This is a genomic window from Veillonella parvula (assembly GCF_040094895.1).
In the GTDB taxonomy this organism is placed as follows: Bacteria; Bacillota; Negativicutes; order Veillonellales; family Veillonellaceae; genus Veillonella; species Veillonella parvula_L.
The window spans coordinates 230,685-288,355 of sequence record NZ_JBBNGV010000002.1 but is presented as its reverse complement, the minus strand read 5'-3'; the positions used below and the strand labels follow the sequence as shown (position 1 = coordinate 288,355).

Genomic DNA, 57,671 nt, shown 5'->3' with positions numbered 1-57,671 from the left:
GTGCATTGCAATTATTATTCTTGAATTAATTCTCATGAGTGCAATCTAATAATTGTATATACAATAAAGCCTACGTAAGTAGGCTTTTTCTTTTGCTTAATAGGGGATGTAGGTTCTGTTAAATTTAGAAATGAAGTATTTGACAATTTCCCCGTTTGAGTCCTATAATTATCTATTATATGAATATTGCGTTGAAAAAGACGGCATGTCTCAGACGGATTTAGTAGAGACCAAACTCATGGGCTGAAAGGTTTGGAAATCTAGAGATTTGCGGATCACTTTGGAGCAAGCGGTAATGCCGCCGGTGAACACCGTTATATGTTTAAGTGGCTTTCACAATATGAGAGATGAGTTGCGTCTTATGTGTTACAATCATGTGCTAGCATGGTGTGACAATCGCAGAAATGCGGTGACGCTAGCTTTCACAAGTAACGAGAGTCAGTAGGGTGGTACCACGGATATGACGTCCGTCCCTTCGGGGGCGGGCGATTTTTTTATGTAAAAGGAGCAACAGCATGGATTACGGTAAGACGTTACATTTGCCTGAAACAGAATTCCCAATGCGCGGCAATTTGCCTAAGCGCGAACCAGAAATCTTAAAATTCTGGGAAGATAACAAGATTTATCAAAAACGTTTGGAGTTGCGTAAAGACGCAAAACCTTTCATTTTGCATGATGGCCCTCCATATGCGAACGGTAAATTGCATATCGGTCATGCCCTCAACAAAACGTTGAAGGACATCATCATGAAATATAAAACAATGACTGGTCATTATACTCGCTACATCCCTGGTTGGGATACACATGGTTTACCAATCGAGCATGCGGTTATTAAAAACACTGGTCTTAACCGTCATGAAATGGCTCCATTGGACTTGCGCAATAAATGTAAGGAATATGCATTAGAATGCGTAGAAACACAAAAACAAGATTTCATTCGTTTTGGTGTATTAGGCGAATGGGACCGTCCGTATTTGACATTGCGTCCTGAGTTCGAAGTTAAACAACTTGGCATCTTCGGCGAAATGGCAAAACGCGGTCACATCTATAAAGGTCTTAAAACTGTATACTGGTGTACGCACTGCGAAACTGCATTGGCAGAGGCAGAAATCGAATATGCTGAGAAAAAATCCTTCTCCATTTACGTAAAATTCCCTTACGTATCCGAGAAAAAGGTCACATTGCCAGCTGGCGTAGATTCAAAACAAGCATACTCTGTTATTTGGACAACTACTCCTTGGACAATGCCTGCCAACGTAGCTATTTCCGTTAACCCTGAGCTTGAATATGGCTGGGTAAAAGTAGGCGACGAATACTACTTGATGGCTACTGAACTTGTTGACGCAGCTATGAAAGATATTGGTATCGAAAACTACGAAATCGTAAACCGCTTCTCTGGGGCAGACTTAGAATTAGCTGAATTTAAACATCCATTCGTAGAACGTACATCCACTGTATTATGCGGTGACCATGTAACACTTGAAGCTGGTACTGGTTGCGTACATACAGCGCCTGCACACGGTGAAGACGACTTTAACATCGTTATGCGTTATAACAAGGAAGGTAAAACTAATCTTCCTATCATTTCTCTTGTTAACGAAACTGGTAACTACACTAAACAAGTAGACGACAACCGTTATGGCGATACTGAATTCCCATTGGCTGGCGTAGAAATTCACGATGCAGAAGTGCCTGTAATCAAAATCTTGGCGCATAATAATGCATTGCTTCACAAATCCAGCTTGCGTCACCAATACGCTCATTGCTGGCGTTGTAAAAATCCTGTCATCTATCGCGCTACAGAACAATGGTTCTCCTCTGTAGATGGGTACCGTCAACAAGCGCTTGATGCAATCGATAACCAAGTGCAATGGATTCCTAAATGGGGCCACGACCGCATTTTCAACATGGTTCGCGACCGCGGTGACTGGGTAATTTCTCGTCAACGTATTTGGGGCGTGCCAATTCCTATTTACTATTGTGAAAGCTGCGGCGAGCACATCATCAACGATGATACTATCAAAGCATTACAAGAAAAAGTAGCTGTAGAGGGCTCTGATGCTTGGTGGGCTCATAGTGCAAAAGAATTGTTACCAGAAGGTTTCAAATGTCCTCATTGCGGTCATGATGAGTTCAAAAAAGAAACAGACATCATGGACGTATGGTTCGACTCTGGTTCTTCTTGGGCTGGCGTGCTCGAAGTAAACGATCTTGATGTACCATGTGCTATGTACCTTGAAGGTTCTGACCAACATCGCGGTTGGTTCAACTCTTCCTTGCTGACTGCAGTAGCCACAACAGGTAAAGCACCGTACAACTCCGTATTGACTCACGGTTTTGTTGTGGACGGTGAAGGTCGCAAAATGTCTAAATCTGTAGGTAATACAGTGGCTCCAAGTGATATCATCGACGTATACGGCGCTGACGTTATGCGTCTGTGGGTATCTTCTGCGGATTACCAAGCAGACGTACGTTTGTCCAAAGACATCGTAAAACAATTATCCGAAGTATACCGTAAGATCCGTAATACATTCCGCTTCTTGCTCGGCAACTTGGATGACTTCAATCCAAATACTGATAAAGTGGCTTACGCAGATATGTCCGAATTCGATAAATGGGCATTGTTGCGCTTAGAAGAAGTGCGTCAAAAGGTTACTGATGCGTACGAAAATTATGAATTCCACATGTTATACCATGCAATTCATAACTTCTGCACCGTAGACTTGAGCTCCATCTATCTTGATGTAATGAAAGATACTATGTATGCTGAAAGCAAAAACAACGTAGCTCGTCGTTCCGCTCAAACGGCTATGTATGAAATCTTGAAAACATTGGTAGCTATGGTATCTCCAGTGCTTTCCTTTACAGCAGAAGAAGTTTGGAAATACATGCCTAAAGAAGAGGGTATGCGCGAATCCGTTATGCTTCAAGATTGGCCACAAGGTCATCCTGAACACTTCAACCAAGAATTGGCTGACAAATGGAACCAATTGTTAGACTTGCGTACATCCGTACAAAAAGCTTTGGAACTTGCGCGTCAAGACAAAACAATTGGTCACCCATTGGATGCATCCGTTACGGTATACGCTGAAGGCGCTGCATTTGATGCATTGAATGCTCTTGGTGAAGAAGGCTTGGCTAAACTCGTTATCGTATCCGAAGCTCACATCGTGAACGGCGCTGCACCGGCAGAGGCTGTAAAAGACGAAGAAACAGGCGTAGCGACAGTTGTTGTTGCCTCTGGTCTCGAAAAATGTGAACGCTGTTGGATCCACCGCGATACAGTAGGTCAAGATAGTGAACATCCTACACTCTGTGCACGCTGTGCCAGCGTTGTAAAAACACTATAATAAAAGTGCTGTCATAAGACTACTATAATAAAAACGCTGTAGTAAAAATCTATAATTAAAATAATTCTATTATCAAGATTATAGGAATTATCAAAAAAAGACCATCCTGTTGAACTTCACTTCCCAAAATTGTGTCCAATTTTGGGGGAGCAGCTCACTGGGGATGGTCTTTTTATGTTTGTAAATCCTTTGGCACTGTTAATTGTTTCCAATTATCTAGCTCAGGAATTTCCAAGGTATTTATTGTTTTTTGAATCCAATAGTTTAAGGACACTTCGTTCCCCACATATTGTTCGAATAAGTAGGTCTTACCAGGCGTGTCTTGTTGGTTTCCATCTTCATCGATGGTGTGATGGGCAGATTCTTTTAGATAGAGCTGCACTCTAAATGGGGTCGACTGATTGCCTTTAAAAATAAAATAGGATGGGCCCACAAAGTCATGGGTGCGAATATTAATTTGTTCGTACTTTTTCTCTTTCAACCCTTGCAATGCAGCTTGAATCATAGCGTTTGCATCGTCGTATTCCTCTAGTAAGAATGGCTGTTGATCCACATCGAGCACGTAATGCCAGGTCGGCTTTTCTTCGTTCTTTTCGATAGTCCAATTATCTTTGAGGGTAGGCAATTGATGATTATCGTAAAGCTCTTTCAATAGGTTTATGGTATTTTCTTTGTCGTAAATGGACTTGTAGATAATTTCATGTCCTTCTGTTGGATCATAACCGTGCAGTCTTACTTGATAGTGATCTCGTAGCATCCGCGTTACATCGAGCTTGAAGATATTACGCAACGTATCTGGAACGGATAGGAAACGATTGTAAAAGCTGAGCTTCATTTCTTCTTGTGAGTCTAAGGCTGTTTCGATGGTTTGCCAGTCGTACAAGGTCGTATCCCACATGAAGTCGTCCATAGTTACAGATAAACGGGCCGCATCTTGAGGCCAGGCGGCAGGTGCAGGGCGCACCGTAGTAGTGGATTCGGCAAGGCCTTCTTTGTATTGCCAGTGACCATCAACCTCTTCAAAGGCTGCTAATCGTTCTTCTGCTTCGTCATCGATGGGAATATCTTTTATTTCTGGATCCAAATTGGCTTTGTGAGACAAGATATATTGATGGGATTGCTCGTAATAGGATACGGCTTGATCTAAATCTGGTTTGCCTGTTACATAGCCTTTTTCGTAGGCATAGCCCAAGGCAACACGTGTTAAAGCGCGCGTAATATCGTAGAAAAGAACGCGATTTTCCTCTTCGAAGGCGCGTTGTTCCTCATCTAAGACACGCAGTAGCGATTGTACACCGAAGCGAATGTTTTTCGTCACCCCTAAACCGTGGATTCGCATATAACCGATATAGGGCAAGGCGAACATAAAACGATCTTTTGTGGATGCCATATGTGTTAAGTCTGCTATGAGCCCCCAGTCGAGAGGCAGGTGGCCTATGTGAAAGATATATCCAAAGGCCGCCTGTAAGGCGGTGTAGCCCGCATCACTAAACTCTTTCGTTGCCGCACGGCGGTAGAGACCTATGGCTTTTACCGGATTGTAGGGGATAGTACAACGTAAATTTTTGGCATCATAGAAATGATAGTAATAATCCGCTAATTCTGCGATGCTTTCAGATTGACCTAAGGCGGCACCTTTAGTGAACCACGTGAAAGCATCCTCGAATTTACCGTTTTCATGGCAGTCGAGGCCTGTATATAGCATCATGGCAGGGTTGCCAAGTTCGGCCGCAGTCTTGGCGACGCGGCGCGCATTGGAAAAGTCAGCTTCGTCGATATAGATATTGCGCAAGTTTCCTTGGAACATGGCAAGACCGTTGTCGAGAGCCTTATTAAACCATTCTTTCGCCAGGTTAGATGCATTTTTTTGCAATTTTTCGTCTGGCACGGTGCCTTGTAAGGCGGCGATACGATCCTGTACAGAGTTTGCTGTAAGGCTTCTTTGCATGCGTTTAGTCCAGCTCATGGGCGGAGGTGTTAGCATAGCTTCAGCGGAGCCGATGCGATTATCATCGCGCCAGAAAAAGACATTGCCTATAACATATTGGCAATAGGCATCGCCTCGATTCGCATGGTCATAGACAATGCGGAAAGCATCGTCGAAGGAGATTTGCATATCCTTCTCTACGGTGGGCGTGATGGAGCCTTTGATACGCAAGGCTTGTAATGTACCGATAGGGCTACAACGGCGAATGCTATCGTGTAAGCACTGATAAGTGCGCATATTGTCCTCTGGGAAGTTAGACTCTTCCCAGGTAAAGCGAGGCCCTGCATAGACACGTGCCAAGAGTGCATAGGCATCACCTAGCTCTCTAGCCTCTGGATCGTTGGCTATTTTGAGAGCATCCTCTTTATTATCTATGTCACTTTCAAGAAGGGTGGTCATATCGTTCCGCAAGGCGCGATGATCAGTTTGTACTGCACCTTGCTGATTGTTGACGATGAGCTCTAACTGACGTAAGCCTTCTTGAGCCATTTTTTGATTATACGATGTAAAAATCATGTGGAAGACCTTTTGCAGGCGTTCCGTAAAGTACTGTGCCATTAGGCCTCCTTTTATACGATAGAATACATATTTATTATATAACGAACGTTAGGTACCGTAAAAGAGGCAATGCTAGTATAACTGTATGTCTTCTATTGATATATATTGATATCGTTTAGCTGTTCTCACAATATACTAGCTTATTTCTAATATGCCTGTATTTATACAATTTAATAGGGAAGCTTCAGTATGTGTTGTATTTAAGCGTAAAAAATCCCCTCTGAAGAAGATCTGTTGTCACAAATTTTATGTGATGGTGAAATCTTTCAGAGGGGTTATATGTATCCAAGTTCGTAGGAATACATATTATTTTTTGTTGTAATCGCCAAACCATTTGTTGTAGATTTTTTGGTAAGTGCCGTCTTCTTTAAGTTCTTTAAGAGCTTTGTTAACAGCTTCTTGTAAAGCTTTGTTGCCTTTCTTCACGCCAAGAACTGTGCCTGGGGATTTAGTAGGTTCACCTACGAGTTTAAGATCTTGATCAGCGCCTTGTTTTAGGTAATACATAGCAACTGCGTTATCGATGATAGCACCATCGATTGTACCGGCTTTCAATTCCATAAAGATATTAGCGTTGGAATCGATTTGTTTTACTGTTGTGTTAGGAATTTTTTGAGCCATTTCAACAGGGATTGTGCCGATTTGAACACCTACAGTTTTGCCTGCTAGTTCGTCCATGTTGTGGATTGTAGTGTTGTCTTTACGAACAACTGTAATGAAACCGCCTTGGTCGAAGTACACATCGGAGAAGTCCAATACTTTTTCGCGTTCAGGAGTAGCGTTGATACCTGCAGCAATCATGTCGATATCGCCAGATTGAACAGCTGGAATCAAAGCATCGAAGCCCATGGATTTGAATTCCATTTTTAGGCCGATTTTTTTAGAAATTGCTTCGGACAAATCAACGTCGAAACCAACGTATTTGTCGCCTTCAGTGAATTCAAACGGTGGAAATGTAGTTTCAGAACCTACACGCAATACGCCTTCTTGTTGTGTCATTTTAGGCTTGTCGTTGCCACAACCAGCCAATAAACCCATTGCTGCTACCGCTACGAGGGCGATGGCTGTCAATTTTTTGAACTTAAACATAGTGTCCTCCTCAAACATCCATATACATGATTTATACATTTCTGTTTATATTGTACGGAATTTTACACCAATAGGCAATAACATTGTATAATTAAGAGTACATGAGTTTCATATTTAAAAATGGATTTCATTTAACATTGTTTAAATCCATCGATTTGCACACATTTTTGATTATATCTATTGGAGGCGCTATGAACCTTATGCATACATTTTCCGATCTTTGTAAAAGCTTCGCACCAGATGCTTTTGCGGTGAATTATACATTAGCTAAAAACCCTGAGATTTCTAGTCAAGAATTCGAGTCCGTCAAAACCATTGGTGCTGTTCTCGAAAAACATGGCATGGACGTAACCTATGAATTCTGTAATTTACCGACTGCCTTCAAGGCCTCTGTTGTGAAAGTAGATAACCCTCAAGGTCGTTTAGCGATACTTTGTGAATACGATGCACTGCCAGAGGTAGGCCATGCGTGCGGTCATTCCGCCAGTGGTTCTATGAGCGTGTTGGCTACATTGACACTACATAAAATGCAAGAAGAGGGCGCAGCTTTCAACATGGATATCGATATTATCGGCACACCAGACGAAGAAGCGATGGGGTGTAAGGTAGATATGTGCAAAGCAGGGGTGTTTAAAGAATACGATTTTGCCATCATGGTGCATCTCGACGGCGAGGAAACACGGCCTAATTCACAATTTTTGGCACTCGATTGCTTCCGCGCTAAGTATCATGGTAAGCCAGCCCATGCAGCCGGAGAGCCTTGGAATGGCATAAATGCGGTAAATGGTGTGCAACTCGCTATCCATGCTATGGATATGATGCGCCAACAAGTGCGCCCTGAAACGCGCGTCGGCACATGGATCATTGCTGGAGGTACCGCATCCAATGTAATTCCTGCCTTCGGTGAATTAGAGGTTACCGTGCGTCATACGGAGCGTGAGTACTTGAATGGTTTATCTGAGCAAATCAAAAAAATCTTTGAAGGGGCGGCCCTTTGTACAGCTACAACTGTGGATGTAGAGTTTTATGGCAATCCGTATGATGATATGAACCAAAATCACCGTGGCACAAAGCTTATCGAAGAGGTAATGGCCGACATGGGCCTCGATTTTGAACCTGGTCCGGCAGCCCTCGGAGGTAGTTCAGATATTGGCAATGTAAGCTATCAATGTGCAGCACTCCATCCTAAATTGCGCCTCGCTGGCGAGCCGAAGGTGTGCCATTCTAAAGAATTTGCCGGTGCCATGTTAGAACCTACCATTGAACAAACTATTATCGATGGTGCTACTATTATAGGAGGTTCCTTATTGCGATTAGTTGAGGACCCAACAGTCTTAGAAGAAATTGTAGCCGAATTTAACGCATCCATAGGGTAATGCTTGAGCTTATTAATTTGTTAGATACCATAAGGGAGGCAGTATGACCTCAAAAGAAACATTAACTATAAAAAATTATATAGGTCTAGTTGGAGATAAGCCCATTCGATTCATCGCATCCGATGTAGATGGCACCTTGGTAAACGATGCAAAGGCGATTCCTGAGGATGCCATTGAGGCGATTCGTGCAGCTCGTGAAAGTGGGATTCGGGTAGCCATTGCTTCTGGCCGTGCTTGGAATGAGATGAATGATGTCATCGAAAAACTGCCTTGCTTGCGCTATTTTATGTGCACCAATGGTGCTTACGTGATGGACAAGGATGAAAACCGAAGTCTATTCCACGTAAATTTTGATAAAGAACAAGCTCTACACTTGTTACACAAACTATTAACCTATGGCGTTTATGTAGAGGCCTATGTGAAAGACCAAATCTTTGGCATGTATCCACCCTCTAGATGTATTACACCTGAACGATTAGGGGCGTGTGCTTGTGAACTAAGTAACAGTAATAAAAAGACGATACATGGCATCATGGATAATCATCTGCCTAATACTATAGAGTGTCAGGTTTCTAGTACATTTTATTCTCAGGCGCCTAGTACATTACACACCCACCTGCCAGGAGCAACGTACGATCACTATGCATTAGCGGAAGGCAACGAAGCAGTAAAAATAAATTTGTCTGAATGTGAAATAGAGCAATCTAATTTCTTCTTTAGACCTAATATTCGTCCATTTATCTTGGCTACGCGGACCATGGTATGTGATTTATTAGCTCATATGAAAGCCTTAGAGGAAGGACCTGAGAAAATTCAAATCTTCTACGGTGACGAGCCGATGCGTCAGCGTATCTTGCAAGACTTACGAGATGAATACCAAGGTCTGTCCCACGATGGTACAGGTCGTGAACGTTTCTATGATGTGCTGCTATCTAGTGAAGGCAATTTAGAGTTTGTATTGCCTCACACTACAAAGGGCACTGCTGTAGAAGCCTTGGCAAAACATTGGGGCTTAAGTCCTGATGAGGTAATGACACTGGGGGATAGTGAAAACGACCTATCTATGCTACGCTTTGCGGGCGCTGGTGTAGCCATGGGCAATAGCAAGCCGAACATTAAAGAAGCGGCACGATACGAAACGACAGACAATAACCACCAAGGCGTGGCAAAAGCAATCTATTCTGCTATTGCGTATAATAGTGAATTAAATAAGAAAAAACAATTATAATAGCTGTTCTTGTATTGAAATATTTTGAATATATTCTTGAGCTAGCGTGATGTTTGTGATCTTATATATTTAAAATATGAATTCTACTACTTAAAAGTAGATAATGTTAAGTTAGGCATAGATAAAGAATGCATAGGAGGTGATGTATAATGGGAAATCTAAAGTTTAATATTGATGACACTTGCGTTAAATGTGGTGCTTGTGCTGAGGATTGTCCTGTTCAATGCATCACCGAAGGGAAGACTCGATTTATCATTGGGAAAGGTTGTATCAGTTGTGGCGACTGCTATTCCATCTGTCCCGTGGGGGCTGTAAAAATGTATAAACGAGAGGCTCCTAAAAAGTGATAGCCAGATATCTTTCGGTATTGTTAGCAAATTGACTTATATACGGAAAGCTCCTAAAGCGTGATAGATAGAAATCCGAACATTATAAAGTTATTTATAATTTACATACGGAATATATGGAGTCGTTATACTTCCTATGGTATAATATAATGTAATGAAAAATTAGCGTTTAGCTCGGAAAAACGCGCCCCCAGTACAGAAATGTATGGGCATAATAAATAGTGAATATACTTTCACAAATAGATGCATATGGAGGAAGGCATGGAAAACAAGGAATTTGTAATTGTTGTTGACTTTGGTGGTCAATATAACCAATTGATCGCGCGCCGTGTTCGTGAAAATCACGTATACTGCGAAGTATATCCATACAACAAAGCGCTGGAAAAAATTAAGGAATTGAAACCGCAAGGTATCATCTTTACAGGCGGTCCTAACAGCGTGTATGAAGAAAACTCTCCAAAAATTGAGAAAGAGATTTTTGAACTTGGTATTCCTATTCTTGGCATGTGCTATGGTATGCAATTTATGGCGCATACATTGGGTGGCGAAGTTAAATCTGCGGACAATCGTGAATTTGGTAAAACACCTACTAAAGTGGACACTACATCTCCATTGTTCAAAGGCTTGGAAGGAGACCAAGTTGTTTGGATGTCTCACGTTGACTATGTAGCAAAGGTTCCTGAAGGCTTTGAAATTGTAGCACATACTAAAGATTGCCCTGTTGCATCCATGCAAAATAAAGAACGCAAATTATATGCTATGCAATACCATGCAGAAGTGTTGCACACTGAGCACGGCAAAGAAATGCTTCACAACTTCTTGTACGAAGTATGTGGCTTCACAGGCACATGGACAATGGCAAACTATGCTAAAACTGCTATTGAAGACATCCGTAACACTGTAGGCGATGGCAAAGTATTATTGGCATTGTCTGGCGGTGTAGATAGCTCTGTTGCAGCAGCTCTTATTTCTAAAGCTGTAGGTGACCAATTGACTTGTATCTTCGTTGACCATGGTTTAATGCGTAAAAACGAAGGTGACGAAGTAGAGGCAGCTTTCAAAGATTCCGGTATGCATTTCATCCGTGTCGATGCAGAAAAACGTTTCTTAGATAAATTGGCTGGTCTTGAAGATCCAGAAGCAAAACGTAAAGCTATCGGCGAAGAATTCATCCGTGTATTCGAAGACGAAGGTCGTAAAATCGGTTCCGTTGATTTCTTGGCGCAAGGTACAATTTATCCTGACGTTATTGAGTCCGGTACTGGTGAAGCAGAAGTTATCAAATCTCACCACAACGTAGGTGGCTTGCCTGCAGTTGTAGACTTTAAAGGCCTTATCGAACCATTGCGCAACCTCTTCAAAGACGAAGTACGTGAACTTGGCTCTGAATTAGGTTTGGCTGACTACCTCGTATGGCGTCAACCCTTCCCGGGTCCTGGTCTTGCTATTCGCGTAATGGGAGAAATCACGAAAGACAAACTCGACATCTTGCGTGATGCGGACTACATCTTCCGTGACGAAATTGCAAAAGCTGGCCTTGATCGCAGCATCAACCAATATTTTGCAGTATTAACATCTACACGTACCGTAGGCGTTATGGGGGACTTCCGTACATACGATTACACACTGGCATTGCGTGGCGTAACGACAACAGACTTCATGACTGCTGACTGGGCACGCATCCCTTACGACGTATTGGATACAATCTCCCGCCGTATCGTAAACGAAGTACAACATATCAACCGTATCGTGTACGATATTACATCTAAACCACCTGCTACAATTGAGTGGGAATAAAATAAACAAAAAAACCATTGATTAAAATTAATTAATCAATGGTTTTTTTATTAGTAGATAATATAAAGCTCTTGAATAAAGTTGGATTAAGTCATAAAATGAGAATAAGATTAAGTTGTTATAATATGATGAATGATTTTTATATACATTAAACTGGTAGAGTAAGAGTGTTAAGTTAATAAAAATAAAGATTTGTAAATTGGTTATTTACTATTTTACTTGGATAATAGACTAATTCTGATTGCTATTTCTGAATATGTCTTTAGAAAATAATTATGTATTGTTAATTATCAATTTTAATTTAAGGATGTAATTGTGTAACTTTATAAAAAGAATCATATATGGGGGAGATAAATTAATTAAAAAATAGATAATAAAGTGATAAGGATTATAGGAAAATCAGAAAAGGGGGATTTTCTTATAATGTGTTGCGGATTAAGATTGTTGATAATTATTAATCTTGCTCTACTACATAGTTAATATAAGATTAGAATGTTTTGATAAAAATAAGGGAGTTTTTATGAAAGCAACATATGTAGATATTCATATTCATACGTCAGAAAATCCTAATAAATTATCTTCTAATTATAATGTAAAAAAATTGGTAGATAATGTAAAAAAAATCGCAAAAGATAATCCGATACTGCTTTCTTTAACAGATCATAATACTATTAATAAAAATGCTTATATGGAATTATTAAAGGAAGATACTATTTCAACTATATTAGGTGTGGAGCTTCATATAAAAAAATATTCAGATGCTCCTCCATATCATTGTCATATTATTTTTAACACTGAAATTACTGAAAGGAATATTGATGATATTAATAATAAGTTAAATAAACTTTATCCAGATAAATTTGTTAAAGATGATGATGAAAATACACCTAATATTGAAAATATTATAAATACTTTTGATATGTATGAGTTTTTATTACTACCACATGGTGGTCAATCTCATAGAACTTTTGATAAGGCAACATCAAAGACTAAGATATTTGATACATCTATGGAGCAAAGTATCTATCATAATCATTTTGATGGATTTACATCTAGAAGTAGTAAAGGGCTTAAGGAGACAAAAGCATATTTTAAAAAATTAGGAATCGATGATTTTGTTAATCTTGTTACATGCACGGATAATTATAATCCACTTATTTATCCTAAAACAAAAGAAGATAATGCCGAAGAATTTATACCTACATGGATTTTAGCTGAGCCTACTTTTGAGGGATTAAGATTATCATTATCAGAAGAATCAAGGCTTCATTATGATTATTTACCTCCACAAAGTTGGACTAAGACATTTGGAAATATCAACTTAAAAAATGATAAAATCGAGATTGATGTGAATATGACTCCTGGACTTAATGTTGTAATAGGCGGATCTTCAAGTGGAAAAACATTATTTGTAGATAGCTTAGTTAAGGGGAGTTCTAAGGATTTCACACAGTCAAAATATAATTTGTTTAGTGTGAAGGATATTAATATAGAAAACCCAACGAATGTACAACCATATTATATTAGTCAGAACTTTATTATGGAGATCATAAATGATAGTAAAAATGATTTAGGAGCAATACCAATCATAAGTCAGGTTTTCCCAGAGGATAGTGAAACTTTAAGCTGTATTAGAAATAGTTTAATTACATTACGTCGTCAAATTAATGCGTTAGTAGATAGTGCTAAAAGAATTGAAGAGTTGAAAATAGAGCTTTCGCATATAAAACCTCCAAACTTTTTATTTATAAATGAGGTCATAAAAGAAGCCCCTATTGAAAAGATTACTCCAAATGAGGAGAATAAAAGATGTTTATCGGTATCTAAAGCAACTATTGATGAGTATAAACGTGTGCTTTATGATATGAAGGCGTTGTTTAACAAGCATCCTATCGTTCAGAATCGAAATAAAGAAATTGAATTATTAGCTAGCACTTTAGAGGATATAGTTTTGATATCAGATATTAATGGAATTGTATTTGGTAAAATAGAGGAAGCTTTAATAAAGTTAAAAACTAAAAATAGTGAAAGTGATAGATATATTTCTCAGATTAAAATAGAAAGAGGAAACCTACTTAAATATATATATGAATATATAAAATTACTTCAGAATTTTTATAATGCTAAAGATAAATTATCTAAGTTTAATGTGTCTTTTAAAACGAAAGAAATAAAAGTAGCAGGTCACACGTTAAGTATCAAAAATTCATTCAACCTTACAGAAGACCGACTTGTAGAAGCCATTAATACATATCTAATTAAAGAAAAGCGATTATCTAATTTTTATGAATTAGAGCCATCTAATATAGTGATAGAAAACTTCTCTAAAAGACCACGGATAAATTCGTATGATGACTTTAGTGAAAGGGTTTATGGGGTTATTGCTGAGACAAATAAGAAAGAATATGAAATTATAACTAAGGATGGACATGATTATAAAAGTTTAAGTCCTGGATGGAAGTCTGCAATAATATTAGATTTAATATTAGGGTACAAAGATAATACTGCACCAATAATTATTGATCAACCTGAGGATAATTTAGCAACTAGTTATATTAATCATGATTTAATTGAAATGATTAAAAGGATTAAAGTTGAAAAACAAGTTATCTTAGTTTCTCATAATGCAACAATACCGATGTTAGGGGATGCTCAAAATTTAATTATGTGTGAAAATGAAGGTGAGAAACTATATATTACATCTGCTAGTTTAGAATCAAAAATAAAGGGGAAAAAGACGCTAGATTGGATTGCAGAATTAACAGATGGTGGAAAGTCCTCTATAAAAAAACGAGTTAAAAAATATAACTTTAGATCGTATAAGGGAGATGTAGATTTATGAAATTAAAGTTTTATAAACAGGGAGATAATAATTGTGTTGAAATTTTAACTAAAGACGGCAAAGCTATGGACTTTGATTATATAAAGATGGTGGAACAAATTTTTATTGATCAGGAAATAGAGGATGCTGATATTGATGAAAAGTATTCAGAAGAAGAGCGTTTATCTATAGAGTCGTTAATGATAGATATTTCTAATACAATTTCACCTTTATTTAAAAAGGGCGTCACTGAAACTGATATAAATACTAATTTTGATTAATACAAGTTTCAATGTTTTTTGAAAATCTGCTTAGGAGAAGTCTATGAATCAATATTATAGAGATTTAATTGCAACTGAATTTCGCAACTGTGTCAGCGGTACAATCGAACGTATTAAGGGAAATGAACAAACATATCGTCCTTTTCATACGGCTTTACTCTCTGATGATGTAGTATTCTGGAGTGCATTTGAAAGATCGTTTAGTACATCGTTTGGACAGCGTGTTATTGAGGAAATTGCACTCTTAGTAGCACGTTCAAATGGTGCAACTGAAGCAAAGCGTCAATTTGAAACCGTTGTACATATAGATGTTGCATACGAGAATGCAATTAATCAAGAGTTACGTATGTTAAGAGAAAGACATAGTAGTTTTTCGACCTCCTGGAATCACACTTTACAGCGTGTATTACAAACTAATATATCTGGTCAAATAATGGATATTAGAGTTATATCTGATCTGTGGTGGTGTAAAGACGGTATTGATAACTACATTAGTTTAAAAACTGTTAAGCCAAATATTGACCAAACACTTGTTGCAAAACAAGACTGTTTACGTTTGGCGGTTAATAATCCAAACTGCAACGTTTATTTTGGTCTCCCTTACAATCCGTATGGTGAGTTTAAAGATGACTATGCTCATAATCCGCCTATGCGAATTTTTGATTTTCATCATGATTCTATTGTTCTTATTGGTAAAGATATGTGGGAGACTATTGGTGGAGTGGGGTGCTATGACGAGTTATTAGATATTGCCGAAGAAGTTGGTGAAGAAACTAGATGGAGGATTGGGAATTTGCGATAATCATTCTAAGATACGATGCTCGAGTATTGGGGAAACTTGTCAATTGTCCTCCTCGAAATGTAGGAGTAGTTTGTTATATAATTCAATGAAGAAATAGATAATTAATCTGCTATGAGCGAAAACCTTGTATCACCGTCTTTAATATGAGTGGCTCTTTCTTTTTCAAGTATTTTATTTATTGCAAGTCTCCAAGTAATATCGTTAGTATTTTTGTATCTTGAATATGAAAAACCTGTGTACTGCGGTAGTTTTTCGCCATTCATATCAGCAATAATTGTTTTAGCTATTGCTTCACCAAGTTTAATAGGAACTGCATTACCAATTTGTTTATATTGTTCTTTAATTGGACCACAAATTTTCCATTCGTCAGGAAACTCTTGGATTCTACTGTATTCTTCAACACTAAGTGGGCGATTTTTTACTGGGTGGCACAAATCTGTTGCTGGCATTGTAGGATCAGTAACTAGTGTAGGGGATGGTCGTTTGAAATTTAATCTTCTATAAAAGCCTGTTTTTCCACCACCCAGTAGTAACTTGGATCCCATTGCTTCAAACTGCATTTCTGGAGGAAGATCTTTCCAATATTGTCCTTCTTTTAATTTTTTGTAAAATTTGAGGCGTTTTTCTGGAAACTGGATGTAATGTAGGGCTTCTTCATCAAGGTCAGAAATGACTTCTTGTAAAGTTCTCCACGGAAGTAAACCGAATTCTCCATTTTCAGCATGAGAAGGAGATAAATACTGGACTTTCTCGGTACCTAGTTTTCCAATTATTATGATACGTTCTCTAATCTGTGGTGTACCAAAATTAGCAGCGTTGTACAGTTCAAATGAGACTGTATATCCAGCTTGTTCAAGTTTATCTATGATTACACAAAGTGCTCCACCTTTAATTGGCTTTTTTATGTCATTATATGGATAAGGAGCAGATAGTAAACCTCTTACATTTTCAATCACAACATATGTTGGACGTATCTTTTCAATTATTTCAATATATCGAAGAAATACATTGCCTCGCTCGTCTTTCAATGCCCGACGTGCCCCTGCAGTACTAAATGCCTGACAGGGCGGCCCACCGAAAATTACATCTACTTTTTTTCCCTTTGGAATTTTTGCTAAGCGTAAAATTTCTTCTGGCTCATATTTGTTAATATCTCCTATAAGTGCTATTTGAGGATTATTTTGTGCAATAGTGATTCTACAGAATTTATTGAATTCACAAGTGAGTAAGGCCTGTATCCCACCATTAGCCATTCCTATATCCAATCCCATTGCTCCAGAGAAAAAGCTAAGCGCAACTATTTTAGGTACCTCATTAGAAGTACGTTCATGGTCATCTGGTTCGACTATTACTTTGTTATCTTGAATATATGAATGTAAATCAGCTGGTTTTATTATCCATTGACTACCAATTCTTGTGGCAAAGAGCTTTTTCTCCTTTATCATTTTCCTTATATACTGAGGTGTTACTTTAAGTTGATTTGCAACTTCTTGTACTGTAAACAATTCATTAGCATTGACCATGGTCTTATTTCCTTTCTTTTGCGAAACTATTTACCGTCCTTATTATACAGGCTGATAAATTAGAAATCAAGTATTGTATTTTGGTACTTTGATTATATATTATAAATATTTTAATTAATAATGGTAATAATACTAATGATATATAAGAGCTGATATTTAAGTGGATAAATAAGTCTAAGGATTAATATTGAGGAAGATATGAAATGGAATCTTATCATAAACCTATAAGGAGTAAATAATTATGGGGTATAAAATGTATTTTGTGAATGAAAAGTTCAAAGCACCTAAAAAATGTAATGATAAAGAGTGGTAGACTATAGAGTTTTTTTAATCAGTGGGTATGATTTCGAAATCTAACTTATGTGGCTGAAAGATTTGTTTACTTTAAGTTTTCAAAGAATATGTAAGAGGCAGAAACATTTATACGTGAGTTAAGAATAATAAGAGAATAATAAGAGAAGAATAAGAGAAGAATAAGAGAAGAATAAGTATATCTATTGGAGTTTATATGGTTAGTTAATTGTGTAATGAGGATCTATGAAAACAACAAAATCTTTTGGAGAGTATTCCAAATATTCTCTCCATGATGCAAGGGTACAGAAAATAGAATACGTAGATGATAATTTGATCCTTACCTTTGATTACATTTTCTCTTATGAGAATGGTGTTGAACAAACTCATAAAGCTCAGGTTGTGTTTGAGACGTGCAATATAGATTTTTTTGAAATTTTCGTATTTAATAATACAATACTAGATACTTTCACAGGTAAAAGAATTGAGTTACCTCAGTATCAACAGGATTATAGTGAAAGTGAATTTGAGGTCATTACGGAGACCTATAATTGGGGACACGCTGTATTCCAGGGTTGGTTATGGACCGAAGGGAATCCCGTACACTGTATAATGAACATATACTTTAAAGGTGATATGGTATATGTAGTTGAATGAGGCTCGAAATGAGTGATTTAGATTTTACTATTAGCTGCATAGTTACATTCTTTAGTAAGAAGAGAACAAGTCCACCGAATTTAAATTATGGAATGTACTATCCTCATATCGTTATAAAAGGTACTGAGGAATATCTTGGTATTAATTTTATTGATGGTGAAGATGTCATCTTTGATAAAGAAATAGGAGCTAATGCGCTGCCACTTTATGAAACTGTAGATTATTCTGCTCTACAAGCAGGTACTGAGTTCTTTATCATGGAAGGCGGAAATATTGTTGGTGAAGGGATTGTAAAAGAAATCTTTCAACATAAACCGTATGGGAGTAAATAACTATGGGCTATAAAAATGTATGTGTAAACTGCCGGATCTCCTTGTCTGAGGGTACAAACTACGAGTTGTTTAACAGAAATAAAACCTGCCCTACCTGTAAAGGTAAAATGTATTTTGTGAACGAGAAGTTCAAGGCTCCTAAAAAATCTAATGACAAAGAATGGAAGATTATCGAGTATTTGTTGTTGAGTGGCTATGATTTCCGTAATCCTTATTGTGGATATGAAGAATGTATTTATTTTGAGTTCCCTAAGAATCTGCAAGAGGCAGAAGAGTTTATCCGAGAAATGAGGAATTTAGACTAAGTCAGGAGGTTTCGTATGGCACCGCAAGTTACAGATTTTTCGTTCTGGAATGAAATGTGGAAACAAAGTTATTATGATCGTGAGAAAGGGATTCGGGCGAATCCATTATTAGAGTATTGGGACAAGCGGGCCAATGATTTTTCTCTTATGCGTAAAAGCAATGACTACGACTTTGGACGGAAGGTGTATACTGCTTTAAGCAGTGTCTTAACACCTGATTCTAGTATGTTAGACATAGGTGCTGGTCCAGGTTCTTTCACAATTCCTTTTGCTCAACATATTAAATCTGTTACTGCTATTGAGCCGTCAAAGGGCATGGTGGCAGTCCTTAAAGAAAATGCCAAAGAATTAAACGTTGAGAATATTAACATCATTGAAGAATTGGTTCAGGACTTACCTCAAGATGGATCTCTTGACTCCCAATTTGATGTAGTGGCTATTTCTTTAGTACTTTGGATGTTCCCTGATGTGTGGCCTCGGCTTTTACAAATGGAACAATATTCTAAAGGCTATTGTGCAATCGTAGCTGGCATTCCCGATTGGAAGAATCCTCGGGAAGCTAGTAAATCTGATGTACAAGAGTTTCAAATTTTGTATAATATGTTACTTTCACAAGGGCGCTCACCTAATGTAAGCATCATTGATTATAGATGTGAACGTACTGTAGAAGATGAAATCGAGTGCCGAAAGATCATATACGAACAGTACTATGGAGACTTAACGCCAGTAGCAGAGGAACAAATCAAAAAAGAAATCAAAGCAAAATCTAAGGACAATAAATGTTTGATTTCCTCTCGGTCTGCTATAATTTGGTGGAATCCTAAGGAAGTTGTGTCACACACCTAAGATATAGTTGATAAATGGATTAGAAAAGGCAGTAGCATGATTAATATCGTTAAGGGCGATAGGGCGATTACCTATACCGAAGAAAGAAACTTTACCCCTCAGCAGGTAGCAGAACTGTTTTTATCTGTTCGTTGGGTGGTGGGCAAGTATCCTGATAGATTGCACAAGGCACTAATGAATTCATCGCGCGTGATTTCTGCTTGGGATGGAGATCGTTTAATAGGTCTTATTCGCGTCATGGATGATAGCGAACTTGTGTGCTTCATCAATTATGTGCTAGTTCATCCTGATTATCGGGGCCAAGGTATTGCAGGGCACTTGCTTGAAATGGTGAAAGACGCTTATAAATCGTATTTGTACATCAATGTTATGATTGGTGAAAGTAAGAATGCGACCTTTTACGAGAAACATGGTTTTAAAGTAAAGGAAAATTCCTTACCGATGCAATATCGCAATGTACCTAAATATACGAAAAAGTAAATAGAGACAAAGGCTACACAAGATCAAGGTGCTGATTTAATGATATAGTTTATAAATTAAATGGATACATTACTAATCAATGTGTAGCCTTTGTTGTTTAAACATTATATACTTAAATGAGTAAATTAATACATTGTGTATCTATTGTATAGAGTGGGAGGTATTATAAGTATGTTTTCCTGGTTAAAAAATCTTTTTTCTTCTAATAAAGAATCTCTTGATTCTCATACGAGAGTAGATGCTACAAAGTCTGTCGAGCTAAATTCTGATTTATTGGATGATGAACTGGATCCTTGTACTATTGGGTGGGATGCAATTACTGCAGAATGTGAACGTGTATATCCTGGTCAAACAGATCCTATGCATTTTGGAACATTGATTAGCTGGCGGCTTGGTGGCGATAGCCCTCTTGATGGTATCAGTGTGTATGATGATGGAGATAATTGGCACTTTGTAACATATGGTTTGTCCGAGCTGTACGAAAAGGATAGCGAAGATCCTACAATCAGTGGTTACGGCATGGAGTTTACTTATTGCTTAGATAAAGCAAGTGCCAACGATGATGAGATCAGAAGTGTTTGTGGTGTATTACAACAAATTGCAAAATTTACTTTTACTGCTGGAGAAATTTTTAAACCTTATGAATATCTTTATAGTGGACAAACAGAGGGCATAGACTCAAATAATAGTTCCAATATTGTTGGCTTCATTACTATTCCTGATGCTAAATTGCAAACTCTTGATACTCCTAATGGCAAATTAGAATTTGTAGAGTTCATCGGTGTGACTAACGAAGAATTACTTGCTGTAAAAGACAAGAAGATGACAGTACAAGAATTATATGAGTTGTTGGGCACTGATGTAACATCTTATAATAGAAATCCGGTTCTTGAGCACAATGGTGCTGAGTAATAACTATTAGTAATATTAAAGAAATTAATTGGTAAAAAGAGATTAAAGCATATTCAATTCGGATTGGATTTTAATGAAATAAGCTGAAAGCCTTGCTAATAGCGGGCTTTCTTTTTTTCATTAATAGTGATATAACCAATATTGATTATAGCCGTACCCCTATATGTTTATTGACACTGTATATACCGCATGCTACGATGAGGAAAATCACATATGATTGGGTTAGGTGTCTATTGACTTAATAGAGAATTTGGTACAAGCCAAAGCGGTCACGCCACTGTAACAGCGAGGTACTTTGCATAGAGGGTGAAATGCTCTCGGTCACTGAGGTTTTTGGGAAGGCGCAAAGTAACGTTAAACTGGAGCCAGGAGAACTGCCTAATTAACAATTGCCAATTGACCTGCGAGAGACAGGGATGGGGATTGATATAGATGAATTTATACTAGCTATGCATAGTTGAAAGCTCATACTATATGCTAGCTTATTAGGCGTGGTAGTTAGTCTAACTGAGATGACAGCCCGTTTCCTCTTCGTGGGGAAACGGGCTTTTTATGTGCACTTATAGAGATAGTTTTAGTTGAGAGAAGAGAGGTACTTATGTTTAAACAAAAGAAGTTCATAGCGTATTTAGCCACGGTTTTCCTCCTAATAGTTAGTATGCTCATCGTTGCATGTGGAGGTCCAAGCGAAACGAAAAAAGATACGGTGCAAAATAGCAAGCCTATTGAGATTACTGACGTAACAGGTCGTACAGTTACACTGAAAAAGCCAGCAGAGAGAGTTGTTTTACAATGGAGTGGTGCGGGTGGTCCATTCTTTACGATTTCCGCCCTTATGGGCAAGAATACGCCGAAGGTTATTGCTGGCATGGATACCTCTTTGCAGGATTACAGGGCGGATATGTGGAAACACTTCACTACGGAAATGCCTGAACTAGCTAAGATTCCTGTAGTTGGTACCATTGGGGATAAAACATTTAATGCTGAGCAAGTTGTGGCATTAAATCCAGATGTTATTTTTATCCCTGTTGATTTGAAAGATCAGTACGAGTCTGATGCAAAAGCAAAAATGGATGCTGCTGGTATTCAGACTATTTACATAGATTACCATGCAGAAAAACTGGAAAGTCATCAAAAATCCATTGAAGCTATTGGTAAAGCTTTAGGTAAAGAAGAACGTGCTGCAGAGATTAACAAGTTCTATACAGATCGTGTGACAAGAGTTCTCGATCGTGTTAGTAAAATTAACAAACCAAAACCAACAGTTTACCTTGAAGTTGGTATGAATGGTCCGGAAGAATTTGGTAATTCCTTCAGTAGCAATTATTCTTGGGGTGCCTTAGCGACTATGGCTGGTGGTGATGTAATCACAAAGGATGCTGTTAAGAAATCCTCTCCTATTAATCCGGAATTTATTTTAGAGAAAAATCCAGATATTATCATGATCATGGGTTCTTACTGGCCTAAAAAACCGACTTCTATGCGTTTAGGTTTTGAAGCAACCGAAGCATCTTCTCAAGAGTTATTGAAAGCTTTCACCACAGAACGTCAAGGTTGGAGCGAATTAAAAGCTGTTGAAAATAAACAAGTTTACTCTGCGCACCACGGTCTTCCACGTGAAGTCTTTGATGCAGCGGTATTTGAATATTTAGCAAAAACCTTCTATCCTGAAGAGTTTAAAGATGTAGATCCTGAAGCTACACTTAAAGAGTTCTATGACAAATTCTTGCCATTCTCTTATAGTGGCATCTGGTTTATGCATATGAATTAGGGTTGTGTTGTGCGTGAAGGAGCTGATGATGTAAAACCCAAATAAATGCTGTTATATATTGTGTTTATTAGAACTTATTAAGTTTGGAATCGAGGTATTCTATGGTTAAGAAAAAGAAATTTATGGCTTATTTAGCCACAGTTTTTCTACTGATTGTTAGCATGCTCCTGACTGCATGTGGTGGCCCTGGGGATACAAAAAAGGATGCAGCTCAGACTGGTAAATCTATTGAGATTACAGACGTAACAGGTCAAAAGGTTACGTTGAAAAAGCCAGCAGAACGCGTAGTAGTTCAATTGAGTGCTTCTGGTGGTGCGTTCTTGACTATGGCTGCGTTGCAAGGCAAAGATGTGGCTAAGACTATTGTTGGTATTGACCCTTATTTAAGCAAATTGCGTACAGATATGTGGGATCGCTACAAATCTGAAGTGCCAGAGTTGGAAAAAATTCCTCTCATTGGTAACGTAAATGATAAAACATTTGATGTGGAAAAAGTAATTTCCTTAAACCCAGATGTTATCTTCATGCCTTTATATTTCAAAGATCAATATGAAGCTGATTACAAACCTAAAATCGATGCAGCTGGCATTCCTACTATCTATATCGATTACCATGCGGAAAAGCTTGAAAATCATCAAAAATCTATCGAAGCTATCGGTAAAGCATTGGGTAAAGAAGAGCGTGCAGCAGAAATCAACAAGTTCTATACTGACCGTTTAACAAGAGTTATGGACCGCATTAGCAAAATCAATAAACCAAAACCAACTGTTTACATTGAAACAGGTAACGAAGGTCCAGAAGGTTTAGGTTTTGCGTATAGTGCAAACGTAGCATGGGGCGCATTGGCAACGCAAGTTGGTGGCGACCTTATTACAAAAGATGTAGTTCAAAAAGCAGGTCCTGTTAACCCAGAATTTATTTTGGAAAGAAACCCAGATATCATCATGATCATCGGTTCTTACTGGCCTAAGAAACCTACATCCATGCGTTTAGGTTTTGATACAAATGAAGCAAAATCTCAAGAGTTATTGAAAGCTTTCACTACAGAACGTCAAGGCTGGCCTGAATTGAAAGCCGTTCAATCTAAAAATGTTTTCTCTACTCACCATGGTTTACCTCGTGAAGTATATGACGTTGCAGTATTTGAATACTTAGCTAAAACATTCTATCCTGAGGAATTCAAGGATGTAGATCCTGAAGGCACACTTAAGGAATTCTATGACAAATTCCTTCCATTCTCTTACGGTGGCGTTTGGTTTATGCAGTTGAACTAAAAAGGGGTTTTGTATAGTGACGGAAACTAACAATCAGTACGATTATAAAAAACAGAGCTATAAAAAGCTCATGTTTATTATCATTGGTCTGATCATTTGTGCGGTAAGTTTTGTTACCGATATTATTGTAGGTCCTGCATCACTTACGTTAAGTGATGTATGGCTCGCATTAACAGACCCAGCAGAGGTTTCCAAAAACGCATATGTTATCATTTGGTCGATTCGTCTTCCGACGGCCATTATGGCATTGCTCGTAGGTGCTTCTTTGGGCATTGCTGGTGCTGGCATGCAGACTATTCTTGATAACCCGTTATCTAGCCCATATACACTTGGTATATCCGCAGGGGCTGGCTTCGGTGCATCTCTCATGGTTGTTGTAGGCGCTAGTGCATTAGAGTTTTTAGGTGTCTTTATGGTTCCATTTGGCGCCTTTGTATTCGCTAGTTTGACGAGTTTCTTTATCTATTCCATCAATAAGATTAAGAACTTCTCCTCTGAAACGATGATTCTCGCCGGTATCGGCATGATGTTCTTGTTCCAAGCGCTTCAATCCTTGATGCAATATATGGCATCTCCTGAGGCCCTTCAAAACATCGTGTTCTGGACGATGGGTAGTTTAGCTAAGGCAAATTGGGTGAACATCTCTATTGTTCTTATCGTGCTAGCAATCATGCTTCCGCTTATGATGCGTGAATCTTGGCGTTTAACAGCATTAAAATTAGGCGATGAAAAGGCTTCTGGTCTTGGTGTTAATGTTGAAAGCTTACGAGTAAAAGTGTTTGCTTTCATCTCCATCATTACAGCCGTTGCCGTTTCTTTCGTTGGAACCATTGGTTTTATCGGTATTGTAGGACCACATATTGCACGTATGCTTGTGGGGGAGGATCAACGGTATTTCTTACCGTTATCTGCAGTATGTGGCATGGCGATTTTGTCTCTCGCATCTATTGCGAGTAAGATGCTCGTTCCTGGGGCGATGTTCCCAATCGGTATTGTGACAGCAATCATCGGTGTACCTTTCTTCTTCTCGTTGGTATTAACTAGGAAAAGGAGCTATTTCAAATGATTGAAGTTCATAATCTAACCTTTGGTTATTCCGCTACGGAAGACGGACAGATCTTAAAGGGCGTTGATTTTGCTGCTAAAACAGGTAAATTGACTGCGCTCATTGGTACTAACGGTGCTGGTAAATCTACACTTTTAAAAACAATCATGGGTATCTTGAAAGGCAAGGGCGAGATTTCCGTTAATGGTAAACCTGTATCTCAATATTCTACAAAGGATTTTAGTAGTACAGTGAGCTATTTGTCTCAAGATAATGACTGTAAAGTCAATCTATCTGTTTTTGAAGTAGTTATGCTAGGGCGCATGGGGTCCATGTCCTTCCGCGTAAGTGATGAGGATATTGCAGCCACACAAGAGGTATTGGAACGGTTGAACTTACAGCGCTTTGCATCGCGCAGCATCATGGAGCTCAGCGGTGGTCAACGCCAACTTGTGTTCATGGCGCAAGCCCTTGTAAAAGAACCTAAAATCTTAATTCTTGATGAACCGACAAGTGCTTTAGATTTGCACAAGCAATTTGACTTGTTAACATTGTTAAAAAACCTGACTCAAGAAAATGATTTTACAACACTCGTAACATTGCATCATCTTGATCTGGCGGCTATGTTCGCAGATGAAATCATCGTGCTTAAAGAGGGTACAGTATACGCTCAGGGCGCGCCGAAAGACATCTTTACAGAAGCCATGATGGAAGATGTATACCGTGTTAAAACGAAAATTTATATCGATGACAATGGGCTACCTCATGTAATTCCATTAGAAGCTATTATTAATTAATAGGATTCTTTGTGATTGCACTGATCTATTATAGTGTTGGCACTATTTATTATAGATAGTCATTGACGTGAATCCAGTTATTAATAGGATGTAAGACTATTAGTTAAAAATAAAAGAGGCTGAAATCTTTGCAAGCAGCATTGATTTCAGCTTCTTTCTGTTGGGAAAAGTAGTGGTATTGTATTTAAATAATCTCTTTAACCTGTGCTATACCCTTATCAGTAAGCACGTAGTGTCCATTTGTCACATATAATAGACCTTGTTTCTTTAGCTGTGAAGCAGCTTGATGAGTATAATCAGGCCTCCAGTTCAAATGCTCGTGAATAGTGCCAATGCCGTTTTCAACGTGCGCGATAGGTGTATCCATATGAGTATAAATATGGCATAGCATCATCGTTTCCCGATAATGGCGACGCAAATGACGTTGACTGCGGTATGTGGCGATATAGCCTGTCTTCGGTGTTGCGATAACAGCGATAATCAGTGCGATACCGATGGTGGTTGCAATGGAACCAGCGATGGACACGTCCATGGTGAAAGCTACTTCCGTACCGACGACAGCACAGATAATACCGATGATGATACTGCTAGTAAGCATGGCTTTCACAGAGTCCGTCCATAAATAAGCGATGACCGCAGGCCCTATCATGAGGCCGATGACGAGAATGGCGCCTACCGCTTGGAACGAGGCCACAACGGTGAGGGATACCATGGTCATCAGCACGTAGTGGATGAGGGCTGGCATAAAACCGAAGAGTCCCGCTAGTAGCGGATCAAAGGTGGAGAGTTGCAATTCCTTGTAGAACAGCATGACTAAAATTAAATTGATGAGCGCCACGCCTAGGGAAATCCATAGCGATATAGGCCCCAAGTCGGTGCCGCTCACAATCCATCGATCAAAGGGGGCAAAGGCTATTTCGCCGAGTAATGCGGTATCTACATCGAGATGAGCGTTACCGCTGTATAGGCTGACTAGAATGATGGCGATAGAGAATAGAAGCGGGAAGATGATGCCGATAGACGCATCTTCGTTGACAAGCCCCGTATTGTGTATCATTTCTGTAAGCCATACGGTGCCTACACCAACTAAGGTAGCCCCGACGAGTAGAAATGGAGAGTTTAAATCTTCCGTCATAAAGAAAGCGAGCACGATGCCGAGGAATACGGTGTGCGTAATGGCATCGGCCATCATGGACATGCGGCGCAATACGAGGAAGACCCCAGGGATGGCACATGCGATGGATACCGCAATGGCAATGAGCAATATCTCTGTATGAACTGTCATGGGGCACCTCCTATGCGAGGTTGTGCATCCTCTGCTACGTAAATACTTTGCTGTGCCTTGGATTTGGGAGCCCTTGTGGTTTCTAACAATAATGCGTGCTTTGACTGTCTATTTTTGCGGAACTGCCAGAGCATACCTCGGTTAGGAGCAAAGATGAGGCTCAATAATACGAGAATCGATAAAATGACGATGATAGCTGGGCCTGTCGGTAATTTTGGGACCGATGTACTCCAGATAGTACCGCCGATGGCGGATATCATGCCGAAACATCCTGCTAATATACACATGGTGTCCAGTTTATTCGTCCACTGTCTTGCCCCAACGGCGGGTGCAATGAGGAGGGAGCTAATTAAAATAGCCCCTACCGATTGAATACCGATGATGATGGTCATGATCAATAATGAACGATATAAAATAAGGGTGAAAGTGACGGGAATTTGTAGTGTTTTGGCGTATTCCACATCGAAGGAGATGAGCTTTAGTTCCTTCCAGAATAATGCGGTTAACACGATGATGATGAGTGCCGCTGCAGATGTGATGTACACGTCGCGCGCTAATATGGTGGCGGCCTGTCCAAATATGAATTTTGAAAGCCCCGCCTGACCAGCATTGTTTAAGCTTTGTACATAGGTGAGCAATACCATACCGAGCCCAAAGAAGGCGGAGAGTATGGTGGCCAAAGCACCATCAAATTTTATTTTGCTGTTTTCTACGGTGATGGTAATGAGCCAAGCCGCAGTGATAGAGGATAGGGCAGCACCTGCGATGAGAACTTCGATGTCCTTGATGCCCGTCAGCAAGAAGGCAATGACCACGCCGGGTAGTGCCGCATGAGATAGGCCGTCACCGATGAGGCTTTCCTTGCGAAGTACCGCAAAGGTACCAGCGATACCGCTAGCGAGGCCTAATAACGCCGTGCCGAGCAGTACCATTTGAGTCGTATAGGATTGGAGTATGGTCATACAATCCTCCCCTTGCCATAGGTGCGCTCAATAGCTTCATCCGTAAATGTATCTGCTACGGGGCCATAGGCGACAGTTTGTTTGTTTACCATCGTTACCCAATCGAAATATTGGGGCACCGTATTTAAATCGTGGTGGACGACGATAACCGTTTTGCCTCGAGCTTTCATTTCTTGTAAAAGCGAAATAATAGCATGCTCTGTGGTTTTATCGACGCCCTTGAAGGGTTCGTCCATGAGGTAAATATCTGCCTCTTGGACGAGAGCTCTTGCGAGGAAGACGCGTTGTTGTTGTCCCCCTGAAAGCTGGCGAATTTGTCTGTCCACATAGTCGCTCATGCCCATTTTTTCAATCATGGAGAGGGCGAGTTCCTTATCCTTTTTGCTAGGTCGCTTGAACCAACCTAGATGACCATAACGACCCATGAGTACTACATCTAGTACGGTAGTGGGAAAGTCCCAGTCTACGCTACCACTTTGAGGGACGTAGGCGATTTTCTTGTAATCGTTTTTGTCCATCGCTAAGTGGTGATCGATATAAAATTTTACACTTCCTGAGATAACTGTTAGTAGACCGAGCATGGCCTTTAATAATGTGGACTTACCGGCACCATTAGGGCCGACAATGGCCGCTAAGGAACCGATGGGTACCTTCATATCTACGTCCCATAATACGGGTTTTGTCGTATATGCTACGGTCATATCTTCAACTTCAACGGCCCATTCCATGGAAACCTCCTTTATTTAAGTGCTTTGGTAATTGTATCAATATTGGCTTTTACCATGCCGATATATGTACCACCTTCAGTGCCTTCAGAGCCGAGAGAGTCAGAGTATAATTCGCCGCCGATGGAGACGTTCCAACCTTTAGCTTTAGAAGCTTCTTGAACGGCTTCAATTGTTTTGTGAGGTACAGAAGACTCTACGAAGATAGCTTTGATCTTGTGGTCTACGATGAATTGAACGAGGTTATTCATATCTTGTGTACCTGCTTCTGTGGCAGTGCTTACACCTTGCAAACCTTTTACTTCAAAACCGTACGCACGAGCAAAGTATTGGAATGCATCATGAGCTGTTACAAGTACGCGAGATTCTTTTGGAATAGATTCTGCTTGAGCTTTAACGTACGCATCAGTTTCATCTAATTTAGTAAGGTATGCGTCATAGCGTTTTTGGTAATCTTCTTTATGAGCCGGATCGGCTTTCGCAAGACCTTCGTATACTGCTTTTGCTGCCAGCTTCCAGTTAGCAACGTCAAACCAAATATGAGGGTCTTTTGTTTTTACACCATCTTCTTCGTCAAAGTCGAGCAATGTAGCTGGATCAATGGCATCAGATACGCGGATGGTCGCTTTATTTTGCTTTGTTAGATTATCAAAAATGGAGCCCATTTTACCTTCCAAGTGAATGCCGTTGTATACTACAACATCCGCCTTAGACATAGCTGTTACATCGCCTGCACTCGCTTGATATAAGTGAGGGTCTACACCAGGTCCCATGAGACCTTGAACGGTTACATGGTCACCGCCGATTTCTTTTACTAAATCCGTTAACATCGTTGTAGTAGCTACGACATTAAGTTTTTTCTGACTATCTTGGGCTGTGTCCTTTCCGCAGCCTGCAAGGGCAAATACTATAAGTGCTAATGATACGACGACTAATAAAATTCGATTAAATTTCATAATAAGCCTCCTTTTTTATAGATACTAAATTTAAAAACATTAATGACTTTGTTTGAGAGAAATATTTTGTTCTAATAATGAAATAATTTGAAGAAGGAGAATATCTCTCTGAATTTAAACGGAAAAATAGCCGCTACTAACGTAGCGGCTAGTGGCAGTTATACAGTCTTCTGCTAAGGTCAAAATAATCTAGGGAATAAGTGCTTGTAGATGGCTAGGCCCAACGAGGGCAACGATACCAAGTACCATCATGACCTTCATTTGAATACGCTTTCTACGTCTCATGATGAACCTCCTTTGTGTAGTTTTTTGTCATATCAACTAGATATGTGAGTCCGGACAGTTATCTTGAATTCAATATATCATAAATGAGAAATTTTATCAATAAGAATTTATTCTTTTAATATTCATCTTTATTTAGTATGATATTATGCATAGGTAAAAGGTTAATAAGGAGGCTTCTTATGAATAAATTATTCCGATACGCTGCTGCAGCAGTACTCGTTGCATCTTTTGGCATGTTAAGTGATTATACAGCTGATGCGGCGAAGTTTTTAGAATCTCCAAGAGAGGTTACTATTGTAAAACCTGAGTTGCCTGAGATCCCTCAAACCGCTATGGTAGCGCCTGATATGCGCGTACGCTTCTTGATTGATAAAAAAGGTAATGTTAAAAATGTTTTCGTAGAGCGCTCTTCTGGATATGCTCCTGTTGATGAAGCAGTAAAAAAAGCAATTTTGCAGTGGAAGTTTACCCCTGCTATTGGCACAGATCAAAAGGCACACGAATCCATTATTGGGATGACAATTACTCTGCCTAAGCAAGCTGTGAAAGCTAAATAAGGAGAAAACGATGAATAAAGTGTTGCGTTGTATTATATTAAGCTCATTGTTTGTAATGAGTATGGTAGCTTCTGTGTTGGCAGCTCCATATGATCCACCAGTAGCTATAGCTACACCACCTATTGACCGAGCATTGCTCGCGGCCTATGGTGAAGCTGCTCATGGTGCAGATATACGTTTTACCATCAAGGAAGATGGTTCTGTAGGGGACGTTGAAGTTGTCTCATCTAGTGGTTCTAGTACTCTTGATGCAGCCATTGTTGATACTATTTCTAAATGGAGATTTAGTCCTGCCACAGATTCTAATGGTAAACCTGTAGCATCTTCTAAAACTGAATATATTGATTTTAAAAACTAATCAAAGGCACTCATACAGAACTGCACTCCAAAAATTGGACACAATTTTTGAAGTGCAGTTTTTGTATGCCAAAATATTCTAAAAAATAAAGTAAGGTTATTCATGTTCATAATATTGGATTCGTAAATCTTAAAAATTAATCAAAATTGTATCTGTAGCAACTGAAAATTACTTTCAAAATGATATAATAAAACTATAATTATAGATTAGCCCGTGGAGGTATAAGCATATGAATCCATTAAAACAAAAGCTAGATATTAACAATGAACGTTACAGAATTATTGTGTCCATTAAAGAAGATTATTTAGATGGTAAATTGTCCTTAGAAGAGGGCAATCGCATTTTAAAAGAGAAACTAGGTACTTGTACGCCTGATGAATTTGCTTACGCAGAGCAAAGCTTGAAAGGTGTTTACAAGGACGAAGAAATCCTAGAGAAAATGGATGATCTCTTAGAATTATTTGATGGCGTTTTGGTACGTGCCGAAAATGAGTACCCTAAAAATCATCCATTGTGGGCGTACTTGGAAGAAATCAACGCTGTTGAGAAGGTAGCCCTAGAAGCGGATGAATTATTAAAGCAAGAGAAGTTTATCAAAAATCCGTGGCTCGGTGTTTTTGATTCCTTAGCAGAGTGGAGAACACATCTGTCTCGTAAGCAAAATCAATTGTATCCAATGCTTGAGGATCACGGCTTTGACCGTCCAACGCGCATTATGTGGACCTTTGATGATGCTGTGCGCGATGCTATCTCTGCATCCTATGCATTGCTTCGGGAAGATAAGTATGAAGAATTCCTAGCGTCCGTACCAGAAACTTTGGCGAAATTACGGGATTTGAATTCTAAAGAACTAGAAGTCTTATTGCCAACGTCTTATAAATTGTTGAGTGACGAAGAGTTTGTGCGGATGAGTAAAAATGACCATGAAATTGGTTATGCTATCATCAATGCGCCAGGCTTATATGTAGTGCCAGGTATCAATGATTCTGCGGCACAATTGAATGGCAATAATTCAGCTCAAGGTGGTGCTGTATCTAACGAGTTCTTAAATGATTTAGCCGGCTTGCTATCTAAATATGTAGGTCCTGTTGGTGGTGCGCCCGTTGGTAAGGACGCAGTCCTCGATGTAGCAACGGGTAAATTGACATTAGAGCAAATTAATTTGTTGTTCCGTCATTTACCGGTAGATTTATCCTATGTAGATGAAAATGAACTAGTTAAGTTCTACAGCGATACGGCACATCGTATTTTCCCTCGCAGTGCGAACGTTATCGGCCGTGAGGTGAAGAATTGTCACCCAGCAAAATCTGTTCATATAGTAGAAGAAATCGTAGAGAAGTTCCGTTCTGGCGAACAAAGCCAAGCGGAATTCTGGATCAATAAACCAGGCTTGTTCATCTATGTTATCTACACCGCAGTACGCGATGAAAATGGTAAATTCCGCGGCGTATTGGAAATGATGCAAGACTGTACTCATATCCGTGAACTGGAGGGTTCCCGTACATTGTTGACTTGGGATAAAACTGATTTTGTAGGCGATGGTGGTAAAGAAAAATCCTTGGCTCAAGAGGTAGAAGAAGAACCATTAACAACTGATGCAAATGGTCGATTCCATATCGATGCAAAAACAACATTGTCAAATCTAATTAAACAATGCCCGGATATTGTAGATCATTTGATTTCTTTAAATCCTAAATTTGAGAAATTAAAAACACCTATGGTAAAAGTAATGGCTAAGGTGGCAACAATCAAGATGATGGCAGAACGCGGCGATTTTGAGGTAGATGATCTAATTAGCAAAATCGATGCATTTATCAATAAAGATAAGAAATAATTGTACTTTTAAACCTTGAAAAGAGACGAGGACTTTGGACCTCGTCTCTTTTATCTGGCCAAATGTGTTGCACTAATTCGAAATAAACATACATTAATTTCCTATAAATCATCTGTTTTATGTATACAAATTTGATTGAACAGGGTAAAATAGAAAATAATGAAAGTATTTGCCTAAGCAGTGTTTTCATATACAACATTACTTTTACAAGAGAAATTACTAATATATTAAAAGGTGAGGATCTAGATACTATGTCTACAAGACGCGTTTGGAAGCAAAGTGAAATCAAAACAAATCCATTATTTTCTATGATGCGCAGTACAATTGAAACTGCATTCTATGGGAACAATGTAACTCCTGTAACATCTGTGGCACAAGCGTATCAACTAGCCTCTGAAGAGCCAGGTGTTATCGTCCTCGATATGCCAGTATTTAAACCATTAGAACAAGGTTTGCCAGCTGATGCAAAGGTCCTTGTTACAAATGATGGTAAAACTACAGGTCGTTATGCTAAAGCTCGTCGTATTATTGGAGACGAGGGCATCGATGAAGTTGAACTCGCGAATATTGCACGTGATGCTGTGTATGATAGCCGCAATAAAGAGTGGATTTCTGCAGAATCTATCGTTGGTCTTGATAAAAAATTCACAGCTCGTGCTCATTTGATGATTCCAAAAGATCACGCGTCTATTTTGTATTCTTGGCTCATGAACTTCAAGTTCTTTGATGCAGCTGTAAAAGAATTCTACAATGACAGTGTAGAGATCCCAGAAGGCGACATCTATATTTACTCTGATCCTGACTATGTTGTACCAGGTCATCCAGGCGGTCTTGCTATTTTTGACCCTGCGCATAACTGTGCTATGATTCTTGGTATGCGCTACTTTGGAGAGCATAAAAAAGGTACACTTACACTTGCGTGGTCCTTGGCAAATCGTTTCGACTATGTTGCTTGCCACGGTGGCATGAAACGTTACAACCTTGAAGGTGGTAAATCTTACACTATCGGTGTATTCGGTTTATCTGGTTCCGGTAAATCCACATTGACTCATGAAAAACATGATGGTCGTTATGATATCTCTATCCTGCATGACGATGCATATATCATCAATACTGAGGATTTGAGTTCTATTGCTCTTGAACCTACGTACTTCGATAAAATGCAAGATTATCCTGTGGAACATCCTGCTAACGAATTCTTGTTGACGCTACAAAATGTAGGTGTAACGATGGATGAGGATGGACGTAAGGTTGTACTGGCCGAAGATGTGCGAAACAGCAATGGTCGTGCTATTAAATCTCAATTCTGGACAGATAACCGCGTAAACTACGTAGGTGAACCTGTTAATGCCATAGTATGGCTTATGAAAGATAAAACATTGCCACCAATCCTTAAGATTTCCGATCCTGTATTGGCTTCTACAATGGGGGCAACCCTTGCGACTCGTCGTTCTACAGCAGAAAAACTTGATGCTCACGTCGATCCAAATGCGCTTGTTATCGAACCATATGCAAATCCATTCCGTACATATCCATTGGTTCGTGACTATGAAAGTTATAAAAAATTATTCTCTAAATGTGGTGTAGAGTGCTATATCATGAACACCGGCTTCTTCTTGGAAAATAAAATTCCTAAAGAAGTTACTCTCGATTTGTTAGAGCGTTTAGTAGAAGGTACATTAGAATTTAAACCGTTCTGTGAATACGAAAATCTTTCTTATGTAGAGGTTCCTGGTTTTGAACCTCCATTCGAAGTACGCGAGTATCATCACCAATTGCACCAAGCTTTTGAGTTCCGCTATGATTATGTAGAAAAACTTAAAGGTCATAAAAACGAATTACCTCAAGAAGTATTGGATGTACTTAAATCTTTAATGTAATCTAAAAATTAAAAAGGGCTGTAATAGAATGCGGTTTTACCGCATACTATATGTAGTTCGTTTAACTTATAAGACATACCAAGAAATTTAGGTTTGTAAGGCACTAAATTTCTTGGTATTTTTTTATTTTCCCCATGTATATGTAACGTATATTTTAGTAATATATAGTTATAATAGAAATAATGTTTTATTATAAGACTTGTATATGTACATAGTTATAAGGACTCGTATATGGACATAAAAGACATTAAATATATTAGTACCATCGTTGAGATGGCATCATTTTCTAAGGCATCTAAAAAGTTATATATTTCTCAGCCGGCGTTGAGTCAGGGAATTCGTCGCATTGAAGCAGAGCTAGGAGTTACGTTGTTTGTTCGTGATCGTACAAAAGTCGTGCCAACGGCTGCGGCGTTACAAATTGCAAAAGAGGGCATGCCGTTAGTTTTAAAGGCGGAGGCTTTAACGCAATCTATCATTAATCAAGGCACAGATGTAGCCTATCATGTGCGTATCGGCTTGTCTCAATTTTATGGACATCATATGCTCGGGAAAACATTGAAAAGCTTTCAACAGATTGAACCGTCTTGGGAGTTCCATGTTGTAGAGGGTGAATCTCACTTCTTGGAACAGCAAATTTGTGATGGTTTAGTAGATGTAGGGTTATTCCCAACGCCGATTTATTCTCAGGATCTTGAAAGTTATCCCGTTTTAGATGAGCAGATTTTATTGGCCATTAGTGTGGAAAATAAGAAGGCTATAGCCATTGCAGATTCTCTCATGACTGGTGATGGAATTCGAGAAATTGCACCCTTTGGAGCATTTCCGTTTATTTTGCTAAGAGAAGGACTCAAATTACGGACGTTGGTAAACCGTTTATGCCAAGCGGAATGCTTTGTGCCCAAAGCCGTCATTGGCTCTGAAACTCTAGATTCATGCCGGTCCTTGGTAGAAGATGATTATGGTATTACATTCTTGCCGAGCACGCTCAATAGCAAGGGGGATGACGATAAGGTTAAATTCTATCCTCTTGCATCGAAACTTTGTTTCCGCCAATTAGTTCTTGTGGCAAGGTCTGATCGGGCAAAACGTTTCCATTTATCTGAAGTAGCACATATCATGCAGCAATTTTTGTAGTGCATAGGTATAAAGATATTTAGGTGGCATATCCTGAGGGGAGGATCATATTAATAAATTAATAATTAATACATAAATTAATACGTAAATCAATCAATTAATCAATAAAATAAAGAGACTAATTCCTGTAAAGTTTAGGAATTAGTCTCTTTTTATTTATGAAAAGAAACTGAAAAAATCGAATTTAATAAATATAGTAATTATCATATTCTTAGATATAGATGCGTCAAAAATTTCTCAAATTTTAATTGACAAATGTCTTTTCAGAAAATATACTTAAAGTGATTTAAAACATATTTAGGAGATAGGACTTAAAACCCATCATTGTAGTGGATTTAAAGTGAATTAAAAGTAGAATATGTTTTTTGTTTTTATTGGTTGGCCTATGTAGGCCCCTAGGAGGTTTCAAATGAGTAAAGATGTGGAAAATAAAAATACCCATGAACACAATCATGGTGAACAACATGGTCACGACCATAATCATGAACATCATTGCCACTGTGGCGGTCATGGTCACGACCACGATCATCAACATGACCACGATCATGACCATGGTCACGACCATAGTCATGCAAAGGCTCTTCCGACGGATAAATGGGTGCCACACACTCATGAACCAGGGGTACCTCATGAACATGGTGTAAATGACTACATGAAAGCTGTTGCTGAGTATCGTAAAACATGGCCTACAAAACAAGATGTAATTGAACAAACACCAGATCCTGCTGTGCGTGAAATGATTCTTCGTATGGAGCAAATCGGTTGTGATACGGTATTTGACCGCTTTGATAAACAACAACCACAATGTACATTTGGTATTGCTGGTATATGTTGTCGTATCTGTTTCATGGGCCCTTGTAAAATTACACCTAAGAGTCCTCGTGGTGTCTGCGGTGCGGATGCTGACCTCATCGTAGCTCGTAATATGACACGTGCTGCTGCAGGTGGTTTGACTCAACATGGTGCACATGCTCGTGAAATCTTGATTTCTTTGAAAGCTGCTGCTAATGACCAATTGGACATTCCAATTTTAGGGGAAGAAAAAATCCGTACTGTATGTAAGGCTTTCAACATCCCTGAAGAAGGTCGTTCCTTGAAAGAAGTGGCTAATGATTTAGCAGATGTATTGCTCGAAGATTTGAGCCGTGCATTGCCAGGTGAATATAAAACAATTACAGCTATGGCTCCTGCAGAGCGTCGCGAAGTTTGGAAAAACTTGGATATCTTGCCTGTTTCCGCATACAATGAAGCCTTTGATGCATATCATCGTACAACCGTAGGTACAGATGGCGATTGGGAAAGCAATATGAAACAATTCTTGCGTTGTGGTCTTGCTTTCACATTCACAGGCGTAGTAGCGGCAGACATTGCTACAGATGCATTGTTCGGACAAGGTGGTCGTCGTACTTCCAAAGTTAACATCGGTGCCTTGAAAAAAGGGTATGTTAACATCGCTGTTCATGGTCATTTACCAACATTGGTATCCCAAATTTGTAAAATTGGCGCCTCTGAAGAATATTTAGAAAAAGCAAAAGCTATCGGCGCTAAAGGTATCCAATTCTACGGTATCTGCTGCTCTGGTTTGTCCAGTATGTACCGTTATGAAAATGTTATTCCATTGTGTAATGCTATCGGTGCTGAGCTTGTACTTGGTACAGGCGCTCTTGATTGCTGGGTAGCTGACGTTCAAGACGTGTATCCTGCTATTATGGACGTAGCACGTTGCTTCAACACAAAGGTTATCACTACGTCTGATGCAGCTCGTTTACCAGGTGCTGAACACATCGGCTACGATCATCATCACACTAACTTGGCTGAAACAAAAGATTTGGCTTGCAAAATTTTGGATCGTGCTCTTGAAGCGCATGAATTGCGTAAAGGTATGCCTGTATTCATTCCGCCATACGAAATCACAGCAGAAGTTGGCTTCTCTCCAGAATCCACTGTTAAACATTATGGTTCCTTCAAACCATTGGCAGAGGCTTTAAAATCTGGTAAAGTTCGCGGTATCGTTAATGTAGTAGGTTGTTCTAACCCTCGCGTTATCTACGAAAAAGCTACTGTAGATATTGTTGATACACTTATTAAAAATGGCTGTATCATCCTTACAAACGGTTGTGCATCTTTCCCATTGATGAAACTTGGCTATTGTAATACAGATGCTAACAAGAAATGTAGCCCTGCATTGCAAGAGTTCTTGGGCGATGATCAACCACCAGTATGGCATGTGGGTGAATGTGTAGATAATGCGCGTTCCTCTGGTATCTTCGGCGGTATTGCTGCAGAACTTGGCCTTAACTTACCTCAATTGCCATTTGCTATGTCTAGCCCTGAATGGTCTAACGAAAAAGGTATCGATGCATCCCTTGGTTTCCGCTTGATGGGGATTAACTCTTATCACTGTGTTGAGCCACCTACACAAGGCTCTGATGCCGTTACAAAATGGCTCAAAGAAGACACTAAAGATATCTTAGGCTCTGTTATGTATGTAAATACGGATCCTGCTAAAGTAGCTGAGAAAATTTTGGCAGATATCGATGAAAAACGCGCTGCTTTAGGTTGGGCTGAAGTAAAATAGTAAGATAGAAATTAGTAAATTGTAGTTTATAATAAAAAACGCTCAAAAGCGTAATGGTTATTGTATTTCCTTAAGCTTTTGAGTGTTTTTCTTTTTAAGAGAATATAGTATTACTTGTTAATTCGTGAGTCCTTATAAACCCTTTACTATTAACCCTTATGGTAATATGTATGTAGACTTAACAATATGTATAAGTTTATGAAGTAACGAAAAAAGGACTCTGTATAGAGTCCTTTTTTCATGTAAGGGGAGTGTTAGTATTAATATCAAATGAAACATGTATTTAAACAAGTAGTAGGTTTGGGGTTAGTATTACTTGTCGGGAGATAAATACACGTACGGCAACCAGGGAATTGTTACCTCTATCTATCATTTGACATTATCATTATAGGAATGGTAAATGAGTTAAAAATGAAGAAATTTAATAAATTTCTTTAAAATTCTTATATTTGTAAAAAACATGGTAATTAATTTTAATTATTGTTGATAAATATGGGACAATTTTGGTATTATATAAAGGAGAAGTTGTATATTTTATAAAGGTTTATCCACATTAAGCTTTTATAAAATATACAGCTCGATAGCATGAGAGGGGCAGTCATATGAGTAAAATATTCACCATATTAACACTTTTGTGGCTACTCAGTATAGGGGGGACTACTAACGCAACGGACTGGTACTATGTTGGACCAGATGCATCAGGAAACCAATTATTTATTGACAATGACAGTGTACAGAAGAGTGATTACGATGCGCTTTTGTGGCTGCGAGTTAATGAACTGGGTGGCGACGAATTGCGATATAAAGTTTATATCAGTAGATATAATCGAACCATGGAAACATTGAAGGTAGATGCGTACATGTCAGACGGGACGCCGTATGAGAATGTAGAATTTAATGAGAATCCTGAGCCCATTGCAGGGAACACAAATGGTCAAGCCATTTATATTTTATTATGGAAATAAAAGAACCATCTAGTACAGCAAACTAGATGGTTCTTTTTATGTGTAAAATATTTATAAAGCATTAGGGAATATTTTATATACTACATCCTCTACTGATGTAGAGAATGGTATATATAAGGTTTTTAGACTTGAGCTGTATTGCGAGTCAACTCCAAGTCTTGAATCATTTGGAGATCGTCTTGAGGTGAACGACCGCCAGTAGTTAAGTAGCCACCAACCATGATACCGTTTAGGCCACCTTTTAGAGCATAAGCTTGTAAGTCTCGTAGATTTACTTCGCGGCCACCTGCAGTCCGTATCAATGCGTTTGGCAAGATGAAACGGAATACAGCGAAGGTACGTAAGATATCCAATGGACGTAAAGCTTCGTTGCTTTCAAATGGAGTCCCTTTAACAGGATTCAAAATGTTTAATGGTACGGAGTCAATATGTAAACGTTTAAGTTCGAACGCCATTTCTACGCGTTGTTCTAATGTTTCGTTAAGACCAAGAATGCCGCCAGAGCAAACACGGATGCCTGCTTTTTGTGCATTATCTATGGTAAACATTTTGTCTTCGTAGGAATGTGTTGTACAAATATCTGGGAAGTGACTAGGTGCCGTTTCGATATTGGAGTGGTATCGAGTAACGCCAACTTCTTTTAATTTGAGTGCTTGTTCGTAAGTTAACAACCCAAGAGAACAGCAGATTTCAAGGCCAATTTCATTTTTGATACGGCCTAATACATGGATGATTTGATTAAATTCATCAGGGTTATTAGTATTACGACCACTTGTTACGATGGAAAAACGAATTGCACCAGCCTCTTTAGCTTTACGTGCTGCTTGGAGAATGCTTTCTTCATCCATGAAAGGATACTCCTGAACGCCTGTGTTGTGGTGTGCGGATTGAGCACAGAATTTACAGTTTTCAGGACATTTGCCGGACCGAGCATTAACAATGGCACATACATCCACAGAATTATCATTGAAATGTTGGCGAATTTTATCAGCCATAGCGAGTAGAATCATGGTATCATCATCTGAAGTATGAATCAGCTCGATTGCTTCTTCTTTTGTAATTTCGCCGCCGTTCATGATGCGGTTTGCAATGGTAAGAATTTTTTCGTATGTACCCACTTGGGATGGTTGTTGATCTATAGGCAAAGCCATAATAGCCTCCGGGAAATTGTTAACTTAATAAAAACATAATATATTGACAATTTGATTGTAAACGTTCATGTATAAATTGTCAACTTAATACATGAATTGGTTAACAAAAGTAATAACATGTTATGATTCATATCTTATGATGAGAGAATATGAGCTTATCTTATAATTTATATTTATTAATAGTTAAGAGAAGTTTAGTTTAACTATATCTTTTTGATGCTAAATGATAGTTATTTTTAACTTATCTTTAAGGTTTTGTAGTATAATAAACTATTGTAATTACTATATATAACTATAATAAAAATATTAATGGAGGAGTGGATATAGATGCAGCCGTTTCGATTTATACACTGTGGTGATCTGCATTTAGGGGCACCCTTTCAATATGCTACAGGTATTAGCAATGCTGTTGATCGCGCCGTAAGTGAAGCAACCTATGTAGCCTTAGATAAAATTATTGATACTGCTATTACAGAACATGTGCATGCTGTCGTAATAGCTGGAGATATTTATAATAGCGAAGACCATAATTTAGAGGCTCAAGTCCGTTTTGTGCGCGCCATGTATCGCTTGGCTGAGCATCGTATTGATGTTTATATGGTACAAGGTAATCATGATCCTGCTGAAAGCTGGAAAGCGCAACTGCAGATGCCAGATAATGTCCATATATTTTCTAGCGAACAGGTACAGCGTTTCCCGCTCATCGTTAATAATATAGAAATTGGTGGCGTATATGGCATTAGTTGTGGTCATGGTAATGAAAGCGACAACTATGCTCGTCAATACAGAGCTTTTGAACGGGATGAGTTTTCCCTTGCTGTCATGCATGGTACTGTAGGTTCTAGTGTAGGCTCTGAAAATCATAATGTAACAGGACCTTGTAACTTAACTGATTTAACAGAGGCTGCCATGGATTATTGGGCATTGGGTCATATTCATAAATCTCAAGTTCTTAGCGAGGAACCTCTCGTAGTTTATGCGGGTAATTCGCAAGGATTGCATCGTAAAGAACATGGACCTAAGGGATGTTATCTTGTATCCGTATCTCATAATGGTCATTGTGATTTGCGATTTATCGACACCTGTGCTGTTCGATTTGAGGAAATCAAAATCGATATTGCTGGCATGCAAAATGAAACAGATTTCTTAGAGATTTTGCGGCGTAAAAAAGAAAACTTGCGAAAGCAACATAAGAAAAACATCTTGTTGTCCCTCGTTTTGTCCGGAACGGGACCTCTACATCGCCTATGTACGCAAGAGGGGATTCGAAAACTATGGTTGCAAGAGTCTCAAAATGAAGAGAAAGGCAAATCTATATTCGTTATGCCTTACCGTATTATTTCTAATACACGACCTAGTATTAATCTAGTTGAACGACGTTTATTAACAGATGTAGTAGGTGATTACTTGCGTGCTTATGACGATATGGTAGATGGAGATGCGATACAGATTGCGCGTCAAATCATGGCTGATCGTCCTGAATTTAAGCGCTTAGGCGCATATGCCGATTTATTGAGTGATGAATTATTGGCACGAGCTTTGAAACGTTGTGAAATTGAAGGTGTTACTGTATTGATGGGGGCTAATGATGAACATTAAACGTATACGATTTGATGAATTTGGCCCGTATCGCGACTGGTCTTTCACCACGGGTGACAATGGGGTTCAACTCATGTATGGCCCTAATGAAAGTGGTAAAACATCCTTGCTCGAAGGGATGCGCACCTTGTTATTTGGCGGTACTCATAAGGCTTATGGCCCTATGACGGGGGCCCTTGATGTGGACCGTAATGGTGAAAGTTACTATATCGGTCGTAAGGGTAAGCAGTTAGACTTTTACAGCCCTGGTCATCCTGCCATCCATGAAGAGCCGGCTCAACATTGGTGGCATGGCATCGATAAAAAAACATATAACCGCATATTTGCGTTAACATTAGACGATCTACAAGGCCTTGATGTATTACAAGAGGTAGAGGTTCGTTCTCGATTCTTTGGCGCCGAAGGGGGAGAACACTTAGGTGGAGCTGTTAAGGATGTTGAAAAAGGGGCTACAGACCTACTTGTAGCATCCTCGAATGGTAAACGTCGCATCAATGTATTGATGGATGAGCTTAAAGAAAACCGTCAAAAGTTGAGTCAGTTGGCGGAGCATGAAGCGCAATATGTGGAATTACAAACCGTCTTTCACAGTACGGAGCAAACCGAAATGGAATTGCAAAATCAGTTGAAAGAATGGAAGGAATATCGGGATGGTATCGATGTAGTATTGCGTGCGTGGGATACATATCGTCGCAGTGAAGAGGCGCGTATGCACATGCAGCAGTATAATAGTGAGCTCGCCTTGAGTCGTGATGAGTTCCTACGTCTTGATGAAGAAATAAAACGGGCTCGTGACAATATGCAATTATGGCAGGAAAAGGAAGCGGCATTGATGCCCGCCAACTTTAGTCCTGATAGCCCATTTGGAACTTACGGCCAAGATATTGAAGACCTTATTCAACAAGGTGCTAAATGGGAGCAATTACGCCGTGAGTGCGAAGAAGGCGATGCGTACATCCGTAAGGTTAGAGAACAATTAGAGTTTTCACGCACCTTACATTCTGCGTGGCGTCACGATGAGCCAATGGCAGAAGACATTAATTGGTTTGATGGAGAACGTTTGGCAAGTCGTTTGCGCACCGCAAAAGAACAACTTTTACATTGGCAAGACCGCAAACCTGCAGAGGCTACCGATGAGGTGCCGACGGCGAACCTTGAAGGTGCAACTTTACCTAACTTTAGTGAAGAAGAATTAGCTAAAAAAGAATATTTAGAACGTGAATTAGATCGTATCTTAATGGATATAGATCAAGTAGAGGCTAGACTAGAGGCTAGACGGAATAGTTATGGTTCAGACGCACAGCCCACAATTCTGCCAAAATGGCTACAACGCATTAGTGGTATAGGTGCTGTTATAGCTGTATTGGTAGTATTAGCAGGCCTGTTGGTTCTTGAATCTGCATTATATACTATAGGTGGTTTTATTTTCTTGATTCTATCTATGGGGCTATTCTGGTATGCTACCTGGAGGCTTCATAATGGTAACTCTGATGTGTCTAAATTAAACTATGAGTTACAAATTTTATCTTCCCGTAAATCTGATGTAGAACATCAGCTAGAGGCTTTGATCAAGGCTGCTACACCTACAGTGAGCCCTATACCATCCTTAGAAGGAGAGGCACATCTTGAGCGTTGGATTCAGGAAGGGCATACCTTACAAGGTATTTATGATGAAGCCCTCGCAGCATGGCAAAACTGGTTACCCCGAGGGGCGGCTAAGAGCCTCAACGAAGATGATTTCTTCGGCCTTAAGCAAGAGTATGATCAATATCATGAACAGTTACGTACTATTGAAGGTTATGAAAAACGTTTAGCGGAGCATAAAGAAGGTCTACGCATTATTGAAGACCAAGCGATGACCTTGTGGTATAACCTTGGTGTAGAGGCGCCAGTATCTCCAACAGAGCTAAAACGCATTTATAACCAATATAAGAGTTTTCAACAAAATAAAATTGTATGGGAACAAAAGGAAGCACAACGTAAAAGCTTCCGCAATGAATACGATAATTGGCACCGCAAGGAAAAAGAACTACTCCTTCGCCAAAAAGAATTACTCCATAAAGCTGGTATGGAAAGTTCCAACGAGTATCGTCAACATCTTATCGATGAGGACCAATATAAACAGTGGCAAACTATCTACAAGCAAAGTCAGGTACAGCTGGATTTACTTGCTCCTGATGCGGAGAATAAAGACCTGTTCTATCGTCGTTTGCGAGAAGGCAACAAAGATAACTGGTTAGATGAATTGGCTCACTCTGAGCATGAAATAGCCTCTATTGAAGATAAATTGGCTACCTTGTACGAGCGCCGTGGTCAAATCGTTGAAGCAATGCGTACACTTGGATCTGACCAGGAGCAACACCAAATGTTGCAAGAACGAGAGGCTTTACAAAGTGAATTAGAGTCTGCTCTCGAAGATTGGGCTACGCAAGTATTGATAAGCCATTGTATGGATAAGGCTCAACAATCGTATGAACAAGAAAAACAACCTCATATGTTAGAGCTTGCCTCCTCTTATGTTGAAAAACTAACTGGTGAGAGGTATACGCTTGATATTCTAGGCATTAATAAAGGGGTAGCACTTATCAACAACAATGGGGAACGACTAGAACTTAAATTCTGGTCTAGTGGTCTAGCTGACCAAGTATACTTGGCATTGCGTCTTGCCCTAGCCAAGGTATTCTCTTATCAAGTAGAATCCTTGCCGATTATCTTGGACGATATTTTGGTGCGTTTTGACGAAAATCGTCAACGTAGTGCCTTGGAACTGTTGGCTGAGCTTGGAAAGAATCAACAGATTTGGCTCTTTACCTGTCAACGCTCCGTATATGATATGGCTCAATCTATTATGGGCATCGATTGCCATAGACTAAGTCGTAGCTAAATGAAATTTGGACTTGAATTAAAGACTCAGTCAAATTAAAGTAGTGGTTACATTACAGTACTAGTAAATTTAACGACATACTTGAATTAAAGTCTTAGTTAAATCAAAGTGGTAATGAAATAATAATCCCTGTGGAGGCACATGCTTTCACAGGGATTATTAGGGATTATTAAAGAATAAATAATGTGTGTGATTGTAACCAAAGTAACTGTTTTAGTTACCATAGTGTGTTAGTATACATTTAGAACGAAAGGGGTTGAGTACTTGAACACAGCTTATTTGGACATGATCCAAGGGAAGAACCCTGGTGTAACGCCTGTGTGGTATATGCGTCAAGCTGGTCGTAGCCAAGCGGAATATCGCAAAATCAAAGAGAAATATTCATTATTTGAAATTACAAAAGAGCCCGAGTTATGTGCTCGTGTTACGGAATTACCTGTTAAGGAATACGGCGTTGATGCGGCAATTCTCTACAAAGATATCATGAGCCCAATGGTGGCTATGAATGTAAATGTTGAGCTCAAGGCCGGTGTGGGTCCTGTGTTTAGCACGCCTATCCGTTCTATGGCTGATGTAGAGGCTCTAGATTCCTTTGATCCTACCAAGGTAGAGTATATCGGTAAAACGATTACACTCTTAACATCTGGCATGCTCGACGTGCCACTCATTGGTTTTTGCGGTGCGCCGTTTACGATTGCATCCTACCTTATCGAAGGGGGACCAACGAAGAACTACAATAAGACTCGTGGCATGCTCATCGGTGCTCCTCATGTGTGGAATGCATTGATGACTAAACTGGCGGACATGTCCATTGCGTACTTATCCATGCAAGCCGAAGCGGGTGCCAATGCACTTCAAATCTTCGACTCTTGGGTAGGGGCTGTTAATGCAGATCAGTATAAACAAGGGATTTACCCTCATATGGAACGAATCATTAAGGCTGTAAAAGCTAAATATCCTCATTTACCAATGGCCATGAATGGCGTTGGCACTGACCATTTGGTGTCTATTTGGTCTCATTTGCCATTAGACGTCATTGCCCTTGATTGGCGTAGTTCCATTGTTATGGCGAATGAACGGGGTGTAACGCAAACCGTGCAAGGTAACTTGGATCCAGCGTATCTGTTCGGGGACGAAAAAACATTGGCTCACGAAGTAGATCGTATTTTGCTCGAAGGAGTTCGCTATGGTCGCCATATCTTTAATTTAGGTCATGGCGTATTCCCCGAGGCAGATCCTCAAAAACTCCATTGGCTAACGGACTATGTGCATGAACGTAGTCGTGAAATTTGGGCTCAAGAGAGGTAAATTAGTGAAAGTAGAAAAAAAAGGATTATTATTCCTGTCTTATGGTAGCCCTTTAAGTAAGGATGATTTAGTACCCTATATGACGAGTATTCGTCGTGGCCGTGTACCAACGAAAGAAGAGATTGCTAATCTTACTAAGCGTTATGATACAATCGGTCAATGGGAAAATGTTGAACTTCAAACTATGGCAGAGTGCCAATATAGAACCTTGCTTACTCTGTTGCCGACTATGCCTTCCGCTATTGGTTTTTTACACATGAAACCGTCCATTGCAGATGCAGTTGACTCCTTAGTCCAGCAAGGAGTGGAGCATATTATCGCTATTGTAACGGCTCCATTCTTCACCGCTCTCGGTACTGGAGCTTATGAAAAACAAGTGCAAGTAGCTATTTCCAACCATGATAATATGACATTCGACTTTATCCGTTCCTGGTGGGATCAACCAACTTTCAAGGAATACTGGGTAAAAGCAGTTTCAAAGTGTGTGAATATTAATAAAGATTTATTTGTTATTTTTAGTGCTCACAGTATACCTCTTATCAATAATCATGGTGGCGATTCGTATGCGTTAGCTTTAGAGGAAAGCGCCAAAGAGATTGCTGAACATTGTAAATTACCGAAATGGACTGTGGCGTGGCAAAGTGCAGCTCCTCATGGACAATGGTTGGGCCCTACTGTAGAGGATGCTATCAACGAAGCCTTACAAACTGGTGCTGATCGCATTGTTTTTGTACCATTTGGATTTGTAAGCAATCACGTTGAGGTATTGTACGATAATGATGTGGAGTGTAAAGAACTCGTTGAAGCAAAGGGCGCAACATATATGCGTGCACCCATGCCAAATTGTAATGAAATATTTTTACAAGCAATGGCGAGTGCAATAATAGAAAGGATTCATTCGTGAACGTAACAATTGTGGGCGGTGGCTTAACAGGGCTAACAGCGGCTTATTATCTAGGTCATGCAAAGCCAGAATGGACCATTACTCTTTATGAACAAGCACCACGATTTGGTGGGAAAATACAAACGCAACATGTGGATGACTTCGTAGTGGAACTCGGTCCTGACTCCTACTTGGGTCGTAAAACAGAAATGACAGATCTTGTGCATGATCTTGGACTAGGGGATACCCTTGTGTCTAATGAAACAGGCCAAGCCTTTGTATATGATAAGGGTTCTATCCACCCAATTCCAGGCGGCTCCATCATGGGCATTCCTACGGAAATGATGCCCTTTGTGAAAGCAACGCTCATTTCTTGGCCTGGTAAATTGCGCGCTGGCTTAGATTATTTTAAGAAACCATACCAACTCGATGAAAATGGTGATGTATCCATTGGCCATTTCTTTAAATACCATTTAGGTCAAGAAATGATGGATAAACTCATCGAGCCCCTATTAGCGGGTATCTATGGTGGCGATATTTATAAAATTAGTCTATTGTCGACATTCCCTCATTTTATTCAAGTAGAACAAAAATATGGGAACATGGTAAAAGGTATGATGGCTGCTAAGATGAGTCACTCCAAAGCAGGTGTCTCTAAGGCCGCCAAAGGGTCTGTTACTGAAGGGGATGTTCCTCGAGCTGGTAAAGGAACCATGACGGACCGTCAATTTGAAAGTCACGAAGCTAAGACTAGTCAAGATAGTGCTGCTAGTAATAGTGTAAACGGCTCTAGCCATGTGACAAAGACTAGTTCTAATCATCAGTCTGCAAAGGCGCAAGCGGATATGGAAAGTAGAAAGGGTACTGCTGCTCAATCTGGTATGTTCCGTCAATTGACAGGCGGCCTTGAAAGCGTTATTACCGCTATCGTTGAGGCCATGCCTAGTAATGTACAGTTGTATACAGGTGCACTAGTTTCTGATATTCGGTATGTTGATGGTGTATATGCAATAGATGTAGCGAAGTCGTGTAACGATTCTTGTGGCTGTCAATCTACGGCAGAACATGTGATTATCAGTACGCCGCCGGCAACATATACTCAATGGTTCAAGGATGATGCGGGTTTTGATTTCTTGCGTTCCATGGAGCAATCTAGTTGCGCCATTGCTATCATGTCTTTTGATAAAAGCAACTTTGATGGTGATTTAAAGGGATCAGGTCTTCTCATTACTCGTAACACGAATACACCTCTCACAGCGTGTACCATTCTTAATCAAAAATGGCCACAAACTACGCCTGATGATAAGGTAGTGTTGCGCGTCTTCATCGGTAAGCCTGGTAATGATGTGGTAGAACGACTCAGCGAAGAGGAACTTTCAGAATTGGCAGTTAAAGAAATTCAACATATCATGGGTTTTTCTGTCAAACCTGAATGGGTACGTATCAATCGTCTCATTCACTGCATGCCGCAATATAATGTAGGCCATCGTGCAGGGATTAAAGCAGTCCGTGAACATGTGGCGGAACATTATCCAAATTTACACCTCATCGGTACGCCATTTGATGGCATTGGTATTCCTGATGGTGTAAAACAAGCAAAAGAACTCGTAGAAAAACTTGTGAATGACAAGTAAGATAGTGACTTGCTTAAAAGAGTTAGTATAGTATTAAGAGGCATAGGATTATCTTAGCCTAAAAGCAGTAGTTTAGTCTTAACTAAAGAATATACTAATAAAAAATCTCAATAGAAACTAAATTGAAAAGACTCTATATGCTATAATAGTAAGTGGAGTCTTTTGATTTCCGTAATTATAGATATACATTATTATTTTGATATAATCACCATAGATAGGAGTGATCATAATGGGAAAAGCAATCCCTACAGTAGAAGGTTGGCATAGCCAACACATGGTCTTTGCCATGGATTTCAGCGCATGGAACTGTTTTACAGAGGATGAAAAAGTAGCAGCGCGCAATGAATTAAAAGCATTCTTAGCTGACCTTGAAGCTAAACATCAAGCTAAAGAAGGTAGCTATGCATTCTATGATTGTAATGGAGCAAAAGGGGATTTAATTCTATGGATTCTCGGCCCATCCCTTGAATACTTGGCTCAAGTAGAACGTAAATTCCGCCGTCTTGCCATTGCAAGCGTATTAGTACAAACATACTCTTATACATCTGTAACAGAAGTAAGCACCTATGTTAAGGCTAAACTCGATACAGAGGAAGTTAACCAAAAACTATATCCTCATGTACCTCGCGATAAATATATCTGTTTCTATAATATGTCTAAAAAACGCGAAGGTGATGATAACTGGTTCATGCTACCACCTCAAGAACGTGGTGCATTAATGAAATCTCATGGCGAACTTGGTAAAACATATTTAGACGTTTTATCTGAATTCACTACAGGTGGCTGTGGCCTAGACGACTGGGAATGGGGCATTACCATCTTTAGTAATGACGACATCCAATTCAAAAAAATCGTATACGATATGCGCTTCGAAGTAGCCAGTGCAAAATACGGCATCTTCAGCGACTTCTATGTTGGTACCATCATCGATGATGCACTACTAGAAGAAATCTTTGGATAATAAAAAGGGACTGCGTTGCAGTCCCTTTTTTTCCCTCTAAAATGAAGGCTAAAATTTTAAACAAAAAATTTTTGTATTCTTTTTACTGTACTGTGTAAAATATAATTCACTATATTCGATTATCTTATTAATGGCTATATTTTTATAAAAGAGAACCCCGCATCGATCCGACTTACGAGATCAAGGCCCTAGGCCGCAGACCTGATAAGTATGGAGGAGAGATGCATGGTTTCTTTTATCACTTAGTATAGAAAAGTGAATTATATTTTGTTGTACTGTTCAGTAAACGTATAATTTTCTGTTCCAGAAAATTATACGTTCATGTTTGCACCTTTACGCACATAGAACCAGTAGCACACAGATACAGTTACAAGGTTGAACGCAAGTAATACAGCAAAGGCTGGGTGAATATTGCCGAACATGGAATATACAAAGCCAAAAATCTTAGGTGTAATGAAGGCACCGTATGCAGCTACAGCGGCTACGAAACCTGTAATTAAAGAGGAGAGCAATGGATTGCTAAATACGTGTGGAATCATACGGAATGTTGCACCGGTAGCAAAACCACAGCATACAAAGGTTAATACGGACATTGCAAAGAAGAATGGGAAGTTGTGCATATCTACACCAACTGCAATTAATGCGGTAGATGCACATAAGCCGATAAGACTAATAAAGGTAACTTTTGTACCACTATTGATTTTATCTGCTAACCAACCACCCACAGGACGAAGGGCACCTGCTACGAGTGGACCTACAAATGCGATAGAAGCAAATGGAATTTCAGGGAATTCTTTGCCTACTAATAGACCAAGTGCTGCTGCGTAACCAGAGAATGCACCGAAAGAACATGTATAGAGCAATGTTAACGCCCATGTGTGCTTGTTACCAAAGATTTGTACGAGGTTTTTAGGATTTGGTTTTTCTAGAGGTAGGTTATCCATGAAGCGAGTCATCAATGCAAGGATAACAACAAGAGGTACAACCCACATGAAAGCTGCATTAGCTAGATATACTGCGTTACCCTTAATAATTGTTGGCGTTACACCAAATACACTACCTAAAGCCGCAGATCCCATAGCAAATGGAGCTAGGAAGTAGATTACAGAAATGCCAAGATTACCAACGCCACCGTTGATACCAAGAGCTGTGCCTTTTTCAGATTTAGGGAAGAAGTTACCAATGTATGCCATAGAGGATGAGAAGTTGGCACCTGCTAAACCGATAAGGGCTGTTAAAATCATAAATGTCGCATAAGAAGTTGTTGTATCTTGTACAGCAAAGCCGAGCCACACAACAGGAACTAATAAGATAATTGTGGAAATAAATGTCCAGTTTTTACCGCCTAACAGTGCTGGCATGTATGTGTATACAAATCGCAATGTGGCACCTACTAGGCCTGGTAAGGCAGCCAATGTAAATAATTGATCAGTAGTAAAGTTAAATCCAGCGCTATTTAGCTGAGCCGCAATGGTTGCCCATAAGTACCAAACACAGAATGAAAGTGTTAAGGCAATAGTGGATATAACGAGGTTTTGTTTAGCAATTTTTTTGCCAAACTTTTCCCAAAATTCCGGATTCTCCGGTTGCCAATTAGCCACGATTTCGCTGCGGCTTGCACCTACTTGAGGCATTTTTAGTTCGTTCATTTTGAACTTCTCCTTACTGTAACAACTATACACGTAGACAAGAAAAATATATAAGATTATATATATATTAAAATCTAAAGAATTTCCATAGAAAGCATTCGATTTACTTACAAAACTGCGTTATAATTATTGTAGCATTAATATTTTTCAATGTCTTACATCACAGATATATTATATAGTGTAATTTTTTTTGTGAATGTGATGTAAAACACACATATTCTGAAATTAATAAGTTATAATAATCATATATATACGAAAAAGTATATAGTATACGTACTTTTACTATAAATAGATTAGTATAACTAATGGATTTTGTTATAAAAGTACTGTGGAGTGATAATGGTATGGATCAAGAATTAATTAACCAATTGCTTGCTTTGCCGGGTGAGGAACTACATCTTAAAAAAGGTGATTTTCTCTTCCGTGAGGGGGACAAGGCAGAATACTTTTACGTAGTAGTAAAAGGTAGAATGAGCATTAAGAAGTTCGAAGCTAGCGGACACATTTTTGCGTTGCGTTTAGTAGGGCCGAATAATGTAATTGGTGAGGTTCCGTTGTATGAGGAGAACACTAGAACATATGTGTTCAACGCCATTGCTCGGGAGGATTGCTCTGTTTATTGTATACGCTATGATGTGTTGGAAGGGGCTATTGCAAAAGACCATTCATTGGCTATTGCAATGATGAAAATCTACACTTTACATATGCGTCGTCAACAGGCAAAATACCGAGACTTGCTACTTTACGGCAAGAAGGGAGCATTCTATTCTACCTTGTTGCGCTTAGCCAATAGTTATGGTGTAAAGCGCGAGGATGGTATCTTTATTGATATTGCCCTAACAAATCAAGAATTGGCTGAGTTTGCTGCCACATCAAGAGAAAGTTTAAATCGCATGTTAAGTGAGTTACGTAAGTTAGGCTATGTAGCCTATGACAAACACCATCTAGTAATCTGTGATTTTGACGCTTTAATCGGATTACTTGATTTAGAGGTTGATGGTATTGACCCTAATATTAGTAATATCGAATAACAGGATTTTCTCCCTTGTGTTAGCACATCTAGCACAAGGGATTTTTTTGTAGTTTTGAAGGAGGACACGAGATGAGCTTGTTGTCTCAAAAGTTTAAGTTTCTTCGCAAGAAGGAAGTATCTCCAAACGGCCATCAAATCACAGAAGATGGAGGTCGTGAATGGGAAAATTATTATCGTGACCGTTGGTCTTACGATAAAGTTGTCCGCACAACACATGGCGTAAACTGTACTGGTTCTTGTAGCTGGAATATTTATGTTAAAAACGGTGTTGTAGCCTGGGAAAATCAAGCAATTGACTACCCTGAAACACCAGATGATATGCCAGATTATGAACCACGTGGGTGCCCTCGTGGTGCAACATTCTCTTGGTATCTTTATAGCCCTTTGCGCGTAAAATATCCTTATGTACGTGGCGAATTGGTCGAGCTTTGGAGAGAAGCGAAGAAGCATGCTAAGAATCCAATCGAAGCCTGGAAATCTATCGTAGAAGATCCTGAAAAAGCGAAAAAATATAAGTCAGCCCGTGGTATGGGTGGCTTTGTGCGCTCCACATGGGATGAAGCAACAGAAATTACTGCAGCATCCTTACTATATACAGCAAAAACATATGGCCCTGACCGCAACGCAGGCTTCTCTGTAATTCCTGCGATGTCCATGTTGTCCTATGCAGCAGGGGCTCGTTTCCTTAACTTGATGGGTGGCACACCATTGTCCTTCTATGACTGGTATGCCGATTTGCCACCTTCCAGCCCTCAAGTTTGGGGTGAACAAACTGATACACCTGAATCTGGTGACTGGTATAATGCTGGTTACATCATGACGTGGGGTTCTAACGTACCGTTGACCCGTACGCCAGATGCTCACTTCTTGACAGAGGTTCGTTATAAAGGTACTAAAGTAGTATCCGTGTCTCCTGACTATGCGGAATCTACAACTTCTTCCGATGCATGGCTCAATGTAAAAGCTGGTACCGATGCGGCTCTTGCAATGGCAATGGGTCACGTTATCCTAAAAGAATATTACATCGACAAAGAAACTCCGTACTTCAAAGAGTATGCAAAAGAATTTACAGATATGCCATTCCTTGTACGCGTTGAAGAAATCAATGGTACAGTACAACCAGGTCGTTTCTTGAATGCTAAGGACTTAGGTCGCCAAGAGGAAGGCGCTGACTTCCAAATGGTATTGATTGATGAATTGACAAATGAAATCGTTGTTCCTAATGGTACAATGGGTGAACGTCACACACATCCTGAGAAATGGAACTTACGTCTTGAAAATCGTGATACAGGGGCTAAAATCGATCCTCGTTTATCCGTATTTGATCAACGGGAAGATGTGACTGTTGTTAAATTGCCATACTTTGGTGATGAAGAGCACGAAGGCATTATTGAACGCGCTATTCCAACTATTACAGTACAAACTGTTGATGGTCCTGTGAAAGTGACTACTGTATACGATCTTATTCTTGCTAACTATGGTATCGATCGTGGTATCGGCGGTGAAGTGGCTAAAGCTTACACTGATGACACTCCTTACACACCTACATGGCAAGAAAAAATCACTGGCGTAAAAGCAGATATCGCTATTGCTACAGCTCGTGAATTTGCAGATAATGCAGAAAAAACTAAAGGTCGCTCCATGATTATCATGGGTGGTGGTATTAACCACTGGTACCATGCAGATATCATTTACCGCACAATCTTGAACCTCATCATGTTCTGTGGTACAGAAGGTGTTAACGGTGGTGGCTGGGCTCACTACGTAGGTCAAGAAAAACTTCGTCCTGTTGAAGGCTGGGGCGGTATCATGACAGCTAACGACTGGAGTAAAGCTCCTCGTTTGCAAAATGGTACATCTTGGTTCTACTTTGCTACAGAACAATATCGTTCTGATTGCATCGATTTGGCAGACCGCGTGTCTAAATTAGCTAAACCTCGTTACCGTCACCCTGGTGATTACAACGTATTGGCTGCACGTTTAGGTTGGTTGCCATCTTACCCTACTTTCAATAAAGGTAGCCAAGAATTGATTAACGATGCTCGTGCAGCAGGTGCTGGTACAGAAGCAGAAATCAATCAATATGTGGCGCAAGCATTGAAAAACAAAGAATTACAATTCTGCGTAGAAGATCCAGCGGCTAAAGAAAACCACCCACGCAACTTGTTTGTATGGCGTGCAAACCTTATCGGTTCTTCCTCTAAAGGCCATGAATATTTCTTAAAACATTTACTTGGTACAAAACATGGTGTTCTTGAAGATGATGATGCACCAGTAAAACCAGAAGAAATCAAATGGCGCGAAGCAGATGAAGCTGGTAAGCTTGACCTCTTAATCGATATCGACTTCCGTATGGCTTCTACAGGCTTATACTCTGATATCGTATTCCCAGCTGCTACATGGTATGAAAAAGAAGACTTGTCTTCTACAGACATGCATCCATATGTACACGTATTCCAAGCAGCTGTTGATTGCGCATGGGAAACTAAATCTGACTGGGATACATTCCGTACCCTTGCAGAAACAGTATCTCGCGTAGCGAAAGAGTCTGGCTTCACAGAATATGAAGATATCGTAGCATTACCTCTTGGTCATGACAGCCCAGGTGAAGTGGCACAACCAGAAGGTAAGGTTCTTGACTGGAGCAAAGGCGAATGTGAACCAATTCCTGGTAAAACAATGCCGAACCTTGTTCATGTAAAACGTGATTACAGTAAAATCTTTGAAAAATACATTGCGTTGGGACCTAATATCGAAAATAAAATGGGTGCTCATGGCATGGCGTGGGATGTATCTGATGAATACAAGACATTATATGATCAAAATGGTATCATCGATAATCCAGAATTCATTTCTCATGGCCGTCCTAGCATTTACGAATGTAAGGAAGCTTGTAATGTTGTATTAACATTATCTTCTTGTACAAATGGTAAATTGGCTGTTCGCTCTTGGAAAGCTATGGAAGAAAAAACAGGTCTTTCTGGTCTTGAAAAGAACGCAAAAGGTCGCGAACAAGAAAAAATTACTTTCGATGATATGGTTCGCCAACCACGCTTCATCATTAGCTCTGTAACAAGTACTGGTAAGAACGATAAAAACCGTCGTTACTCTCCATTTACAACATCTACAGAAGATAAAGTACCATTCCGTACCGTAACAGGTCGTCAATCCTTCTATTGTGACCATGAAATGATGCGTGATTACGGTGAAGCTATGGCGTTGTACAAACCTGTATTGTCCTATAAACCAGTACAAGGTGACTACAAACAAGAAGGTATCCCTGAAATCACATTGAAATACTTAACACCACATCATAAGTGGTCTACACATAGTATGTATTTCGATAGCCAACAAATGTTGACATTGTTCCGTGGTGGTCAAACAATTTGGCTCAACGAAGATGATGCAGCAGAAATTGACGTTAAAGATAATGATTGGGTAGAAGCTTTCAACAAAAACGGTATCGTTGCAGCTCGTGCTGTAGTTTCCCCACGTATTCCTCGCGGTATTTCCTATATGCACCATTCCCAAGACCGTCACATCAACGTTCCTGGCGCGAAGGTTAAGAAACAACGCGGTGGTACGCATAATGCACCAACTCATATTCACATGAAACCGACACACATGATCGGCGGTTATGGCCAATTGAGCTATGGCTTTAACTACTATGGCCCAACTGGTAACCAACGTGATATGACAATTGTGGCTCGTAAAATGAAGGAGGTAGATTGGCTTGAAGATTAAGGCTCAAGTATCTATGGTCCTAAATTTGGATAAGTGTTTGGGTTGTCATACATGCTCTATCACTTGTAAAAATACATGGACGAACCGCGAAGGCGCGGAATATATGTACTTCAATAACGTGGAAACTCGCCCAGGCGTAGGTTACCCACGTCATTGGGAAGACCAAGAAAAATGGAAAGGCGGCTGGACATTAGATAATTCTGGTAAATTGGCTCTTTCTACAGGTTCTAAAACAAACCGTTTGATGAAATTATTCTTCCATCCTGAACAACCAGAATTGAAGGATTACTTCGAACCTTGGACATATGACTATGAAACATTGATTCATGGTGGTCGTAAAAACAACCAACCAGTTGCTCGTCCTCGCTCTCTTGTGACTAAACAAAAAATGGAAGTTACTTGGGGCCCTAACTGGGATGACGATTTAGCAGGTGGTCAACATGCTCGTTCCGATGTGAACTTGGCTAAGATGGGCGAAGATATCGTATTTGACTACGAAGAAGTATTCATGCGTTACTTGCCACGTCTTTGTAACCACTGCTTGAACCCTGCATGTGTAGCTGCATGTCCATCTGGCGCAATCTACAAACGCGATGAAGATGGTGTAGTTCTTGTATCTCAAGACGTATGTCGCGGTTGGAGACATTGTGTTCCATCTTGCCCATACAAAAAAATCTTCTACAACTGGGAAACAAATAAAGCTGAAAAATGCGTATTCTGTTACCCACGTTTGGAAAATGGCTTGCCTCAAATCTGTGCTGAAACATGCGTAGGTCGTATGCGCTACGTAGGTGTTGTATTCTACGACATGGACAAAGTCGAAGAAATGGCAGCTACAAAAAATGAACAAGATATTTACGAAAATACAGTAGAGTTAATCTTGGATCCTCATGATCCTGAGGTTATCAAAGCAGCTCGTGCAGAAGGTATCTCCGAAGCATGGATTAAAGCAGCTCAAAAATCTCCTGTATACAAACTTGTAAAAGAATGGGGCGTGGCATTGCCATTGCATCCTGAGTACCGTACATTGCCAATGGTTTGGTATGTGCCACCACTCAGCCCAATCTTGCAACGTGTAACATCTGATGTATACTTGCCAGATGCACACGAAATGCGCGTGCCTGTACAGTACTTAGCTAATCTGTTTACAGCAGGTAACACAGAAATCTTAGCTCGTACATTGCAACGTGTTCTCGACATGCGTGAATACATGCGCCGTCGTGAAACAGGTGATGGTCCTATCGAACACAAAGTTGATTTAACAGAAGATCAAATGTACGCTATGTATAAATTGTTGGCATTGTCCAAATACAATGATCGCTTTGTTATCCCATCTGATGTTAAAGTATCTCGCGAAGGTCGCCTAGAAATGCAACAAAATCGCGGCTTTGCTTGCCCTACAGGGGGATGTCAATAATGAAGGATGCTCAGAAA

General features: G+C 39.6%; 45 protein-coding genes and 1 riboswitch (2 of these 46 cut by a window edge). Of the genes, 36 read left to right on the top strand and 9 right to left on the bottom strand.

Features of this window, described 5'->3' with window-relative positions; all coding sequences use genetic code 11:
• Together AAAT26_RS05290 and ileS are read left to right on the top strand one after the other, a co-directional pair.
• Positions 1-49, top strand: the 3' end of a protein-coding gene (locus AAAT26_RS05290; RefSeq protein ID WP_024061335.1) for a DUF805 domain-containing protein. Its footprint begins 476 nt before the window's first position; only the last 49 of its 525 coding nucleotides appear in the window; the start codon falls outside the window, past its left edge; the stop codon is at positions 47-49.
• A gap of 466 nt (positions 50-515) precedes the next feature.
• On the top strand, positions 516-3,350 hold the full coding sequence (gene ileS / locus AAAT26_RS05285) for an isoleucine--tRNA ligase (protein ID WP_349208966.1): 2,835 nt from the start codon (positions 516-518) through the stop codon (positions 3,348-3,350).
• 172 nt (positions 3,351-3,522) lie between these two features.
• On the opposite strand, the gene AAAT26_RS05280 is transcribed toward ileS, so the two are convergent.
• The gene (locus tag AAAT26_RS05280) at positions 3,523-5,895 is read right to left on the bottom strand and encodes a tetratricopeptide repeat protein (protein ID WP_349208965.1); all 2,373 of its coding nucleotides are present in this window, start codon (positions 5,893-5,895) and stop codon (positions 3,523-3,525) included.
• A 306-nt stretch (positions 5,896-6,201) separates the two neighbouring features.
• Positions 6,202-6,984 carry a basic amino acid ABC transporter substrate-binding protein gene (locus AAAT26_RS05275; protein WP_349208964.1) on the bottom strand — a complete coding sequence of 261 codons (783 nt, stop codon included), beginning with the start codon at positions 6,982-6,984 and terminating at the stop codon, positions 6,202-6,204.
• Positions 6,985-7,175: 191 nt separating this feature from the next.
• Here AAAT26_RS05275 and AAAT26_RS05270 point away from each other — a divergent pair, with 191 nt between their 5' ends.
• The 7 genes from AAAT26_RS05270 (at position 7,176) to AAAT26_RS05240 (ending at position 15,636) form a co-directional block, all read left to right on the top strand.
• The gene (locus tag AAAT26_RS05270) at positions 7,176-8,360 is read left to right on the top strand and encodes an amidohydrolase (RefSeq protein WP_349208963.1); all 1,185 of its coding nucleotides are present in this window, start codon (positions 7,176-7,178) and stop codon (positions 8,358-8,360) included.
• A 43-nt stretch (positions 8,361-8,403) separates the two neighbouring features.
• Entirely contained in the window at positions 8,404-9,588 is a 1,185-nt protein-coding gene (locus AAAT26_RS05265) for an HAD hydrolase family protein (protein ID WP_349208962.1), read from the top strand.
• 149 nt (positions 9,589-9,737) lie between these two features.
• Positions 9,738-9,935 carry a 4Fe-4S dicluster domain-containing protein gene (locus tag AAAT26_RS05260; RefSeq protein ID WP_008715202.1) on the top strand — a complete coding sequence of 66 codons (198 nt, stop codon included), beginning with the start codon at positions 9,738-9,740 and terminating at the stop codon, positions 9,933-9,935.
• Positions 9,936-10,196: 261 nt separating this feature from the next.
• Positions 10,197-11,732 carry a glutamine-hydrolyzing GMP synthase gene (gene guaA / locus AAAT26_RS05255; RefSeq protein ID WP_349208961.1) on the top strand — a complete coding sequence of 512 codons (1,536 nt, stop codon included), beginning with the start codon at positions 10,197-10,199 and terminating at the stop codon, positions 11,730-11,732.
• A 520-nt stretch (positions 11,733-12,252) separates the two neighbouring features.
• Complete coding sequence (locus tag AAAT26_RS05250) at positions 12,253-14,574, top strand: hypothetical protein (protein ID WP_316596781.1); 2,322 nt, start codon at positions 12,253-12,255, stop codon at positions 14,572-14,574.
• Positions 14,571-14,834, top strand: a complete 264-nt coding sequence (locus AAAT26_RS05245; RefSeq protein ID WP_316596782.1) for a hypothetical protein — start codon at positions 14,571-14,573, stop codon at positions 14,832-14,834. Before AAAT26_RS05250 ends, AAAT26_RS05245 begins: the two co-directional genes overlap by 4 nt.
• A gap of 43 nt (positions 14,835-14,877) precedes the next feature.
• Positions 14,878-15,636, top strand: coding sequence for a TdeIII family type II restriction endonuclease (locus AAAT26_RS05240; RefSeq protein WP_349208960.1), 759 nt, complete (start codon positions 14,878-14,880; stop codon positions 15,634-15,636).
• A 101-nt stretch (positions 15,637-15,737) separates the two neighbouring features.
• Here AAAT26_RS05240 and AAAT26_RS05235 read toward each other — a convergent pair whose 3' ends face one another.
• On the bottom strand, positions 15,738-17,159 hold the full coding sequence (locus tag AAAT26_RS05235) for a DNA cytosine methyltransferase (protein ID WP_316596784.1): 1,422 nt from the start codon (positions 17,157-17,159) through the stop codon (positions 15,738-15,740).
• Positions 17,160-17,696: 537 nt separating this feature from the next.
• On the opposite strand from AAAT26_RS05235, the gene AAAT26_RS05230 reads away from it, so the two are divergent.
• From AAAT26_RS05230 to AAAT26_RS05185, 10 genes are all read left to right on the top strand, one after another.
• Positions 17,697-18,107: a hypothetical protein gene (locus AAAT26_RS05230; protein ID WP_349208959.1), complete on the top strand. Its 411-nt coding sequence runs from the start codon at positions 17,697-17,699 to the stop codon at positions 18,105-18,107.
• A gap of 8 nt (positions 18,108-18,115) precedes the next feature.
• Positions 18,116-18,439, top strand: coding sequence for a hypothetical protein (locus AAAT26_RS05225; protein ID WP_349208958.1), 324 nt, complete (start codon positions 18,116-18,118; stop codon positions 18,437-18,439).
• 2 nt (positions 18,440-18,441) lie between these two features.
• Entirely contained in the window at positions 18,442-18,744 is a 303-nt protein-coding gene (locus AAAT26_RS05220) for a hypothetical protein (RefSeq protein ID WP_349208957.1), read from the top strand.
• 15 nt (positions 18,745-18,759) lie between these two features.
• The gene (locus AAAT26_RS05215; RefSeq protein ID WP_349208956.1) at positions 18,760-19,590 is read left to right on the top strand and encodes a class I SAM-dependent methyltransferase; all 831 of its coding nucleotides are present in this window, start codon (positions 18,760-18,762) and stop codon (positions 19,588-19,590) included.
• A 36-nt stretch (positions 19,591-19,626) separates the two neighbouring features.
• Positions 19,627-20,070: a GNAT family N-acetyltransferase gene (locus AAAT26_RS05210; RefSeq protein ID WP_270279259.1), complete on the top strand. Its 444-nt coding sequence runs from the start codon at positions 19,627-19,629 to the stop codon at positions 20,068-20,070.
• Positions 20,071-20,241: 171 nt separating this feature from the next.
• Complete coding sequence (locus tag AAAT26_RS05205) at positions 20,242-20,982, top strand: suppressor of fused domain protein (protein ID WP_349208955.1); 741 nt, start codon at positions 20,242-20,244, stop codon at positions 20,980-20,982.
• Positions 20,983-21,189: 207 nt separating this feature from the next.
• A riboswitch (cobalamin riboswitch) is annotated at positions 21,190-21,378 on the top strand.
• 202 nt (positions 21,379-21,580) lie between these two features.
• Positions 21,581-22,753 carry an ABC transporter substrate-binding protein gene (locus AAAT26_RS05200; protein ID WP_349208954.1) on the top strand — a complete coding sequence of 391 codons (1,173 nt, stop codon included), beginning with the start codon at positions 21,581-21,583 and terminating at the stop codon, positions 22,751-22,753.
• A gap of 101 nt (positions 22,754-22,854) precedes the next feature.
• Positions 22,855-24,027: an ABC transporter substrate-binding protein gene (locus AAAT26_RS05195; RefSeq protein ID WP_349208953.1), complete on the top strand. Its 1,173-nt coding sequence runs from the start codon at positions 22,855-22,857 to the stop codon at positions 24,025-24,027.
• Between the two features lie 16 nt (positions 24,028-24,043).
• Entirely contained in the window at positions 24,044-25,093 is a 1,050-nt protein-coding gene (locus tag AAAT26_RS05190; RefSeq protein ID WP_004697920.1) for a FecCD family ABC transporter permease, read from the top strand.
• Positions 25,090-25,869 (top strand): ABC transporter ATP-binding protein, encoded by a 780-nt coding sequence (locus AAAT26_RS05185; protein WP_349208952.1) that lies wholly within the window; start codon positions 25,090-25,092, stop codon positions 25,867-25,869. The genes AAAT26_RS05190 and AAAT26_RS05185 overlap by 4 nt, the downstream gene beginning before the upstream one ends.
• 184 nt (positions 25,870-26,053) lie before the next feature.
• On the opposite strand, the gene AAAT26_RS05180 is transcribed toward AAAT26_RS05185, so the two are convergent.
• Genes AAAT26_RS05180 through AAAT26_RS05165 form a run of 4 tightly spaced genes read right to left on the bottom strand, consistent with a single transcriptional unit; the run spans position 26,054 to position 29,797 of the window.
• A complete protein-coding gene (locus AAAT26_RS05180; RefSeq protein WP_349208951.1) occupies positions 26,054-27,154 on the bottom strand; it encodes a metal ABC transporter permease in 1,101 nt (366 codons plus the stop codon).
• A complete protein-coding gene (locus AAAT26_RS05175; RefSeq protein WP_349208950.1) occupies positions 27,151-28,116 on the bottom strand; it encodes a metal ABC transporter permease in 966 nt (321 codons plus the stop codon). Before AAAT26_RS05175 ends, AAAT26_RS05180 begins: the two co-directional genes overlap by 4 nt.
• Complete coding sequence (locus AAAT26_RS05170; protein ID WP_004697906.1) at positions 28,113-28,844, bottom strand: metal ABC transporter ATP-binding protein; 732 nt, start codon at positions 28,842-28,844, stop codon at positions 28,113-28,115. The genes AAAT26_RS05175 and AAAT26_RS05170 overlap by 4 nt, the downstream gene beginning before the upstream one ends.
• Before the next feature lie 11 nt (positions 28,845-28,855).
• The gene (locus AAAT26_RS05165; RefSeq protein WP_008603086.1) at positions 28,856-29,797 is read right to left on the bottom strand and encodes a metal ABC transporter solute-binding protein, Zn/Mn family; all 942 of its coding nucleotides are present in this window, start codon (positions 29,795-29,797) and stop codon (positions 28,856-28,858) included.
• 464 nt (positions 29,798-30,261) lie between these two features.
• Here AAAT26_RS05165 and AAAT26_RS05160 point away from each other — a divergent pair, with 464 nt between their 5' ends.
• From AAAT26_RS05160 to AAAT26_RS05130, 7 genes are all read left to right on the top strand, one after another.
• Entirely contained in the window at positions 30,262-30,639 is a 378-nt protein-coding gene (locus tag AAAT26_RS05160; protein WP_024061071.1) for an energy transducer TonB, read from the top strand.
• Positions 30,640-30,649: 10 nt separating this feature from the next.
• A complete protein-coding gene (locus AAAT26_RS05155) occupies positions 30,650-30,997 on the top strand; it encodes an energy transducer TonB (RefSeq protein ID WP_004694054.1) in 348 nt (115 codons plus the stop codon).
• 229 nt (positions 30,998-31,226) lie between these two features.
• Complete coding sequence (locus AAAT26_RS05150; RefSeq protein WP_349208949.1) at positions 31,227-32,831, top strand: PAS domain-containing protein; 1,605 nt, start codon at positions 31,227-31,229, stop codon at positions 32,829-32,831.
• A gap of 251 nt (positions 32,832-33,082) precedes the next feature.
• A complete protein-coding gene (locus tag AAAT26_RS05145) occupies positions 33,083-34,711 on the top strand; it encodes a phosphoenolpyruvate carboxykinase (ATP) (protein ID WP_008715251.1) in 1,629 nt (542 codons plus the stop codon).
• A 231-nt stretch (positions 34,712-34,942) separates the two neighbouring features.
• Entirely contained in the window at positions 34,943-35,848 is a 906-nt protein-coding gene (locus AAAT26_RS05140) for a LysR family transcriptional regulator (protein WP_004697697.1), read from the top strand.
• Between the two features lie 409 nt (positions 35,849-36,257).
• Complete coding sequence (gene cooS, locus AAAT26_RS05135; RefSeq protein WP_349208948.1) at positions 36,258-38,426, top strand: anaerobic carbon-monoxide dehydrogenase catalytic subunit; 2,169 nt, start codon at positions 36,258-36,260, stop codon at positions 38,424-38,426.
• 602 nt (positions 38,427-39,028) lie between these two features.
• Positions 39,029-39,391, top strand: a complete 363-nt coding sequence (locus tag AAAT26_RS05130) for a hypothetical protein (protein ID WP_008603073.1) — start codon at positions 39,029-39,031, stop codon at positions 39,389-39,391.
• A 122-nt stretch (positions 39,392-39,513) separates the two neighbouring features.
• Here AAAT26_RS05130 and bioB read toward each other — a convergent pair whose 3' ends face one another.
• Positions 39,514-40,542: a biotin synthase BioB gene (gene bioB / locus AAAT26_RS05125; RefSeq protein WP_060919357.1), complete on the bottom strand. Its 1,029-nt coding sequence runs from the start codon at positions 40,540-40,542 to the stop codon at positions 39,514-39,516.
• Between the two features lie 327 nt (positions 40,543-40,869).
• Between bioB and AAAT26_RS05120 the strand changes: the two genes are divergently transcribed.
• From AAAT26_RS05120 to hemQ, 6 genes are all read left to right on the top strand, one after another.
• On the top strand, positions 40,870-42,141 hold the full coding sequence (locus AAAT26_RS05120; protein ID WP_123138385.1) for a metallophosphoesterase family protein: 1,272 nt from the start codon (positions 40,870-40,872) through the stop codon (positions 42,139-42,141).
• Positions 42,131-45,025, top strand: a complete 2,895-nt coding sequence (locus AAAT26_RS05115) for an ATP-binding protein (protein WP_349208992.1) — start codon at positions 42,131-42,133, stop codon at positions 45,023-45,025. The genes AAAT26_RS05120 and AAAT26_RS05115 overlap by 11 nt, the downstream gene beginning before the upstream one ends.
• Positions 45,026-45,289: 264 nt before the next feature.
• Positions 45,290-46,333, top strand: a complete 1,044-nt coding sequence (gene hemE, locus AAAT26_RS05110; RefSeq protein ID WP_105086893.1) for a uroporphyrinogen decarboxylase — start codon at positions 45,290-45,292, stop codon at positions 46,331-46,333.
• Between the two features lie 4 nt (positions 46,334-46,337).
• Positions 46,338-47,237 carry a ferrochelatase gene (gene hemH / locus AAAT26_RS05105; RefSeq protein ID WP_105086894.1) on the top strand — a complete coding sequence of 300 codons (900 nt, stop codon included), beginning with the start codon at positions 46,338-46,340 and terminating at the stop codon, positions 47,235-47,237.
• Complete coding sequence (gene hemG, locus AAAT26_RS05100; RefSeq protein ID WP_349208947.1) at positions 47,234-48,850, top strand: protoporphyrinogen oxidase; 1,617 nt, start codon at positions 47,234-47,236, stop codon at positions 48,848-48,850. Before hemH ends, hemG begins: the two co-directional genes overlap by 4 nt.
• A gap of 229 nt (positions 48,851-49,079) precedes the next feature.
• Positions 49,080-49,811, top strand: coding sequence for a hydrogen peroxide-dependent heme synthase (gene hemQ / locus AAAT26_RS05095; protein ID WP_004697700.1), 732 nt, complete (start codon positions 49,080-49,082; stop codon positions 49,809-49,811).
• A 311-nt stretch (positions 49,812-50,122) separates the two neighbouring features.
• Here hemQ and AAAT26_RS05090 read toward each other — a convergent pair whose 3' ends face one another.
• Entirely contained in the window at positions 50,123-51,460 is a 1,338-nt protein-coding gene (locus AAAT26_RS05090; protein ID WP_349208946.1) for an MFS transporter, read from the bottom strand.
• A 344-nt stretch (positions 51,461-51,804) separates the two neighbouring features.
• Between AAAT26_RS05090 and AAAT26_RS05085 the strand changes: the two genes are divergently transcribed.
• The 4 genes from AAAT26_RS05085 to narJ form a co-directional block, all read left to right on the top strand.
• Positions 51,805-52,491 carry a Crp/Fnr family transcriptional regulator gene (locus tag AAAT26_RS05085; protein ID WP_155086319.1) on the top strand — a complete coding sequence of 229 codons (687 nt, stop codon included), beginning with the start codon at positions 51,805-51,807 and terminating at the stop codon, positions 52,489-52,491.
• Between the two features lie 71 nt (positions 52,492-52,562).
• Positions 52,563-56,237, top strand: a complete 3,675-nt coding sequence (locus tag AAAT26_RS05080; RefSeq protein ID WP_349208945.1) for a nitrate reductase subunit alpha — start codon at positions 52,563-52,565, stop codon at positions 56,235-56,237.
• Positions 56,227-57,654 carry a nitrate reductase subunit beta gene (gene narH, locus AAAT26_RS05075; protein WP_077708023.1) on the top strand — a complete coding sequence of 476 codons (1,428 nt, stop codon included), beginning with the start codon at positions 56,227-56,229 and terminating at the stop codon, positions 57,652-57,654. The genes AAAT26_RS05080 and narH overlap by 11 nt, the downstream gene beginning before the upstream one ends.
• Positions 57,654-57,671, top strand: partial view of a nitrate reductase molybdenum cofactor assembly chaperone gene (narJ, locus tag AAAT26_RS05070; RefSeq protein WP_156697105.1) — the start only. The gene runs 507 nt beyond the window's last position; only the first 18 of its 525 coding nucleotides appear in the window; its start codon is at positions 57,654-57,656; the stop codon falls past the right edge of the window. The genes narH and narJ overlap by 1 nt, the downstream gene beginning before the upstream one ends.

Excerpts from the sequence above, each read along its gene's own strand:
- AAAT26_RS05250 (WP_316596781.1), top strand. The coding sequence starts at position 12,253 with ATGAAAGCAACATATGTAGATATTCATATTCATACGTCAGAAAATCCT.
- AAAT26_RS05185 (WP_349208952.1), top strand. The coding sequence starts at position 25,090 with ATGATTGAAGTTCATAATCTAACCTTTGGTTATTCCGCTACGGAAGAC.
- AAAT26_RS05225 (WP_349208958.1), top strand. The coding sequence starts at position 18,116 with ATGAGTGATTTAGATTTTACTATTAGCTGCATAGTTACATTCTTTAGT.
- AAAT26_RS05270 (WP_349208963.1), top strand. The coding sequence starts at position 7,176 with ATGAACCTTATGCATACATTTTCCGATCTTTGTAAAAGCTTCGCACCA.
- AAAT26_RS05215 (WP_349208956.1), top strand. The coding sequence starts at position 18,760 with ATGGCACCGCAAGTTACAGATTTTTCGTTCTGGAATGAAATGTGGAAA.
- AAAT26_RS05160 (WP_024061071.1), top strand. The coding sequence starts at position 30,262 with ATGAATAAATTATTCCGATACGCTGCTGCAGCAGTACTCGTTGCATCT.
- AAAT26_RS05080 (WP_349208945.1), top strand. The coding sequence starts at position 52,563 with ATGAGCTTGTTGTCTCAAAAGTTTAAGTTTCTTCGCAAGAAGGAAGTA.
- AAAT26_RS05240 (WP_349208960.1), top strand. The coding sequence starts at position 14,878 with ATGAATCAATATTATAGAGATTTAATTGCAACTGAATTTCGCAACTGT.
- AAAT26_RS05155 (WP_004694054.1), top strand. The coding sequence starts at position 30,650 with ATGAATAAAGTGTTGCGTTGTATTATATTAAGCTCATTGTTTGTAATG.
- AAAT26_RS05140 (WP_004697697.1), top strand. The coding sequence starts at position 34,943 with ATGGACATAAAAGACATTAAATATATTAGTACCATCGTTGAGATGGCA.
- AAAT26_RS05280 (WP_349208965.1), bottom strand. The coding sequence starts at position 5,895 with ATGGCACAGTACTTTACGGAACGCCTGCAAAAGGTCTTCCACATGATT.
- AAAT26_RS05150 (WP_349208949.1), top strand. The coding sequence starts at position 31,227 with ATGAATCCATTAAAACAAAAGCTAGATATTAACAATGAACGTTACAGA.
- AAAT26_RS05170 (WP_004697906.1), bottom strand. The coding sequence starts at position 28,844 with ATGGAATGGGCCGTTGAAGTTGAAGATATGACCGTAGCATATACGACA.
- AAAT26_RS05090 (WP_349208946.1), bottom strand. The coding sequence starts at position 51,460 with ATGAACGAACTAAAAATGCCTCAAGTAGGTGCAAGCCGCAGCGAAATC.
- AAAT26_RS05115 (WP_349208992.1), top strand. The coding sequence starts at position 42,131 with ATGAACATTAAACGTATACGATTTGATGAATTTGGCCCGTATCGCGAC.
- AAAT26_RS05230 (WP_349208959.1), top strand. The coding sequence starts at position 17,697 with ATGAAAACAACAAAATCTTTTGGAGAGTATTCCAAATATTCTCTCCAT.
- AAAT26_RS05145 (WP_008715251.1), top strand. The coding sequence starts at position 33,083 with ATGTCTACAAGACGCGTTTGGAAGCAAAGTGAAATCAAAACAAATCCA.
- AAAT26_RS05260 (WP_008715202.1), top strand. The coding sequence starts at position 9,738 with ATGGGAAATCTAAAGTTTAATATTGATGACACTTGCGTTAAATGTGGT.
- AAAT26_RS05210 (WP_270279259.1), top strand. The coding sequence starts at position 19,627 with ATGATTAATATCGTTAAGGGCGATAGGGCGATTACCTATACCGAAGAA.
- hemQ (WP_004697700.1), top strand. The coding sequence starts at position 49,080 with ATGGGAAAAGCAATCCCTACAGTAGAAGGTTGGCATAGCCAACACATG.
- AAAT26_RS05165 (WP_008603086.1), bottom strand. The coding sequence starts at position 29,797 with ATGAAATTTAATCGAATTTTATTAGTCGTCGTATCATTAGCACTTATA.
- AAAT26_RS05120 (WP_123138385.1), top strand. The coding sequence starts at position 40,870 with ATGCAGCCGTTTCGATTTATACACTGTGGTGATCTGCATTTAGGGGCA.
- AAAT26_RS05175 (WP_349208950.1), bottom strand. The coding sequence starts at position 28,116 with ATGACCATACTCCAATCCTATACGACTCAAATGGTACTGCTCGGCACG.
- bioB (WP_060919357.1), bottom strand. The coding sequence starts at position 40,542 with ATGGCTTTGCCTATAGATCAACAACCATCCCAAGTGGGTACATACGAA.
- ileS (WP_349208966.1), top strand. The coding sequence starts at position 516 with ATGGATTACGGTAAGACGTTACATTTGCCTGAAACAGAATTCCCAATG.
- AAAT26_RS05130 (WP_008603073.1), top strand. The coding sequence starts at position 39,029 with ATGAGTAAAATATTCACCATATTAACACTTTTGTGGCTACTCAGTATA.
- AAAT26_RS05205 (WP_349208955.1), top strand. The coding sequence starts at position 20,242 with ATGTTTTCCTGGTTAAAAAATCTTTTTTCTTCTAATAAAGAATCTCTT.
- AAAT26_RS05180 (WP_349208951.1), bottom strand. The coding sequence starts at position 27,154 with ATGACAGTTCATACAGAGATATTGCTCATTGCCATTGCGGTATCCATC.
- AAAT26_RS05220 (WP_349208957.1), top strand. The coding sequence starts at position 18,442 with ATGGGCTATAAAAATGTATGTGTAAACTGCCGGATCTCCTTGTCTGAG.
- AAAT26_RS05235 (WP_316596784.1), bottom strand. The coding sequence starts at position 17,159 with ATGGTCAATGCTAATGAATTGTTTACAGTACAAGAAGTTGCAAATCAA.
- cooS (WP_349208948.1), top strand. The coding sequence starts at position 36,258 with ATGAGTAAAGATGTGGAAAATAAAAATACCCATGAACACAATCATGGT.
- AAAT26_RS05085 (WP_155086319.1), top strand. The coding sequence starts at position 51,805 with ATGGATCAAGAATTAATTAACCAATTGCTTGCTTTGCCGGGTGAGGAA.
- AAAT26_RS05200 (WP_349208954.1), top strand. The coding sequence starts at position 21,581 with ATGTTTAAACAAAAGAAGTTCATAGCGTATTTAGCCACGGTTTTCCTC.
- guaA (WP_349208961.1), top strand. The coding sequence starts at position 10,197 with ATGGAAAACAAGGAATTTGTAATTGTTGTTGACTTTGGTGGTCAATAT.
- AAAT26_RS05275 (WP_349208964.1), bottom strand. The coding sequence starts at position 6,984 with ATGTTTAAGTTCAAAAAATTGACAGCCATCGCCCTCGTAGCGGTAGCA.
- AAAT26_RS05195 (WP_349208953.1), top strand. The coding sequence starts at position 22,855 with ATGGTTAAGAAAAAGAAATTTATGGCTTATTTAGCCACAGTTTTTCTA.
- AAAT26_RS05245 (WP_316596782.1), top strand. The coding sequence starts at position 14,571 with ATGAAATTAAAGTTTTATAAACAGGGAGATAATAATTGTGTTGAAATT.
- AAAT26_RS05265 (WP_349208962.1), top strand. The coding sequence starts at position 8,404 with ATGACCTCAAAAGAAACATTAACTATAAAAAATTATATAGGTCTAGTT.